Source organism: Streptomyces sp. NPDC051738 (assembly GCF_044453205.1).
GTDB lineage: Bacteria > Actinomycetota > Actinomycetes > Streptomycetales > Streptomycetaceae > Streptomyces.
The window spans coordinates 228728-284529 of record NZ_JBITCM010000014.1 but is presented as its reverse complement, the minus strand read 5'-3'; the positions used below and the strand labels follow the sequence as shown (position 1 = coordinate 284529).

Here is a 55802-nt window from a genome sequence, read left to right as displayed (position 1 = left end):
TCGCCTGCTGCCTCATCACCCACCGACAACTCGGCTCATTGTGTTAGCCGTTGTTAGTGGCGCCGTGAGTATTGCCGCCGAACGAACCGGCGATAAGCCCCTCACCCGAGTCAAAGCGTGGCCGAGTCGTCGGTCACGCCTGCCGCGTCAAGAACCTCCTGAGGGCTTACACCTCAGGGGTGGTTACTGGTTGAAGGCGTGCAGACAGCGCCAGGTGTCGGGACCGATGATGCCGTCGTCATCTATGCCGCACCGGCTTTGCGCGTCCTTCGTTGCTATCTCGGTGATGCGGCCGAAGATCCCGTCGATCTCCACATTGATGTAGCCCGCCCCCTTTTGGAGCATGCACTGCGCGTGCCTGACCGCGGTGCCGGTGGAGCCACGCCGGATCTCCGGGTGGCTCTGGGCCTCGGGGCAGTCGGCCGCGACGGCGGCGGTGCCGTACGGTGCGGGCTCGGCTCCGGTGGCCGGAGCTGAGGCTCCCAGCACGAGGAGCAGGACGGCGGCGGCTGACAGTGCGGCCGGCTTGAAGTTCATGACGATTCCTTTCAACGCGGGTTTCGTACCGGGTGGACAGCCACAGTGGCGGAGCGGGGGCGGTTTCCCGGCTGCCCGGACGGCCAGGTGCTCACCGCACCGGGGCTGGCGGCGTCCGGGGCGCCCCACCGGGTGGTGCGTTCGCCGGGGTGCTGGATGTTCACGAAGAGCGTTTGTCCGTCAGGAGTTGCGGTGACTCCAGTGACCTCGGCGCCGCGCGGGGCGGTGAGGAAGCGGCGGACCTTTCTGGTCGTGGGATCGGCGGCCAGCAGGGCATTGTTCCCGGCCGCCCGGTAGGCCACCGCGGTGCCGTTCAGGGCGTGGCCGGAGACACCGGTGGAGATCCAGAGAGTTCCGTCCGTGCCGAACCAGAGGCCCTTGGGGGCGGCGAACGCACCGTCGGCAGACAGCTCCGGGTCACCGGCGACGAGGAACTCCTCCCAGCGGAAGGAGGGCGCCGTCTCCTCCCCGCCCTCTTCCTCGCGCCAGCGGATGATGCGCCCGTAGGGGTCGGCGCTCCTCGCGCAGGTGCGTGCGGCTGCCACACCTTGTGCCGCCCCGCCGGTGCACGAGGAGCCGCCGGCGCTGTTGGCGAGGGCGAGGTACACGCCGCCGTCGAGCGGATTCACCGCGACCCCCTCGGGACGGGCGAGAGGAGTGGCGCCGAGGGCGTCCGCGGCCAGTCGGGCGCGCACCAGGACGTCGGCCTGGTCGTGCCAGCCCTTGTCGCGGGTCAGCGGCCCGTGGCCGTGCCTGAGCGGCAGCCACCGGCCGACGCCGTCGGGAGAGATCCTCGCTACGTAGAGGGTGCCGTGGTCCAGCGGGCTCCTGCCCTGGTCGCGCAGTCGGCGCCAGTTGTCCCTGCTGACGTACTTGTAGAGGTACTCGCCGTCCTCGGCGTCCGTGCTGTAGACCACGAGGCGGTCGGCGGCTTCGGTCACCGTGGCGCTGCCGTGCATGAAGCGTCCCAGTGCGGTCCGCTTGACCGGAATGGAGGACGGATCGCGGGGGTCCAGCTCCACGATCCAGCCGAATTCGTCCGGTCTCGCTTCGCGGGCTGCCAGGTCGAATCGCCGGTCGGTGCGGTGCCAGGGGTGGCCGAAGCCGTCGGCGGACAGGCCGTATCGGACGTCGTTCTCGCCGCGTCGCCAGTCGGGGTCGTCGGTGCCGAAGACGGCGTTGAAGTTCTCCTCCGCGGCCAGGTAGGTGCCCCATGGGGTGACGCCGTGCCCGCTGCAGGCCAGCACGCCTCGTGACCTGCCGTCGACCGCCACGGGACCGGAGAACCGGACCGGCGAGTCGCCCGTGATCCTTCGGCTGTACGTCGAGTCCACGGCCTTCCACGCGTTGCCGGACTCGCGCACCTCCAGCACGGTGAGGCCCTGTGCGGCGAGCGCCTTGTCGGCCTCGCCGCCCAGCAGTTGGGGGTCGGCCGCCTCGTGGCCGATGACCAGCAGCCCGTGGCGATTTCCCGCGGCACCGTCGTCCAAGGGGAAGAACTGGACGCCGTGATGATGGCTGCCGACTTGCTGCGCCTGCTCGGCCGACGTACCGCCACCATCCGCCCGCCATCGCGGCCCGGCCGCACGCACGGCCTCTCCCCAGGGGGCGAGGACGTCGGCGGTGCACCCCGCGGGAACCGTCACGGCATCCGCCTCGCTCGCCGCCACCGCGGTGAAGGACGACAGTCCCCGGAACGTCGTGCCGGACCGCCCCGCCGACGCGCCCGCGGCCGACGGCAGGGCGGCGGCTCCCGAAGTCCCCAGGCCGAGGAGACCGGTGGCGGCCAGAACTCCGCCCGTGACAACGCCCCGTCGGGACGGGCCGGTCGCCCGGTCGTCCGCGGTGTTCATCGCGTCGTCCCGCATCAGAACCTCCCCTGGTTGAGTGCGGTCTGCAGGGCCTTGGTGGTGCCCGAGCCCCAGTCGCCGTCCACGGTCAGACCGGCTCCGGTCATCTTGTTGAGGTGACCCTGCAGGGCCTTCACCGAGGCCGAGCCGACATCGCCATCCACAGTCAGGCCCGCATCGGCCCAGGTATTGAGGTGCTGTTGCAGGGCGCGCTTGGACTCCGGTCCCCAGACGCCGTCTGCGGTGACGCCGATGGCGTACTGCAGCGCGGTGATGGTGGCCGGGCCGAAATCACCGTCCACGGCCAGTCCCGCACCGCCCGAATAGCGGTTGTAGGCGGCTTCGGTGGCAGGGCCCCAGAGGCCGTCCGCGCTGACTCCGACCTTGGCCTGGAGCCACTTGACTCCGGCTTCGGTCTTGGGCCCGAAGATGCCGTCGAGGTCCAGCTTCGGTGTGTAACCCAGGTCGTTGACGGCGTACTGCTGAGCCCTGACCGACCGAATGGTGGACAACCCGCCGTCCGCGTTGGCCGTCCCTCCGGTGTACGCCACAAAGGCGGCTTCGGTGGCAGGGCCCCAGAGGCCGTCCGCGCTGACTCCGACCTTGGCCTGGAGCCACTTGACTCCGGCTTCGGTCTTGGGCCCGAAGACGCCGTCGACGTCCAACTGCGGTGAATACCCCAGGCCGTTGACGGCGCGCTGCTGCGCGGCAGCGGTACGGATCGTGGTCAGGCCGCCGTCGGACCCGCTCCCGCCGTTGTACGCCACATAGGCCGCCTCGGTCAGCGGGCCCCAGAGGCCGTCAGCGCTGACTCCGACCTTGGCTTGGAGCCACTTCACTCCGGCGTTGGTGAGCGGTCCGAAGACGCCGTCGACGTCCAACTGCGGTGAATAGCCCAGGCCGTTGACGGCATGCTGCTGCGAGGCGATGGAACGGACGCTGGTCAGGCCACCGGCCGAGCCGTCGCTCGGGGGTTCACCGTTGTACACGGGCTGACCGCCGACGATGGGGTACGTGGTTCCCGGCATGCCGTTCCGTACCCAACTCCGCAGATCGTTGCCCGGGCAGGCCGTGGAGCCGATCGCGCTGTGGTACGTCCTGGTGAGCGCCCTTCCCGCGTATTCATTCGCGGCGTAGTAAAGGCTGCGGATCGAGTCCTTGGCGGTCTGGGTCGCGTCGCCGTCCCGTCCGATGAAGCACACGCCGAAATGGCTGGTGTTGAAGCCCGTCGCATGCGCGCCGACGGTCATCCAGCCCCGGCCCTCGAATATTCGGCCGGACCGGTCCACAAGGAAGTTGTAACCGATGTCCCACCACCCGTTGCCGTCCATGTGGTAGTTCTGGATGGCCCGGGGAGTCTGCGACGTCGGACCGGCCGAGTAGTGCACGGCGAATCCCGTGCGCTCCGACGGTGAGGCGAAGTCCTCGTCGCGAGGCGGACGGGCCCCCCACTGGCCGCGTGAAATGATCTGCAGCCCATCGGGGTCCTTCCCGGCCACGGGCATGCCGGGATCTATCTGGGAGCCCGCCTCCGCGTGCGAGGTGAGGTTTCCGGGACACTCCGTGTCGTAGCCCAGCGAATGGGGCACCAGGAGGCCTCCCGCCCGCAGGGTGAGCAACACCTCGGCCCGCAGATGCCAGATCAGCGCCTTCATTGACTGAAGCATGGCCAGGGTCGGGGCGTCTTCTGAGCGAAGAAGACCGCATATCGAATAGAACCCGGTGTTTCTGCCGACACCGTTCACGTAGCCGGGAGCATTGGCCTCGGCTCGACGATATCCCCGACCCTCGTATATCTCCCCGTGCGGGCAGACCAGGAAGTTGTAGTGAATGTCCTCAACATCGAGATATCCGCTCGCCCAAGCCTTTGCTATTTCCACTTGGCAGTCGCGTTCCGAGTCGGGTTGAAACTTGCCCTCCCCTCTGTGGTGAATGAAGACACCTCCCGTCCACGGCTCCCACAAGTTTTCGTTCGCCGTCGGAGTTTCGGCACGCTTCACGACTGCTGCGGCGTTGCCCAAAATCGCTGTGAGTAAGAGAATTCGCGGATCTTCGGTGACGTACTGCGCCCAATCCGATCGAGGGCGTAGGGCAATCGGCATGATGCGGTCTTTCCTTCCATGGGGGCGTGGCGGGGCTTGTTCCAATTGAACGCTTCCGTGATCCGAGAGCCCTACGTTGGCCCAACGGCCGACGCTGGGCCATGCTGTTGCGGCTGACCGCAAAAGCTGAGCCCATCGAGGGACAGCGACATGCTCCGCATCCGCTTCAGCGAGGTCGACTTGGCCAGAACGCGGTTGGTTGCCGCGCACTCGCCATCGACCTCCCGCCCTCGTCACCCTGAAGCGCCTGGTCAGTTAATCGGTTGCACGCCACCGAGACGGGGTGTCTGATCCCGGCTATGACGATGGTGCTGAGGACGCCGACGGCCGACGGAGTGCGCGAGGCCATTGCGGCGCTGCGGGAGTGGCAGCACGACGAAACGCCGATGCAGCTGCATCCCGGGGACATCGGCTGGAACTACCGGTTCGGAACGGCCGAGACGGCCGCGGCGGTACGGACCTGGAGCCGGAACGAACGGATCCTCGCCGTCGGGATGCTGGATACGCCGACGCTCGTGCGCATGACGGTCGCCCCCGACGCTTTCCATGACGAGGAATTGGCGCGGCGGCTCGTCGAGGACTTCTCGCTGCCCGAGCGCGGCGTGCTGCCGGAAGGAGCGGTGTCCATCGAGGCGCCGCAGGGCCTGCTGCTCCACGACCTGTTGACCAAGGTGGGCTGGGGCGTCGACGAGCCGTGGACGCCGCTCTTCCGCGACCTCGCCGAAGCAGTGGAGGACCCCGGCGTGCGGATCCAGGAGATCGGCCTGGAGCAGGCGCAGGACTTCGCCGACGTCCTGCGGTCCGCGTTCAACACCACGAAGCCCACGCGCGAGTACCGGCACGAGATGTCCGCGGCACCGTTCTACGCCGACGCCCGCTGCCTGGGTGCTTACGACGACCAGGGCAACCCCGCGGCGGTGGTGACGGTCTGGTCGGCCGGCCCGGGGAAACCAGGACTGGTCGAGCCGATGGGCGTCCACACGGACCACCGCGGCCGCGGCTATGGCCGGGCGATCACCGTCGCCGGGGCAGCCGCACTGCGGGAGATGGGCTCGTCAAGCGTGCGCGTGTGCACGCCGAGCTCCAACGTCGGCGGCGTCGCCACGTACAAGGCGGCCGGGTTCACGGCGAGGCCGGAGATCGCCGACCGGATCCGGAAGGTCTGACGTCGGGGTCTGCGGACCTTCTCTCCATGCCGTAGCACCTCGTACGGCGGCGGTGCGCGCCAGAGCCTGCGGCAGCCGTACGAGGCTCTGCTCTCGGCTCGATCGGACATCAACCCGCGTAAACCGTCGACGAAGTACGTCCCCGAGTAGCCGGTGTTGGAGCCGTACCCCGGGCTGTGCTGCTTCCGTCGCTCTGCAGGATGTCGACGAGGCGATCCGCCGGATCGCGACCGGCTACCTCGATGCGAACCATCCGGCCCCCGGGCTCGTCCACGGCCGGCCTCGTCCGTACCGCGATGGCGCGGACTCCCGGCGGGCCGGCGGGGGCGAGCCTGGGGGAGGTGGCGAGGTTCCTGGCACTCCATCCCCGGACGCTGCAGCGGCGCCTGGCCGAGGAGGGGGCCGGGTTCGATCAGTTGCGCGACGAGGCGCTGAGGGAACTCGCGCACCAGTACCTCACGGAGTCCTCCCTTTCGATGTCGCACGTGGCACTCGCCCTGGGTTTCTCCGAGCAGTCGGCACTGACGCGGGCTTGCAGGCGCTGGTTCGGGAAGACGCCGACGGCAATTCGCCGCGGTAAGCCGTAACGTCCGTGCCGTTCGCCACGGCGAGGTACCCGCATGCCTGGAGGCGCAGCGCAACTGCTGACGAAATCGTCAACAGTGAAAGTTAGGTTAGCCTAAGCTAATCACATGTTCATCGGATGTGATCTGTGCCCGGCAAGACACCGGGTGTCTCTCCCCGACGGCTGCCCACTGCCCGCTGCCGAGGAGGCGGGCACATGACCACCGGAACGGCGCCGGCCCCGCCGTACCAGCCCGAAGGCGCATCAGAACGACGCCCCCGGTCTTCCGTACGGGCCGTCGGCCTGCTTCTGGGACTCGTCCTCCTGATCGCGGCGATCTCCCTCTCGCTGGCCGTCGGCACCAAGCAGATACCGCTGGACCAGGTCTGGTCGGCCCTGTCCGGACCCTCGGGTACCGAGAACGACGCCATCGTGCGCGACCTCAGGCTGCCACGCACCCTCATCGGAATCGCCGTGGGCACGGCTCTGGGGCTCGCCGGCGGTGTCATGCAGACCCTGACCCGCAATCCGCTCGCCGACCCCGGGCTGCTCGGCGTGAACGCGGGTGCGTCCGCCGCCGTCGTCACCGCGATCAGCGTCCTGGGCGTCACCTCCTTCTCGGGCTATCTGTGGTTCGCCCTCGTCGGGGCCGCCCTGGCCGCCACGGTCGTGCAAGCCCTCGGCGGCGGGCGACGCGCCACACCGGTCCGGCTCGCCCTCGCCGGGACGGCCATCAACGCGGCCCTCTTCGGCTACGTCAACGGCCTTCAGCTGTGGGACCTGAGCACCCTCGACGCCATGCGGTACTGGTCCGTGGGCACGCTGGCGGGCCGCGACCTGTCCTTGCTGCTCGCCGTTCTGCCGCTGCTCACGGCCGGTGTCCTTCTCGCGCTCGCCCTCGCCAGGCCGCTCGGCGCCGTGGCCCTGGGCGAGGACCACGCGCGTGCGCTGGGGACCAAGGTGCGGCGTACCCGGGTGCTCTCCGTCGTCGCCCTCACGCTGCTGTGCGGGGGAGCGACCGCGGTCTGCGGACCGATCGGGTTCATAGGGCTGATGATCCCGCATGCCGTCCGCACCTTCTGCGGCCCTGACCCGCGTTGGCTGCTGCCCTACTGCGCGCTGTACGCACCTGTGCTGATGCTCGTCTCCGATGTGATCGGACGGATCGTGGTGCCGCCGTCGGAGATCGAGGTCGGCACCGTCACCGCCTTCCTCGGCGGACTGCTGTTCATCCATCTCGTACGGCGCCGGAAGGTGGTCCAGCTGTGAGCCTGATGGGGGAGAAGACCCGACAGGGCGCCGAGGTCCGCTGGGACCTGCGGCGCGGCCGGGTGCGCGCGGGCCGCTATTCACTCCGCCTCGACCTGCGCACCGCCCTGGTCTGCCTCGTGTTGATCGTGATCGCCGCGATCGTGGTGGTGCTGTCCGTCGGCACGGGCACCTACGAGCTCTCGCCGGTCGAGGTGGTGCGGACGTTCGCCGGGAACGGGCCGCCCGGTGCCGAGTTCATCGTGCTCGACCTGCGTCTGCCCCGGGCGCTGGTGGCCGTGCTGGTCGGCTTCGGCACCGGTATGGCCGGCGCCGTCTTCCAGTCCCTCACCCGCAATCCGCTGGGCAGCCCGGACATCATCGGCTTCGGCAACGGCGCCTCCGCGGGCGCGCTCGTCGCGATCGTCCTCCTGAACGCGGGAGCACCGCAGACCACGCTCGGCGCGGTGTTCGGTGGCTTCGCCACGGCCACCGCGGTCTATCTGCTGGCGTGGCGCCGCGGCGTGCACGGCTACCGGCTCGTCCTCGTCGGCATCGGGGCCTCCGCGGTGCTCGGGGCGGCGACCAGCTACGTGTACGTACGCGCGGACATCGGCAAGGCGGCGCAGGCCGCCAGCTGGATGATCGGCTCGCTCAACGCCCGCGGCTGGGTCGACGTCCGTATCGCCGCGCTCGGCCTGTTGGTCTGTGTGCCGGTCGTCCTCGGATACGCGCGCCGGCTGACCCTGCTGGAGATGGGTGACGACACCGCGGGTGCCCTAGGGGTGCCGCCGGAGAGCAGTCGCCTGGTGCTGCTGAGCGCGGGCACCGGCCTGACCGCCATGGCGGTGGCCGCGGCGGGCCCGATCCCGTTCCTGGCCATGGCCGCACCCCAGCTCGCACGCCGCGTCACCCGGGCGCCGGGCCCCAACGTGCTGCCCGCCGCCTGGATGGGCGCCGTGCTGGCGTCCACGGCGGATCTGGTGACCCAGCGCGTGACCGGCTCGGCGCTGATGCCGGTCGGCGTGGTGACGGGCATAGGCGGCGGTCTGTACCTCGCGTGGCTGCTGATGGGCGAGCGCCGGGCGCACCGTCTGTGACGCACGCACACGAGCGGGCCCCCACGACGATGGTCGTCGGGCGCCCGGTGCTTTTGCGCGCCGCTCCGGCGAGAGCCCGAGTCAGGCCATCGACTCGACCTCCTGCCTGGGCCCCGGCCGCGACTGCGCGCTGTGCCACAGGCGGGCGTAGGCTCCGTTCTCCGCGAGGAGTTCGTCGTGCGTGCCGTACTCGACCGGGCGTCCGGCGTCCAGAACCAGCACCCGGTCGCACCTGGCGGCCGTGGTGAGACGGTGAGCCACCAGGAGGGCCGTCTTGTCGCGTGCGGCCCGGAACATACCGTCGAGGACGACGGTTTCGGTGCCCAGGTCGAGCATCGCGGTCGCCTCGTCGAGCAGCAGCACGTCCGGATCGACGAGCGCCACCCGGGCCAGGGCGATGAGCTGGCGCTCACCGGCCGACAGATTGCCTCCCGCCTGGCGCACGGGGTGCCGGAACCCTCCGGGCAACCGGGCGATGGCCGCGGTCGCGCCGACCGCCTCCGCGGCGGATGCGACCCCCTCGTCGGTGGCGTCGGGACGGCCGTAGCGGATGTTCTCCGCGATGTCCCCCTCGAACAGGTGGGCCTCCTGGGGCACGATGCCGACCCGCTGCCGGTAGCCGGCGAGGTCGTAGCGGCGGATGTCGATCCCGTCGAGCCGCACCGAGCCGGACGCCGCGTCGTAGAAGCGCGCGAGGATCTTCACCAGGGTCGACTTGCCCGCGCCGGTGGCGCCGACGACTGCGACGCTCTGCCCGGCCTCCAGGGTCAGCCGCGGGACGGTGAGGGTGTCCTCGGTGGCACCCTCGTAGCGGAAGGTCACGTCCCGCAGTTCGATGTGCCCGCTGAAGCGGCCGGACACCGCCACCGGATCGGGGGCGGAACGCTGACTCGGTTCGGTGGCCAGCAGTTCGGTGACCTTGCGCACGCTGGTGCGGGTCTGCAGATAGGAGTCGTAGATGGACGACAGCTGCTGGATGGGGCCGTAGAACTGGCCGAGCAGCAGCAGGAACGCCGCGAGCACACCGGTGGTCACCGAGCCGCTCGCCACCAGGTACCCGCCGGCCAGCACGACCAGCGCCATGGAGAGTTCCGAACAGAACGCCAGGAACGGGAAGTACAGCGAGATGTAGCGCTGTCCCTTCACCTGGATGAGCCGGTTCAGGTTGGACAGGGCGCTGAAGTGCTTCGCCGTGGAGTGCTGCTTGCCGTGGGACTGGGCGATGCGCAGCCCCGCGACGTTCTCCCGCAGCGAGCTGTTGACCTTCCCCAGCTGGTCGCGTGCCTCCTTGTACGCGCTCGAACTCAGCCGCCGGAACACCGGTGTCACCAGCGCGATCAACGGGAAGGGCGCCAGGGCGGCGAGGGCCAGCCGGTAGTCCAGGAACACCATGGCGACGGCGATGCCGCCCATCGTCAACACGCTGACCAGGCCCTGCACCATGCCCTGCTGCAGGAACTCTAGTGGTCCAGGCCCAGGCGCTGCAGATGCCGGTAGCTGCGCAGCCGCAGGTCGTACTGCAATGCCTCGGACGCCCGGGCGCTGCTGAGCGTCTGGTACATGTACGCGAACAGGTTGGCCACGCACAGCACCAGGCAGATCGCGGCGATCCACCAGACGTAACTCGTCGAACCGGCCGTGATGCCGTCGTCGATGCCGTGCTGCAGCAGCACGGGAACGACCACGCGGGCCAGCGCGTCGAAGGCGATCAGACCGAGGGCGATGCCGAGCAGACCCCGCACCGGGCGCAGGATCGCCCGCAGGGTGGGCGGTGTCTCCTGTCCGACGGAGTCGATGACCTTGCGCGGCAGCTCGGCGAACCGGTCACGGTGCGCCGACGCGCTGCCCACCGGACCGTCGCCGTCCTTCGCGTGTGCGGGCCACAGTTCACCCGGCGTACGGGCCGTCCGGGCGTCGATCTCGTCCGTGTCGCCCGCGATCAGCTCCTGGAAGACAACGCTGCGCTCCGCCAGTTCGGCGTAGGTGCCGCTGTCGGCGACACGGCCGTCGTCGAGCACCACGATGCGGTCGGCCAGCTCCAGGGTGGAGCGCCTGCGGGCGATGAGCACGGTGATGTGGTCACCGCCGACGTACTCCTCCAAGGCGCGGTGGATGGCGGCCTCGGTTGTCGCGTCCACGGCGGAGGTCGCGTCGTCGACGATCAGTACGGGTGGCCGGTTGAGCAACGCCCGGGCTAGCGCGAGCCGTTGGCGCTGGCCTCCGGACAGGTTCTGGCCACGCTCGGTGAGCGGTGTGTCGTATCCGGCCGGCAGCGCGCTGATGAACGCGTGGGCGCCCGCCGCCTCGGCCGCGGCGACGACCTCCTCGTCGGTGGCGTCCTCGTGTCCGTAGGCGATGTTCTCGCGGATGCTGCGGGCGAACAGGAAGGGTTCCTCGAAGACGACGCCCACATGGGAGCGCAGGGATTCCAGTCGCAGCTCGCGGATGTCGGTACGGCCATCGCCGGTGCCGAGCGCGACGGTCCCGGACGTGGCGTCGTAGAACCGTGGGATCAGCAGCGACAGCGTCGACTTGCCGGATCCGGAGGGGCCGACGACGGCCACGGTCTCGCCGGCCGCGACCCGGAAGGAGACGTCCCGCAGAACGGGTTCGTCGCTCGTGTAGCCGAAGCCGACGCCCTCGAACACCAACTCCGTCGGCGCCTGCGGGAGTTCGGCGGTGCCGTCGTGGACCTCCGGCCGTGAGTCGATCAGCTCGAAGATGCGCTCGGCGGAGGCGCGGGTGCGCTGGGCGATCACGAGATAGGTGGCGAACACCCGTGTCGGTCCGGTCAGCATGGTCAGATACGCGGCGAACGCGATGAACGTTCCGATGTCGATCGAGCCGTCCATGACCGTGCTGCCGCCGTACACGAGGACGGCGATCTGGCCCAGAACCGGCAGCGCGAGCATGATCCCGCCCGGCGCGGCGTGCACCCGCATCATCCGCATCCGCTCGCCGAACAGGCTGCGGGTGGCGCCGTCGAGCCAGCGGATCTCCCGGTCCTCCTGGCCGAATCCCTTGACGACACGGACGCCGTCGATGGTCTCCTTGATGTGCTCGGTCACCTCGGCCGCGTCGTTCGCCGCCTTCGCCGAGGTTTCGAAGACGCGGCGCCTGGTCCACAGGGCGACGGCGCCCAGAGCGATGATCACCGCGACGGTCACCGCGGTCAGCGGGGGGAGAGTCACAGCATCGCGACGATGCCGAAGAGGTAGTAGGTGACCACGGTCAGCGGCACCGGCAGCATGGTGAGCATCTGCTGGATCTGCTGCAGATCGCTGTTGGTGCGGGAGATGACCTGCCCGGTGCGCAGTCTGTCCTGGCCGGGGCCGTCGAGCCGTTGAATGCTCCGGAAGACCTCCTCGCGCATGCCGTGCTGCACGTCGAGGGCGAGTTTGCCGCCGGTGAACCGGCGTACGTAGTTGCCCACGAAGTCGATGGCGGCGATCAGGACGAGACCGCCGGCCACCCAGCCGATCCCGCCGCTGTCACCGGCCACGGCGCTGTTCACGCCGTCCTTGGTCAGCAGCGGGCCCAGCGTCATCAGGACGATGCTCAGGATGGACGAGAACACGATCGCGGCCATGAGCCGCCGGCGGCGCAGGCAGATGCGCATCAGCCAGCTCAGCCAGCCGGGGCCGGCCGTGGAAAACGGTGAAGTCGGCATGATCTCCTCAGCGATCGGTGAGTGAGAGGGCCGCCTGGCCGGGGCGGGCACCCGATGCGACGAGTTCCGCGAGACGCCGGGCCACCACGGTGGGCGGGTCCTGCGCACGCATCTCGTCGCGCACCTCGGCGGTGGCGACCCGCAGTGAACGGTCGGTCAGCAGGCGGTCGATGTCCGCCTTGACGAGCCCCTGCTCACCCGGGACGAACCCACAGCCCCGGTCCTGCACGGTCTTCGCGTTGACGGGCCGGTCGGCACCCTGGCCGAACACGATCTGCGGGACGCCCGCCGACAGCGCGGTGAGCGTATTGCCGGCCCCGCCGTGGTGGATGAACCCGGCGGCGCGGCCGAGCAGCGGACCCATCGGGATCCAGGAGACCAGCCGGACGTTGTCGGGCAGCGAGTCGATCTCGCGCTGCCCGTGCTCGCCCAGCGACAGGACGAACTCCGCGTCCGATTCGTTCGCGGAGTCGACCACCCACTTGATCAGGTCGATGCCGTCGACCATCGGCTTGAGCGTGCCCAGACTGACGACGATGCGCGGCCGCCCGGTGTCGGCGCTCCACCAGTCCTCCAGGACCGTTCCCCCGTTGAAGGGCACGTACCGCATCGACCACAGGTCGGGCTCGTCGAGTACGCGCATGCTGGGCGGGGCGATGTCCAGCCACAGCAGGTCCTGTTGGGGTGCGGCGACGCCGTGCCGGGCGTACGCGTCGGCCATCGACCCGGTCACACCCTCGATGTGCCAGCGCTGATGGCCGAAGCCGACGGTCTGCATGACGACGGGCAGGTCGTACTTGGCCGCCACCAGCGGTCCCGCGACGCCGAGTGGCGGATAGACCACCAGGTCCGGCCGCCAGTCTCCGGCGAAGTCGACCAGCCCGTCGGCCATTTCGTCCCCGAAGAAGGAGAACCGGCCCATCTTGGTGCCGAGGTTGAGCTTCTTGCGTCTGCTCTCACCCCGGCGGTACTCGGCCTCGGAGTCCAACTCCGGTGCGGCGTCGAAGCCGACGAGACCGGCCTCGGCCACCCGGCGCGTGAAATCTCCGGCGCTGGCCACCACGACCTCGTGTCCCTCGGTGCGGAACGCCTGGGCCAACGAGAGGCCGGATACAACAAACCGTACAGAGGCGGCCGATGAAGAGCACCCGCATGAACTGCTCCCAGTTAGTAAAGTTAGGCTTACCTAATTGGGTATCACAAGTTTCTTGGAGGGCGAGGACGCCTTGATCGACGCGGCGACGAGAGCGCAGGTCGAAAGCCCGCGGCTGCGGCGGCTGTTGGAAGAGGTGGGCACGGCGGGCCGCGACGCGCTGGACCGCTTCTGGAGGGACCTGGCCGACGCGGGTGCACCGCTGGTCGAACCGATCCCCGATGCCCCGGAAGAACGCCTGGTGACGGTGGTGTGGTGCGAGGACCGGCCTGTCGCAGGCGTCTATCTGCTGGCGAACCGCGTCACCGACAAGCACCATGCGCGCCGGGGGATGATGCGCCGCCTGCCCGGCACCGACCTCTGGTACGTCAGCCTGCGTCTGCCTCTGGGGCTGCGCTGCAGCTACCGTATCCATCCCTTTGATTCACACGATCCGCACCTGGGTGCGGACGGCCCGCGCACCGGCTCCGCCCGCGGGCTGCCCGACGACCGGATGGATCCCCTCAACCGTCACGCCACGGGCCCGTTCGGCTCGATGATCGAGCTGGACGCCACCCCCTCACTGGCCGAATGGCGCACGGCGCCGGACCCCGTCCCCGACACCCGGACCGACGCGTTCGGCTTCCGCGCGGCCGACGGCGCCACCTACCGGGTACGGCGGTTCGTCCCCGCCGTCGACGCCCCGGGCGCGGAACTGGGACTGCTGGTCGTGCTGGACGGCGAGCAGTGGTTCGACCGGTACGGCATCACACGTGCCGTCACCGCCGCCGTCAAGGCCGGCAGGATGCCGCCCATGGCCGTCGTGGGCATCGAGTCAGGTGCCGACCCCGCCGAGCGAATGCGCCAACTCGGCGCCAACCCGCGGTTCGTCGACATGCTCGTCGACGAACTCGTACCCGCCGTGACCGCGGAACTCCCCTCATGGGCCGGGCCACCGGCCACCATCCTGTGCGGACAGAGCCTGGGAGGGCTCACGGCGCTGGCGACAGCCCTGTGGCGACCGGAGGCGTTCGGTACGGTGCTCGCCCATTCGGCCTCGACCTGGTGGCGGCCGGGAATGACGGGGCGGCCGCAGGCGACCGAGCCGGACCGCGACACCTGGCTGTACGAGCAGGCCGGAGTGGCGCCGGTCGGCGACGTCACCATTCGCATGGACGTCGGCAGCAACGAAGGATCGATGTCCGCCGACCTGCGCAAGCTGCACGCACTCATGACAGCCAGAGGCTTCGACGCCTCGCTCAACGTCTACTCGGGTGGCCACGACCACTGCTGCTGGGCGGCAGCCCTCATCGACGGCCTCGCCGAGACGGCGGCCGTGCGGTGGCCTTCATGAGCGCTCCGTGCTCGGACTATGAGCAAACGATGACGGCGGGCGGTTGGGCGCTTTGCGGCTGTTGTGCTGTGGGGCATGAACAGCAATCACAAGTTCCGTTCCCGTTCGCTTCGGCGCACCGCCCGCTCCGCCGTGGGCTCGGCCGCCGCCGTCGCCGCGCTCGGCCTCACCTTGGTCGGATGCGGAGAGAAGGAGTCCGGCATCAGGGACGAGGGGAAGAGCAGGGCGACGACGAGCACCGGTACGAAGGTGCTGTGGCTGGGTGACTCCATCGCGGGCGCCGAGGCTCCCGCCCTGGGCGCGGCCCTCGCGGCGAGTGGTGTGGAGTTCAAGGACTCCTCCTCGGACGGTGGGGGCACGATCGTCGACAGCGGCGAGAAGATCACGCGGATGATCTCCGGCGAGACGTGGCGGCAACTGGCCAAGGACATCGAGTCGTTCCGTCCCACCGTGGTCGCCTACCAGGTCACGACGTACGACTGGGGAAGTCAGGACCGGCAGCGGGCCGCCTACGAGAAGGTCGTCGACACGGCCAAGGACGCCGGGGCCAAGGTGGTGTTCGTTCCGTCGCCGCCCATCAAGATCGACGGCTTCTACAAGGAGCGCGAGGCGCAGATGCGTACCGCTCCCGAGGCGGCCGCGGAGGTCGCCGGGAAGAGCGGTGGTGCGGCGGCGTTCCTCGACGCCTCGCAGGTGTGGGGCACCGACGCCTCGGCGGAGAAGGCACTGCGCGCCCCGGACGGCATCCACAACTGCCAGCAGGGGGCGGCCGCCTTCGCCAAGTGGTTCACCGGGGAACTCGGCAAGCAGGAGGGCTTCACGCCGGCGTCGGTGGACTCCTGGGCCCAGAAGTCCTGGACCGGCGACGAGCGGTACAGCAAGCTCCGCTGTGCCGCGTGACGGGACGGCCTACTTCATGCCTTCGCGTCTTTCGTTGCCCGCGCCCGCGGGCGCCCGCGCGGTGTCGGGCCGGCACCGCGCGGCGGGCCCCGGCGAGGTGGGCCGTACGCACATAGCCGCCCTCGACGGGCTGCGCGGGGTCGCGGTCGCGGCCGTGCTGCTCTTCCACGCCGGGCATCTGCGCGGCGGGTTTCTCGGCGTCGACCTGTTCTTCGTGCTCTCCGGGTTCCTGATCACCGGGCTGCTGCTCGGCGAGGCGACGGGGCGCGGCCGGATCGGCCTGGCCGCGTTCTGGGGCCGCCGCGCCCGTCGCCTGCTGCCCGCTCTCGTGTGTGTGGTGGTCGCGACCGTGTTGGCGACCTGGGCCTGGGGGAGTACGGAGCAACTGCGCTTCGCTCTCGACGACATGCCATGGGTCGGGGCCCAGATGGTCAACTGGCACTACATCAGCGAGCAGATCGGCTACTGGAACGCCTCCGACACCCGCGTCTTCGCCCACCTGTGGAGCATCGGCGTGGAGTGGCAGTTCTACCTCGCCTGGCCGCTGGTCGTGGCGGTGGCCGCCCGGGGACGGTGGGGTGAGCGGATCGTGGCCTCGCTCGCAGGGGCGGGCGCCCTGGTCTCCCTCGCCCTGACCGTCTCGCTCGGTGCCGCGGTGGACACCACCCGCGCCTACGAGGGCACCGACACGCGTACCGCCGCCTTGCTGCTGGGAGCGCTCGTGGCCACCGCGCCGGTGCGCGACCTCGTGCGCCGAGTACCGCGCGGCGCGGCCGACCTGGTGTGCCTGACCCTGGGATGCGGGCTGGCGGTGGCGTGGGCGGTGACCGAGGGCGAGAAGGCGCCGCTGCTCTTCCAGGGCGGGCTCTTCCTGCACTCGCTGACCGCGGCCGTGCTGATCGTCCTGATGGCACAGGTGCCGGGCACTTGGGCGGCGAGGATCGCGGGCGGCCGCCTGCCGCGTCGCCTGGGAGAGCTGTCGTACAGCCTGTATCTGTGGCACTGGCCGGTCTACCTGCTGCTGTTGCCGCGGCTGTCGGCGCTCGGGGGCTGGGGCGCGACCCTCGTCGCGATCGGCATCTCCCTGGTGGCGGCCGCGGTGACCCAGCGGTTCGTCGAGGATCCGGTGCGGTTCCGGGCGGGCTGGGCGCGGGGCAGGCGCGGTGCGCTCGCGGTGGTCGCGGTGGCCCTGGCCGGAGCCGTCCTGTGGGCGACGGTGCCCGAGCCGGTGCCTGGGGCGGGCACCGTCGACGTGGACCAGCTGAGGTGAGTCCCAGGGCGAGCGGCGCACGCCACGCGTCCTGCCCGCCCGTACAGTGGGCGATCCACCGGACGGCCCACGCGATGCCGGAACGACGCGCTCACTGTGGAAGGACCCGTACATGACCCGTGTCCTGCTGATCGAGGACGATCCGGCCGTACGCCGCGGTGTCGTCCTGGGCCTGTCCCGCAACGGGCACGAAACCGAGGGCGTCGGCACCGGCGAGGACGGGCTTGAGGCGCTGGTGGCCTTCAAGCCCGACCTTGTGCTCCTGGACCTGATGCTCCCCGGCATGAGCGGCCTGGAAGTATGCCGTCGCGTCCGCGAGATCAGCCGGGTTCCCATCGTGATTCTCTCCGCGCGCGGTGACGACATCGACGTCGTGATCGGCCTTGAGGCGGGCGCCGACGACTATGTCGTCAAACCCGCCGCGACCGCGGTCATCGAGGCCCGGATGCGCGCGGTGCTGCGCCGCGTCGCCCCCGCCCAGGCCGACGCGGCGGCGGGGCCGACCCGGGTGGGCGATCTGGAGATCGACCGCGACGCGCTGATCGTCCGCAAACACGGTGAGGAACTCCCCCTGGCCCCCTCCGAGTTGAAGCTGCTGCTCTTTCTCAGTGCCGCCCCGGAGCGGACCTTCGGCCGCCAGCAGCTGCTCGAGGACATCTGGGAGCACAGCTACTACGGGGACGCCCGTCTGGTCGACGCCTGCGTCATGCGGCTGCGCGCCAAGATCGAGGAGGACCCGCGCCGCCCGGTGTACGTCCAGACAGTGCGCGGCTTCGGTTACCGCTTCGGGCCGGTGCCCGGATGACGTTCGCATTCCCCCGCGGCCTGCGTCCGCGCCTGGTCGTGGCCTTCGTCGTCGTCGCGGCGCTCAGCGCGCTGATCACCGCCGCGCTCACCTTCCGGCAGGCCCGCAGCGCGATCCTGGACCGCACCCAGAACAGCGCCGTCGACGATCTGCGCCTCCAGATCGACTCACTCGCCCCCAACCTTCCGGCCGATCCCACCGACACGGACCTGCGCACCTTCGCACGCCAGCTGGACCGTGCCTCGGGCTCGCGCGGCTGGCACACGGCGGTCTCCCGCGACGGCGGGCCGCTCATCGGCACCGCGGGCGATGTCAGCGGCGCCCTGCGCGATGCGACGAAGAGCGGCGACACCACCTTCTACGAGCGCGTGGAGCACGCCGACGGGCCCCGACTGCTCATCGGCATGCCGGTCGGCTACACCGACCGGAGCGAAGAAGCGGGGAATCCGTCGGGGCTGGTCGTCTACGCCGTTCTGTCGCTGGAGGGCGAACGGGCCGACATCTCCGCTCTGATCACCGCGGGGTGGGCGGGCGCCGTCCCGGCACTCGCCTTCGCCGTCGTGCCCGCCCTGCTCGCGGCCCGGGGAGTGCTGCGTCCCGTACGGCAGCTGCGTACGGCCGCCGAGAAGATCACCTCGGGCGCCCTGGACACGCGCCTGGACGTCGTCGGCAAGGACGAACTCGCCGGGCTGACCGGCACGTTCAACACCATGGCGGCCGGGCTGGAGCGGGACGACGCCGAGCTGCGGCGCCTGGAGGCCAACGCCCGCCGGTTCGCCGCGGACGTCTCGCACGAACTGCGGACCCCCCTCGCCGCGATGGCCGCCGTCACCGACGCCCTCGACGAGGACGCCCGCTCCGGCACACTGCCTCCGGACACCGCCGACGCGGTCCGGCTCATCAGCGACGAGACCCGCAAGCTGGCCGGCATGGTCGAGGACCTGATGGAGATCTCCCGCTTCGACGCGGGTGCGGCGGTGTTGCACCTGGACGACGTGAGTCTGCGCACCGTCGTCCACAAGACGCTCCAACTGCGCGGCTGGCGCGTGCCGGACGAGGTGATCACCGACCTTCCCGAGGGTGATCTGCGTATCCGGGTCGACGCGCGGCGCATCGACGTCGTCCTGGCCAACCTGATCGGCAACGCGCTGCGCCACGGCGCCGCTCCCGTCACCGTCCGGGCGACTGCCACGCGGGAGTCTCTCGTGATCGACGTCGCCGACGACGGCCCCGGCATCCCCGACGAGGTCCTGCCGCATGTCTTCGACCGCTTCTACAAGGCGGACGCCGCGCGGGCCCGCTCCGAGGGCAGCGGCCTCGGACTCGCCATCGCGAGGGAGAACGTACGACTGCACCACGGCACCCTCACCGCCGCCAACCTCCCGGACGGGGGCGCGGTGTTCACCATCACCCTCCCGCGCACGCTCCGACAGGAGGACCAGCCATGAAGCGCCGACTCACCTGCCTCGGAGCCGTGCTGGGTGCGCTGTCGGCAGGCTGCGGCATCGGCACCACCGGCCCGGTCCCAGCCGGCGCCCCGGCGTCCGGCCTTCGCGAACCGGGATCCGCGACCCACCATGCCCGGCTCTACTTCGTCAGCCCACAAGGCATCCAGGCCGTCACCCGCGAAGTAGACACCTCGCCCACCCCGCAACAGGCACTCGACCTGCTCCTCAAAGGCCCCGACGCCGCCGAACGCGCCCGCGGCCTGACCACCGAGGTCCCCCCACTCCATGGACGGCTGAGCGCGCAGTCCGCCGACGGCGCCGTGGACCTGCGCCTCCCGGTGACCGTGGCCAATATGACCGGCGGCGGTGGCCTCGGGCTCAGCCAGATAATCTGCACCGCTGCCAACGCCCGGGCGGCCGACGGCGAACAACCCCCCGACGTGGACGTGCGGGTCTACGAAGAGGGCTACGGAACGCCCTGGACCGTCCGTTGCAACGCGGCGGGCAACGTCGTTCCGGTGCCCGAACCGGTCCCGAGCCAGGGCACCGTGAACTGATAGGCGGACCACGTCCTGCCGGCCAGGGACGCGGCCGTCAGCGCAGGACCACCGTGCGCCGGCCCTGGACGAACACTCGCCCTTCGCAGTGCCATCGGACCGCTCGGGCCAGGGCCGCGGACTCCGCGTCGCGGCCGATGGCGGCCAGGTCGTCGGGAGTGTGGCTGTGGTCGACGTCGATGACCTCCTGGGCGATGATCGGGCCTTCGTCGAGGTCGGCGGTGACGTAGTGGGCGGTGGCGCCGACGAGTTTGACGCCTCGGTCGTGTGCCTGGTGGTAGGGCTTGGCGCCCTTGAAGCTCGGCAGGAACGAGTGATGGATGTTGATCGTCCGGCCGGCCAGGCGGCTGCACAGGTCGTCGGAGAGGACCTGCATGTAGCGGGCCAGCACGACCAGGTCGACGTCGAACGAGTCGATGATCTCCAGGAGTCGGGCCTCGGCCGCGGGCTTGGTCGCGCCGGTGACCGGCACGTGGAAGAACGGGATGCCGTGCCAGGCGACGAGTGCCTCGTGGTCGCGGTGGTTGGAGACCACTGCGACCACGTCGATGGGCAGGTCGCCGCTGCGGGTGCGGAAGAGCAGGTCGTTGAGGCAGTGGCCGTAGCGGGACACCATGATCAGCACACGGCGCCGGGCGCTGACGGGTTCGAGGTGCCACCGCATGGCGAAGGGGGCGGCCACGGGGGCGAAATCCCGGCGCAGGGTCTGCGTGGTGTTCTCGATGCCGGAGGCCACGAAGCGCACCCGCATGAAGAAGTGGCCGTCGCGGCGGTCGCCGAACTGCTGGTTGTCGATGATGTCGCTGCCGTGCTCGAGAAGGAACCGCGAGACGGCGTGGACGATGCCGGGGGATTCGGGGCAGTCGAGGGTGAGCACGTGCTCGACTGTCGGTGTGTCGGTGGACGCGGCGGAAGCCGGGGAATCAGTCATGGTGTCAGCATTCGATGACGTTGACGGCGAGGCCGCCGCGGGCGGTTTCCTTGTACTTGACCTTCATGTCCCGGCCGGTGTCGCGCATGGTCTTGATGGCCTTGTCCAGGGTGACCTTGTGTGTGCCGTCACCGGCCAGGGCGAGCCGGGCGGCGTTGATGGCCTTGTTGGCGGCGACGGCATTGCGCTCGATGCAGGGGATCTGCACCAGGCCGCCGACCGGATCGCAGGTGAGGCCGAGGTTGTGTTCGATGCCGACCTCGGCGGCGTTCTCGACCTGTGCCGGCGAACCGCCGAGGATCTCGCAGAGCGCCCCCGCCGCCATGGAGCAGGCGGACCCGACCTCGCCCTGACAACCGACCTCCGCGCCGGAGATGGAGGCGTTCTCCTTGAACAGGATGCCTATGGCGGCGGCGGTCAGCAGGAAGCGGACGATGCCGTCGTCGTCGGCGCCGGGTACGAACCGTGCGTAGTAGTGCAGTACGGCGGGCATGATGCCGGCCGCGCCGTTGGTCGGGGCGGTCACGATGCGGCCGCCGGAGGCGTTCTCCTCGTTGACGGCCAGGGCGAACAGGTTCACCCAGTCCAGCGTCCGCAGCGGGTCGGGGCTGTCGGCGTTCGCGTTGAGGTCCTGGAACAGCGCCGGTGCGCGGCGCGGCACCCGCAGGCCGCCCGGAAGTATCCCCTCGCGGTGGCATCCGCGTTCCAGGCACGCCTGCATGACCGCCCACAGGTGCAGCAGTCCCGCGCGTACCTCGGCCTCGGGCCGCCATGCCTGCTCGTTGGCGAGCATGATGTCGCTGATGGCGAGGTCTTCCCGCGCGCAGTGCGCGAGCAGTTCGGCCGCCGAGCCGAAGGGGAAGCGCACCCGTGTGGTGTCCTGGACGACGCGGTCGGCGCCGGTGGCCTCCTCGTCGACGACGAAGCCGCCCCCCACGGAGGAGAAGGTCCGCCTGCGCAGTACCCGGCCGTCGTCGGCGAAGGCATGGAACACCATGCCGTTGGGGTGCGCGGGCAGCGACTTGCGCCGGTGCAGTACCAGGTCGGCAGCGCTGTCGAAGCCGATCCGGTGCTTGCCGGCCAGGAGCAGGCTGTTGCTGTCGCGCACCTGCGCCACCCGGCCGTCGGCGCGGTCGGTGTCGACGGTGGCGGGGTCCTCGTCCTCCAGGCCGAGTACGACCGCCTTGTCAGAGCCGTGGCCGTGGCCGGTCGCGCCCAGTGACCCGAACAGTTCGGCCCGCACCCGGCCGACGGAGGCCAGCAGCCCTTCGTCGTCCAGCAGCCTGACGAAGCGCCGGGCCGCCCGCATCGGCCCCACCGTGTGGGAGGAGGAGGGGCCGATGCCGACCGAGTACAGGTCGAACGCGCTGAGCGCCATCAGGGGATCTCCGGGCCGTCGTACTCGCTCATCGCGTCGATGAGCCAGCGCGCCAGGTAGTCGGCGAACGAGGAGCGGGGGAGGAGGCGGTACGTCGGTGCGTCGTCGACCTGCCAGAGCAGCACCGCGATGGGTCCCACCGTGGTCGACACCGCCCGGCCGGGGCCGAAGGCACGGGGGTGCAGGTCCAGCGGGCAGCCCTTCTCCAGCACCTGCCGGGCGGCCGGGCCGGTCAGCTCCAGCGTGGTGCGGTTGGCCGAGACGTCCACGACCGAGCCCGGGGCGTCGGCGAGTGCCTCCCTCAACTCGGCGGCGACAGCGGTCACTTCGGCCTGGGACAGCACGAGCCACTCGTCGGGTCCGAGCCAGATGACCGTGTGGGGGCCGGATGTGGTGGTGTGGCCGCACTGTCGCGGGAGCGACGCCCCCAGGGCCTTCTCGATGCGCTCGGCCGCCTCCGAAGCGGGATCGACGCGCAGGTTCAGCATGGTGATGTACGGCCACTCGGTCAGCGTGACGCCGCGGGCGCCGGTGACGGTGGCGGCCCGCATCCGCTCCTCCAGATGCGTCACGGGGCTGGTACGCGGTGCGGCGATCGGCTCAGCCATCTCGCTTGGTCCCTTCGGGGTCGTAGAGGACGAAGTCGGCCACCTCGACGGGCACCAGGTCCTCGCCCACCGGGGCGAGCAGGGTCTCGCCGATCCTTGCCCGCCCGTTCGCGACGAGGGCGAGGGCGAAGGGGCGGCCGAGGGCCGGGCTGTGGTAGCTGGAGGTGACGTGGCCGAGCATCGGCACCGGCACCGTCTCCAAGGAGACGTCCGGCGCGACGAGTTGGGTGCCTTCCGGCAGCCGGGTCGTGCGGTCGGCCGGCAGCAGGCCGACGAGCTGCTTGCGGTCGGTGCGGGAGGTGTCGGCGCGGGCGTAGGACCGCTTTCCGACGAAGTCCTTCTGCTTCGAGACCACCCAGGACATGCCCGCGTCCTGCGGGGTGACGGTGCCGTCGGTGTCCTGGCCGACGATGATGTAGCCCTTCTCGGCGCGCAGGACGTGCATGGTCTCGGTGCCGTACGGGGTGATGCCGTACGGCTGCCCGGCCTCGTACACCTGCTCCCAGACGGCCAGGCCGTACCACGCGGAGACGTTGATCTCGTAGGCGAGTTCACCGGAGAAGGAGATCCGGCAGATGCGGGCCGGAATGCCGGAGGCCAGCGTCGTCTCGCGGAAGGCCATGAAGGGGAACGCCTCGGCGGACAGGTCGACGTCGGGCGCGAGTTGGGCCACGACCTCGCGCGACCGAGGCCCGACGACGGCGATCGTCGACCACTGCTCGGTCACCGAGGTGCAGTGGACGTCGAGTTCGGGCCACTCGGTCTGCAGCCACTCCTCCAGCCAGTCCAGGACGCCCGCGGCACCACCGGTCGTGGTGGTCATGAAGTAGCGGTTGTCGTCGAGGCGGAGCGTCACACCGTCGTCGAAGATCATGCCGTCGGGCTTGCACATGACGCCGTAGCGGGCCATGCCGGGCTTGAGCTTCTTGAAGGCGTTGGTGTAGACGCGGTTGAGGAACTCGCCGGCGTCCGCGCCCCAGATCTCGATCTTGCCGAGGGTGGAGGCGTCCATGAACGCCACCCCCTCACGGGCCGCGCGGCACTCGCGGGCCACGGCCGTGTCCATGTCCTCACCGGGCTGCGGGTAGTACCAGGGGCGCTTCCACTGCCCGACGTCCTCGAACTCCGCGCCGTGGGCCACGTGCCAGGGGTGGATCGCGGTCGTGCGCTCCGGGTCGAACAGCTCGCCGCGCTCACGTCCCGCCAGAGCGGCGAACGCCACCGGCGCGTACGGCGCCCGGTAGGCGGTGGTGCCGATCTCTCCCAGCGAACCGCCGAGGGCCTCGGCGATCACACCGATCGCGTTCACGCCGGACGTCTTGCCCTGGTCGTTCGCCGTGCCGAGCGAGGTGTAGCGCTTGACGTGCTCGACGCTGCGCATGCCGGCACCGGTGGAGCGCCAGACGTCGGCGACGGTGACGTCGCGCTGCAGGTCGACGAAGTGGGTGTCCCAGCCGCCGGGTTCGCCGTCGGGGGCGGGCACCAGCCACAGGGCACGGACGTCAGGACGTACCTCCATGGACGAAGCCGTGGGTACCTGAACCGGGAACCCGGCGTCCGTCGCGGCCCGCGCACCGGCCCGCGCTCCCTCGGCCAGACAGCCGTCGAGGTCGTACGTCCCACGGGCCGCACCGACGACCTGCTGGTCCCGTACGGCGCCGTCGGGCACGAACGCCACGAGCCCGGAGTCCCAGCGCAGCTTGCCCTGGCGCTGGCTGTGCAGGTGCACCACCGGGCTCCAGCCGCCCGAGACGGCAAGCAGGTCGCAGTCGAACGACTGTGGTGAAGCGGCGAGTTGGCCGTTCGCGTCGAGGGCCTGGACGGTGACGCCGGTGAGCCGGCCGTCTCCCTCGGTGTCGACCACGGCGCTTCCCGCCAGCACGCGCACCCCGGTCGCCACGGCCACCTCGGCGGCGCGGTGGGACAGCTCGGGGCGCGCGTCGACGACGGCGGCGATGTCGATCCCCGCCGCGTGGAGGTCGGCGACCGTGTCGTAGGCACTGTCGTTGGTCGTGCTCACCACGGCTCGCGACCCCGGTGCCACGCCGTACCGGTTGAGATACGTCCGCACGGCCGCGGCGAGCATCACCCCGGGCCGGTCGTTCCCGGCGAAGACCAGCGGACGCTCGTGCGCGCCGGTCGCCAGGACCACCTGACGGGCCCGAATGTGCCACAGCCGCTGGCGAGAGACGCCTTCGGGGGCGTCGGCCCCGAGGTGGTCGGTGCGTCGTTGCAGAGCCAGTACGTAGTTGTCGTCGTACGACCCGAAGGCCGTTGTGCGTTGCAGGACCACGACCTCGGGGGCGGCGTCGAGCGCCGCGCGGACCTCGGCGACCCACGTGAGGCCGGCCTGCGCACCGGAGAGCAGCGAACCGCCGGGCTCGGCCTGGTCGTCGACGAGGATCACGCGGGCGCCGGAACCGGCGGCTGCTGCGGCGGCCGCCAGCCCGGCCGGCCCGGCGCCGACGACCAGGACGTCGGTGTGGACGTGCTTCTTGTCGTAGACGGCGGGGTCGGGGGTCGGGTCGAGCCGGCCCATCCCGGACAGCGTGGTGGCGGACAGGCCGTCGTACAACTCCACGGTCGTGGCCGGGAGCATGCCCTCCGAGCACGGGCCGTCCAGCTGCACCAGGGCGTTGGGCTCCTCGACACCCGCTGCGACGATGCCGCGCGGACGTCCGCCGTAGAGCGACGGAGCGACCTCGACGAGCCCGTTCGCCAGCATCGCGGAGGCGACGGTGTCGCCGGGGTGCCCGGTCAACTCCCGTCCGTCGACGGTGAACCGCAGCAGGGTGCCGCGGTCGACACGGCCACCTTGCCGGAGCCGGAAGTGCTGGTCGGTCATCGGTTCCCTCCGGCCTGGGGCAGTTCGGGGCGGGGCTCGTCGAGCCGGTAGGAGGTCAGTACCTCGTGGGTGGCGGTGTCGCGCAGGACGTTGAACCAGCGGCGGCAGCCGATGCTGTGCATCCACCGCTCGGCGAAGGGGCCCTTGGGGTTGTCGCGGTAGAAGACGTACTCGGCCCACTGCTCGTCGGTGAGGTCGGCCGGGGTCTCGGGGTAGGGGACATGGGCCTGACCCCCGTAGTGGTACTCGGTCTCGTCCCGCGGCCCGCACCAGGGGCAGCTGATCAGCAGCACGGCGTCCTTCTCTCAACAGGCTTTCAATGGGCCACGGCCGCGGCGCCGTGCTCGTCGATCAACGCGCCCGTCGTGAAGCGTTCGAGGGCGAAGGGGGCGTTCAGTGGATGGGGCTCGCCCGTGGCGATGGTGTGCGCGAAGGTCCAGCCGGCGGCGGGCGTCGCCTTGAAACCGCCCGTTCCCCAGCCGCAGTTGACGTAGAGGTTCTCCACGGGGGTGGCGCCGATGATGGGGGAGGCGTCCGGGGAGACGTCGACGATGCCGCCCCAGGTCCGCAGCACGTGGGCGCGGGCGAAGACGGGGAAGAGCTCGACGGCGGCGGCCATCTGCTGCTCGATCACATGGAAGGAGCCGCGCTGCCCGTAGCCGTTGTACGAGTCCACGCCGGCGCCCATCACCAACTCGCCCTTGTGGGCCTGGGATACGTAGACGTGCACGTGGTTCGACATGACGACGGTGGGGTGCACCGGCTCGTGCAGCTCGGATACCAGCGCCTGCAGCGGATGTGACTGCACCGGCAGCCGTACGCCCGCCCGCTCGGCCAGCACACTGCTGTGCCCGGCCGCCGCGAGGCCGACCCGGCCTGCGAGGATGCGGCCGCGGTTGGTCTCGACGCCCACGACCCGGTCGCCGTCCTTGAGGAAGCCGGTGACCTCGCAGCCCTGGATCAGGTCCACGCCCATCTCGTCGGCCCGGCGGGCCAGCGCCCAGGCGACGTGGTCGTGCTTGGCGATGCCGGCCCGCGGCTGGAAGGTGCCGCCGAGGACCGGATAACGGGTGCGGGACGAGACGTTGAGGATGGGGCAGACCTTGGCGACCTCGTCCGGTTCGAGCCACTCGGCGTCGACGCCGTTGAGGCGGTTGGCGTTGACGCGGCGCACGCCCTCGCGGACGTCCTGGAGCGTGTGCGCGAGATTGAGGACGCCGCGCTGGCTGAACAGGAAGTCGTAGTCCAGCTCCTCCGGGAGTCGCTCCCACAGCTTCAGCGCGTGCTCGTAGATCGCGGCGCTCTCGTCCAGAAGGTAGTTGGAGCGGATGATCGTGGTGTTGCGCGCCATGTTGCCGCCGGCCAGCCAGCCCTTCTCCAGGACGGCGACGTTGGTGATGCCGTGGTTCTTGGCGAGGTAGTAGGCGGTGGCCAGGCCGTGGCCGCCCGCGCCGACGATGACGACGTCGTACGAGGAGCGCGGCTCGGCGTTGCGCCAGAGGAAGTCCGGGTGTTCCGGCAGCGGCTCGGCGGTCATGCCGCGTCTCCGTTCAGTCGGGGCGGGTGGGACAGGTGGGGGTAGAGGGGGAACGCGGCGGCGAGCTTCTCGACCCGGTCACGCAGCAGGCCCGCGCGCTCGTCGCCGAGCTGCTCCTCCTTCAGGGCCTGGGCGATGACGTCGGCGACCTCGCGGAACTCCGCCTCGCCGAAGCCGCGGGTGGCCAGGGCAGGGGTGCCGATCCGCAGCCCCGAGGAGACCATCGGCGGGCGTGGGTCGAACGGCACCGCGTTGCGGTTGACGGTGATGCCGATGCGGTGCAGCCGGTCCTCGGCCTGTTGCCCGTCCAGCGCGGACTTCCGCAGGTCGACGAGGACCAGATGGACCTCGGTGCCACCGGTCAGCACGGTGATCCCGGCCTCGGCGACGTCATCCGCCAGCAGCCGTCCGGCGAGGATGCGGGCGCCGTCCAGGGTGCGCTGCTGACGCTCCCGGAACTCCGCGCCCGCCGCCACCTTGAAGGCCACCGCCTTCGCCGCGATGACATGTTCCAACGGGCCGCCCTGCTGGCCGGGGAAGACCGCTGAGTTGATCTTCTTGGCCAAGTCGGCACGGCTGAGGATCACACCGCCGCGCGGGCCGCCGAGGGTCTTGTGCGTGGTAGTCGTCACGACGTCGGCGTACGGCACCGGGTTCGGGTGCAGGCCCGCGGCCACCAGGCCGGCGAAGTGCGCCATGTCCACCATCAGATACGCGCCCACCGCGTCGGCGATCCGCCGGAACGCGGCGAAGTCCAGCTGCCGGGGGTAGGCCGACCAACCGGCGACGATCATCTTCGGCCGGTGCGCGAGGGCGAGCTGCTCGACCTCGTCCATGTCGATGCGCAGGTCGGACTCACGTACGTGATACGGCACGACGTCGTACAGCTTGCCGGAGAAGTTGATGCGCATGCCGTGGGTCAGGTGCCCGCCGTGCGCCAGGTCGAGGCCGAGGATCGTGTCGCCGGGCTTCAGCAGCGCGAACATCGCGCCCGCGTTGGCCTGGGCGCCCGAGTGCGGCTGTACGTTCGCGGCCTCGGCGCCGAACAGGTCCTTCACCCGGTCGATGGCCAACTGCTCGACGACGTCGACGTGTTCGCAGCCGCCGTAGTAGCGGCGGCCCGGGTAGCCCTCGGCGTACTTGTTGGTCAGGACCGAACCCTGGGCCTCCATGACGGCGGCCGGGGCGAAGTTCTCCGAGGCGATCATTTCCAGCGTGGACTGCTGACGGTTCAGCTCGGCGTCCACCGCGGCGGCGACCTGCGGGTCGAGCTCGCCGAGCGGGAGGGAAAGAGGGGAGACGACCGTGGTGATCGACGGGTTCGTTGCCATCTGCACACCATTCTGAGAGCCAACTAATGAACGACTGATATATCAGCCTCTGCGGTAAGGTATGTGAGCTCGTCGGACAGGTCAAGGGGGCGTTATGCAGGTGGCGACAGAGGCCGGGAGCGAGGAGCTGTCCCTCGCCGAGCGTGCCTATCGCGCCCTCCGCGACCGGCTCGTCATGCTGGAGATCCGCCCGGGCGCGCCGATCAACGAGGACCAGCTGGGGCAGTCCCTCGGCGTCGGACGGACACCGGTACGCGAGGCGCTCAAGCGGCTCCAGTACGAGCGCCTGATCACGACCTACCCCCGGCGCGGCACCTTCGCCACCGAGGTCAACATCACCGACCTGGCCCATATCTCCGAGGTGCGCCAGGAACTCGAGCCCCTGGCCGCAGCCCAGGCCGCGCGGCGCGCCACGGGCATGGACCGTACGACGCTGACGGAGCTACGGCGGCAGTTGAAGAGGGCGGATTCCGGTCGGCACGACGCCACTGAGCTCATGCACTTGGACCTTCAGGTCCACCGCGCCATCTACGCCGCCACGCACAACCCGTACCTGGAAGACACCCTCGTCCGCTACGACAACCTGGCCACCCGCATCTGGTGCCTGTTCGTCGACCGCCTCTCCGACATGGCCGGGCATGTCGAGGAGCACGGACCGTTGATCGAGGCGATCGTCGCCGGGGAACCCGACACGGCGGCCCGGCTCGCCCGCAGCCATGTCGAGGGCTTCGAACGGGCCATTCGCGACGCCATCTGAGCGCCCCCCGGTGGCTCCGTTCCGGTGCGCGGGCCGACGCGACGTCACAGGATGCTGTCGATGAAGGTACGCGTGGATTCGTGGACGGGGGTGTCGATGACCTGGGACGGCGGGCCCTCCTCGACGAGTCGGCCCTCGGACATGAAGACCACTTCGTCGGCGACGCCGCGGGCGGCCCCCGCAGGAACACCCGGTCATCGTGCAGGCCGGTGCCTCCGAGGCGGGCAAGAACCTCGCCTCCCGCATCTCCGACGTGATCTTCTCCGGCATCAGGGACCTGGGCCGGGCACAGGAGTTCTACGCGGAGATCAAGGAACGCGCCGCCGACCACGGCCGCGACCCCGACCACCTCAAGGTGCTCCCGGCGCTGTCCGTCATCACCGCCCCCACCGAGTCCGAGGCCCACGCCAAGCTGGCCCGCCTCACCGAACTCCTGCCGCCACAGGTCGCCCTGGCCGACCTGTCGTACTGGCTGGGCGGCTTCGACCTCAGTCCCTACCCGCTGGACGGCTCGCTGCCCGAGCTCCCCCTCTCCAACCAGTCGCACCCCGCCCAGCAGCAGATCTACGAGGACGCCCGCCGCGACAACCTCACCATCCGGGACCTGGTCCGGCGCGTCGCCGACGACGACCGCACCATCGCCGGCAACCCGGAGCAGATCGCCGACCACATCGAGGAGTGGTTCCACGGCCGCGCCGCCGACGGCTTCAACGTGACCTTCCCGTACCTGCCGGGAACCCTGGACGACTTCGCCGAGCTCGTGATCCCCGAGTTGCGCAGGCGCGGCCTGTTCCGCACCCACTACACGGGCACCACGCTGCGCGACCACCTGGGCATTCCGCGGCCGTCGTCCCAGCGCCGGTAATGCTTCCAACGTCCCGTCAGTAGACGGACAGCCCGTAGGTGTTCAGCGCTTCCTGGATCGGCTGGTAGTAGGTGGTGCCTCCGGTGGCGCAGTTCCCGGAGCCGCCGGAGAGGATTCCGATGACCTTGTCGCCGGCGTAGAGCGGGCCGCCGCTGTCGCCCGGCTCGGCGCAGATGTTGGTCTGGATCAGCCCGTGGACGGTGTCGCCGCTCCCGTAGTTGACGGTCGCGTTCAGCGCGGTGACCACACCGCATCGGACACCGGTGGTCGCTCCCCGACGGCAGACGCTCTGGCCGACGTAGGCGGTCGCGGTCCCGGTGACGTCGACGGTTCCGATGGCACCGGGGTGGGGTACGGCCGGGTTGGCGTACTGGACGACACCGAAGTCGTCGCCGGGGAAGCTGGTTCCGGTGGTGGGGCCGATCGGCGTGCTCATGGCGGAGCTGGTGTACCAGGTGGGCATGCTGTCGGTGCAGTGGCCGGCGGTGACGAAGTAGTACGTGGAGCCGCTCTGCACATTGACTCCGGCCGAGCAGCGCCCGCCGCCCCCGTAGATGCCGTCGCCCCCCGACAGGAGGGTGCGCAGTCGGCCGTCGAGCCGTTCGAGGGGCATGGCACCCGCAGAACTCCCGGCGGCCCGCCGGAGTCTGGCCAGGTCGGCGTCCGTGACGGTGGAGTCGGCGAGAATCCGCAGCTTCCCGGTGCGCTCGTCCACGGCCCAGGTCGTCCCGGAGATGGCCAGGGATTCGACGGCCGAGGCAACACCGGACACTGAGGCGGCGGATGGTGCGCGGTCCGCCGTAGGCGCTGCCGCCGCGCTGGTGCCGGACACCGCGAGAGCGGTCACGACGAGCAAGCTCAACACCGAGGCAATCAGCGGTGAACGTCGGACGGTCGTACGGCGTGCTCTAGTCACCCAGGTCTCCCCATGGACGGTGGGTCAGATGCGCAGCCTCAGTGTGCCGGGGCGCGCTCGCCGGGGGTAGGTGACGATCCGGACCGGCAGGTGAGGCCGAGCCCTTTCCCGGGTACGTGCTCCCGGTATGGATCTTCCAGCCGCGCGCAGAGAGCCGAGCAACGGATGAGGGTTGTCGAGTCCTTCCCGCTCGGTGCCGCGACCACGATCGCCGAACTCGCCGAGGATCCGCATCGGCGGCTAGCGCTGCTCCGTGCGCAGGAGCCCGTGTCCTGGCTGCCCGAGCTGGACGGCTGGCTGGTGACCCGGCGTGACCTCGCGATCAGTGTGATGCGGGACGCCGCGACCTTCACCGTCGACGATCCCCGGTTCTCCACCGCACAGGTCGTCGGGCCGAGCATGCTGTCCCTGGACGGCGCCGAGCACACCCGGCACCGTGAGCCCTTCGCCGCTCCATTCCGTCCTCGGGAGGTGCATGCAGGGTTCGCCCCGTTCATCGAGCGGGAGTCCGACCGCCTCATCGCCGCACTGGAACCGGCGGGCGTCGGCGAACTGCGCGGTGCGCTCGCCGCCCCGCTCGCCGTCGCCGTCGTGACCGAGGCACTCGGGCTGGTGGGCGTCCATGCGGGCACGGTGCTCGCCTGGTACGACTCCATCGTGCGATCCGTCTCGGACATCACCGCCGGCCATGCGGCGGGGCCCGCCGGTGCCGCCGCGTACGCGCAGCTACGGGCAGCTGTGGAAACCACCGTCGCCGACCGGGAAGTTCCCTCGCTCCTCGTCTCCGCCGCCGGGCAGCTGGATCTGCCCGAGGTGGCCTCCAATGCCGCGGTCCTGATGTTCGGAGGCATCGAGACCACCGAGGCGATGATCACCAACGCGCTGCTGCATCTGCTGCGACACCCCGACCAGCTCGCTCTTGTCCGGGACGACGCCACCCTGTTGGACAGCGCGATCGAGGAGTCGTTGCGTCTCGAACCGGGCGCGGCGCTCGTGGACCGCTACGCCACCCGTGACACCATCCTCGGCCCGGCCACGATCCGCCGGGGTGAAGCGGTCACGGTCTCCCTGGCGGGCGCCAACCGCGACCCGGCCGTCTTCCCCGACCCCGATCGGTTCGATGTCCGCCGCGCGAACGTGCGGCTCCAACTGGCGTTCGCCCACGGCCCGCACCACTGCATCGCCGCGCACCTCGCCCGCCTGGAGACCCGTATCGCCCTCCGGCACCTGCTCGAACGACTCCCCGCCCTGCGCCTCGACCCGGACTTCCCCACCGCTCCGTACGGCCTGGTCTTCCGCAAGCCCCCCACCCTGCATGTGCTGTGGGACAGTCCCGCCTGACCGCACATCGGTGCCAGAGGTCCGGTGCGGTCCGTGGTCTGTGGTCCGGGATCCCTCCAGGTTCGCCGCTCACCGGCCGGTCTCGTCGAGGGTTGAGTTCCTCCCGGTGAGCAGCCGCAGCGGATTGGCGATGCGGAAGGCGTACGCCGCGGCTCCGCCCAGCCCGAAGCCGGGACGGAGCGGTGGCTCCGCATAGGGCCGGTCCGAGCCCTGGACGACGGCGTCCTTACCGAGGGCGCGGACGATCGCGTCGACGGCGCGCGGACCGTACGAGGACGTCTCGACGAACACACCGGGGTCCGCTCCGACGCCGCCCCCGTCGCCCCGGGCGGCGAAGCGCTCCCCGTGCAGCGGGGCGAGCCCGGCCAGCAGGGCGAAGCACACCCGCAGTCGCGGATGGCGTGCGCGGCCGAAGGCGCGGAAGGCGAACCAGGCCGCGTGCATCTGCTGGACGTAGGGGACCATCGCGGGCCACCAACCGGGCCCCTCGGACTGGCCGGCCGCGGGCCCCGGGTGGACGAACAGCGGGAGGCCGCGCTCTTCGAGCAGGTCCAGCAGCGGTGCGCACCGCGCGTAACCGCCGGCGTCGGCCAGGGCGTTCGCCGGGAGCTGGATACCGACGAAACCCCGGTCGAGGTCCTCGGCCGCCGCCGTCGCGTCGACGTCCCGTACGCAGGCGGCGGCCCAGGCGCCGAACGGTTCGGGGAGCGCGGCCGCACCCTCGTGGTAGGCGTCGAGCAGGGGTCGTGCCTCTGCCGCGGGCAGCCACTCCACGCCGATCGGGGCGGACAGCGAGACGAGCGCCCGGCCGAGGCCGTCGGCGGCGGCGAGCTCGGCGCGCCGTGTCACGTCGTGGTCGGCGGGCGGGATCTCGTAGGGCGGCTCACCGTCCAGAAACAGGGTCCAGCCGTCCAGGAACGGCGGTTCACCGCGGGACCGCAGGGCCTCCACCAGCGAGGGGGTCCACAGATGCTGGTGCACGTCGACGTTGGTCATGAAGCTTCTCCCACCACGGTTGACGCCCCTCCCACCATGGTGCGCAGTGCGCTCCGGACGCCACTGGAACCCAGGACGTCGCGATGCACCGCCTCCACGTCCACCCCGCAGGGCCGGTCGTCGTCCAGGCGAGGCACGATCTCCCGGATCGCGCGGTGCAGCAACCGAGGTCCCCGTCCCAGGGCGGACGGTGCGGCCAGGTCCACGGCCTGGGCGGCGATCACGGCCTCCACGGCGAGCAGCTGCCGTAGCCGGCCGAGGATCGTGGCCAGCCGCCGTGACCCGAGCGCGGCATTGGTCGAGTCGTCCTCGACGGCGTCCGCGCCATGGCGGGGGTCGGTGCACACGGGCACGGACAGCATGCGGATCTCGGCGACGAGTGCCTGCGCCGTCTTGGCCAGCGGTGCGAAGCCCGAGCGCTCCGGACCGTACGGCGAGAGGTTCGCGGGAAGTCCGCTGACGGCGGGGTCGAGCAGCCGTCGCATGCGCTCGGCGGAGAGCGAGGCGGTCTGCGTCAGGGCCAGCGCGAGGGCGTCGAAGGCGAGGGCAAGGGCCGGGGTGTGGAAGTTGCCGGAGGACAGGATCTCGCCGGTGTCGGGCAGGACCACCGGATTGTCACCGCAGCCGTTGAGCTCCGGCCGGAGCGCGGCGTCGGCGAAGTCCAGCGCGGCGTGCAGCGCCCCGTGCACCTGGGCCGCGCAGCGCAGGCTGACGGGGTCCTGGACCCGGCGGGCGTGCCGGGGATCGCCCAGTTCACCGCCGTCCAGCAGGGCGAGCAGGTCGCCCGCCGCGCGGGACTGACCCGGGGCGGGGCGCAGACCCAGTACCCGGGCGTCGAGCGGGCTCGTGTTCGCCCGGAAGCCCTCGTAGGTCAGCGCCGTGACCGCCTGGGTCAGCGTGAGGAGCGTGGCCGCCTCGTGCAGGGCGAGAGCACCCTGTGCGGCCGCCAGCGGGCTCGCGCTGCACAGCACATGTCCGTCCCTCGGGCCCAGTTCGGCAGGGGTGAGACCGGCCTGCCGCAGTGCCATGCCGCCGTCGAGCACCTCACCGCCGAACTCGGCCCTGCCCTCACCGATGACGACCAGGCCGACATGGGCCATCTGGCACAGATCGGAGGCGCCGATGGACCCCACCTCGGGGATCACGGGATGCACCCGCGCATTGAGCATGGCCACGAGCAGCCGTGGGATCTCCGGTCGTACGCCGCTGCCTCCGCCCGCGATGCCGTTGACGCGGGCGAGGACGGCGGCACGCACGACGGGGACGGGCAGCGGATCGCCGACCGCGTTGGCCCGTCCTCGGACGGTACGGACGCTGAACGCATCGAGTTCGGCGCGGGGCAGTGCGTACGACGAGCGGGTGCCGAGGCCCGTCGTCAGGCCGTACGTCGGGATCTGACGGTCGACGACGTCGTCGACGACGGCCCGCTCGCGGGTGAGGCGGGGGAGCACCTCGTCCGCCAGGACGACCTCGGCTCCGTGATGGGCGACGGCGACGACATCGTCGTAGGACAGCGTCCGCCCGTCGACGACGACCCCGGTGACGATCTCCGTCATGAGAACCGCAGCTTCTGGCCGAGGCCGCGTTCTTCGGCCTTCTTCAGCATGGCCGCACCCAGCGCGATGTCGGAGAGGGAAAGCCCGCGGTGCCAGAAGAGGTTGGTCTCGTCGGCGCTCTCGCGGCCGGGCTTGCGACCGGCGACGATCTCGCCCAACTCGCCGTGCAGATTGGACTCGTTGAGTCTGCCGCTGTCGACGTGTGCGCGCAGTGCGCCGAACGGTCCGGCGTGTGCCTGGCCCCAGTCGTCGACGACGATCTTGTCCATGATGTCCGTGAGGGAGAGTTCGACGGCGCTGTTCGTTCCGTAGGGCACGACCAGGGCGCCGGGGGCGATCCACTCGGTCCTCAGCAGCGGTTCCGGGCGCTCCAGTCGGGAGGCCTCCACCACGATGTCCGCGCCCTCCACGCAGGTCTTCCAGTCCTCGGTCACGACGACGGGCTTGCCGAGCTCCCGCTCAAGTCGCTCGGCGAAGGCGTTCCGGCTCTCGGGGCGGCGCGAGTGGACGCGGATCTCGGCGAGGTCGAAGATCCGGTCGAGCAGACGGACGTTCCAGTACGACGTGGCACGGGCGCCGATGTGCCCGAGCACCTTGGCGTCCGGGCGGGCCAGATGACGCGCCCCGAGCGCGGTGAGGGCACCGGTGCGCATCTCGGTGAGGGCGGTGGCGTCGACGACGGCCACCGGCATCCCGGTGCGCGGGTCGAAGAGGTTGAGCAGCGCCATCTCGGAGGGCAGGCCCTGCCGGTAGTTGCCCACGTAGTCGCCCACGATCTTGACCCCGGCCAGCGCGAGCGGAGCGATGTAGCCGCGCAGGACGTTGAAGTGGCCGTTGAAGGCGGGGTCGGGCATGAGGTGGACGCGCGGTTCGATGACCGTTTCGCCGAGGCCCTGGGCGCGCAGCCCGTCCTCGACGGCGTCGAGTATCTCGGTGTCCGTCAGCTCGAGCTGTGCGATGTCCGAGCCGTTCAGGAAGGTGAACCAGACCGGTTCCATTGGGGGCGTCTCCCTTACGTCTGAGCTGGCCAATTGTGAGTGGCACATCAGTCGTGGAACGTGGGCAATTCGGGTGCCCCTGGCCTGATTTCGTACGAACGTAACACGGCGTTCACGGTTGGCCATTGACTGCCATTCACCCACTCGAAACTGTGCATACGCATATGCAGTCAGGTGAGGGGCAGCCTTGATCAAATTCGACGCGGTGAGCAAGAACTATCCGAACGGCACCACGGCCGTGGACGATCTCTCCCTGGAGTTGGCCGAGGGGGGCATCACGGTCCTGGTCGGTCCCTCCGGCTGCGGCAAGACCACGACCCTGCGCATGATCAACCGCATGGTGGAGCCGACGGCCGGGACGGTGAGCCTGCGCGGCCGGGACATCCGGGAGGTCAACGCCCCTGAGCTGCGCCGCGGCATCGGGTACGTGATCCAGCACGCCGGGCTGTTCCCGCACCGGACGATCCTCGACAACATCGCGACCGTGCCGCTGCTGCTCGGCTGGAGCCGCAAGAAGGCGCGGGCGCGGGCGGCGGAGCTGCTGGAACTGGTGGGCCTGCCGGCCGAGATGGCGGGGCGCTATCCGAGCCAGCTCTCCGGCGGGCAGCAGCAGCGCGTCGGGGTGGCCAGGGCGCTGGGCGCCGACCCGCCGGTGCTGCTCATGGACGAGCCGTTCAGCGCGGTCGACCCGATCGTGCGGGCGGAATTGCAGGCGGAGTTCATACGGCTGCAAAAGGAGCTGCACAAGACGATCGTGTTCGTCACCCACGACATCGACGAGGCGATCAAACTCGGCGACAACATCGCGGTGTTCCGAACCGGAGGCAAGCTCGCCCAGTTCGACACCCCCGAGCGGCTGCTCGCTTCCCCTGCCGACGACTTCGTGGCCGGCTTCGTCGGCCAGGACCGGGGCATTCGCCGGCTGTCCTTCGTCAAGGCGTCCGAAGTGCCCCTGCGCGACGGTGCGGTGCTGCCGGCGACCACTCCCGTGGCACGGGCCAGGGCGGCGGACGAGCCGTGGGTGCTCGTCGTCGACGCCGAGCGGCGACCGCTCGGCTGGGCCGCGGTCGCGGACCTGCCGGAGAGCGGCACCCTCGCGGACACGCCTCTCGCGCCGCTCGGCCACACCTTCAGCCTCGTCGGCGACTCGGCGCGGGCCGCCCTCGACTCGGCGCTCCTGTCACCGTCCCGGCTCGCGGTGGGCGTGGACGCGGACGGCGCGGTCGTCGGCGTTGCGGACGCGCACGAACTGTCCGCGGGGGTGGTCGAGGCCGAGGTGCCCAAAGTGGTGGCGGTCGCGGACGTGGCGCCCGAGGTCGCGAAGACCGGGGACGCGGCTGGTTCCGGCACCCCGGACGGTGGTGACCGATGAGCGACGGTGAACCGCTGGTCCGGTGGGACTGGATCGGCGACCACATCGGCGAGCTGGCCGACTACACCGGTGTCCACCTGCGACTCGGCCTGCTGCCGGTGCTGTTCGGCCTGGTCATCTCGGTGCCGATCGGCATTCTCTGCCACCGTTGGCGCTGGCTGTACGCACCGGTGCTGACCGTGGCCAACATCCTGTACTCGATCCCGTCCCTTGCCCTGTTCATGATCTTCATCAAGTACACCGGGCTGACGGAACGCACCGTGATGATCCCGCTGACGCTCTACACGCTGTCGGTCCTGGTGCCGAACGTCGTGGACGGGCTGGCCTCGGTCCCCGAACCGGTCCGCCAGGCGGCCACCGCGCTGGGATTCGGCCCGGTACGCCGTGTCGTCCAGGTCGAACTGCCCATCGCCGTACCCGTCGTCATCGCAGGTGTGCGCGTCGCCGCTGTCTCCTCCATCAGCCTCGTCGCCGTGGGACAGCTGATCGGGCAGGGCGGGCTCGGCTACTACATCACCCGTGGTCTCCAGCTCGACTTCCCGACCCCGATCGTCACCGCGATCGTGCTGATCATGCTGCTGGCGCTCACCACCGACGCGCTGCTCGTCCTGGCGCAGCGGCTGCTCACCCCCTGGTCCCGGAGCAAGGTGACCGCGACATGAACGATCTGCTGAACCAACTCGGGCTCGTGGGGGACTGGTTGACGTCCTCGAAGCAGTGGCACGGTGCGGAGGGAATCCCGCAGCGGCTCCTGGAGCACCTCACCTACAGCGGCCTGTCGCTGCTGTTCGCCGCCCTGATCGGACTGACGCTCGGGCTGCTCGTCGGGCACACCGGCCGGGGGGCGTTCGCCGTGGCCAGTGTCGCCAACCTCGCGCGGGCGATCCCCACCTTCGGCCTGGTGGTCCTCGTCGTCACGCTCGCCGGGCTCAGCACCACCCCGGTCCTGGTCGCCCTGGTCGCGCTCGCGATCCCGCCGATCCTCATCAACACCTTCGAGGGAGTCCGGGGCGTGGACCCCGCCACCAGGGACGCCGCACGCGGGGTCGGTATGACCGAGTGGGAGGTCCTGGTGCGGGTGGAGGTGCCGATGGCGCTGCCGCTGATCCTCCTCGGCCTCAGGGTCGCCGCGATCCAGGTCGTGGCCACCGCGACCATCGCCGCCTATCCCGGTCTCGGCGGCCTGGGCCGCTTCATCGTCGACGGGCTCTCCCGCAACGACTACGAGCTGGTCATCGGCGGCTCCACCATCGTCGTCGCCCTGGCGCTCGTCGTCCAGATCCTGTTCACCGCGCTGCGGCGCGTCATCGTCTCGCCGGGCCTGAGGGTCTCGGCGTCCAAGTCCTGAGTCTGTTCCGACGCTTGTTCCGAGCCCCCTGGCTCCGAGAAAGGAAACACCCATGAGAGGCATCCACCGCGGCGCCGCCTTCGCCCTGATCGCCGCGCTGTCGCTGACCGCCTGCGGTGGCGGGGACAGTGACGACAACCCTCTGACGGGCGGCGGCGACAGCGGCGACGGCAAGTCCATCGTCGTCGGCTCGGCGAACTTCCCCGAGAACCAGCTGCTCGCCGAGATCTACGCCGAGGCCCTGGAGGCCAAGGGCCTGAAGGTGACCCGCAAGTTCGACATCGGGGCCCGTGAGGTCTACTACGACCAGGTGGTCAAGGGCGGCATCCAGGTCTTCCCGGAGTACAACGGCGCCCTGCTGGCGACGGCGGTCGACAAGACCAGCACCGCGACCGGCACGGAGGACATCAACGCCGAACTGAAGAAGAAGCTTCCGACGTCGGTGGAGATCCTCGACTCCGCCGAGGCCCAGGACAAGGACTCGGTCACCGTCACCGCCGAGACGGCCGAGAAGTACAACCTCAAGACCCTCGCCGACCTCAAGCCGGTGGCGGGGGAGTGGACGATCGGCGCGGGCTCGGAGTTCAAGACCCGCACCCAGGGCTGGGTCGGTCTGAAGAAGATCTACGGCGTCGAGTTCGGGACGTTCCAGCCGCTCGACGCGGGTGCCCAGAGCACCCTGCTGAAGCTGCTGAAATCGGACAAGGTGCAGGCCGCGAACATCTACACCACCGATCCCGCCATCGTCGAGGACAAGCTGGTGGTGCTGGAGGACCCGAAGAATTTCTTCGCCTCGCAGAACGTCACGCCCCTGGTCTACAAGTCCGCGGTCGACGACACGGCCAAGGCGGCGCTCAACGGCGTCTCGGCCAAGCTCACCACCGAGGACCTGCTGGCCATGATGAAGAAGCTCGTCACTGACAAGGAGGACGCCGCCACCGTCGCCAAGGAGTGGCTGACGAAGGCCGGCCTCGCGACCTGACCGGTTCGGCCACGCCGACATCGTCCTCCCCGCACTCCTCGGAGGTCTCGGGGGGTGGGTCGGCCGCCCCTCGGGCGGAGGGACGGCCGACGGCGGCGCTGGGTGACGCGCTACGGATAGTTCGTCAGATTGGCCACGTTGGTCGTGGAGTTGGACGGGCCACCCGTGTTGTTGACGACGTGCCGGATGGTGCCCGTGCCGCCGAGGGAGACCGTCACCATGCTGGTGAAGCGGACGCCCGCGTTGTTCGGCGCCTCGATGGCCCGTTCGGCGGCCACACTCGGGTTGACGTTGAAGAAGCAGTAGCTGCCGAGGCCGTAGGCCTGGTGGCTGGTGACCGAGTCGGCGACCTTGTAGGCGGCGTAGCCCTGCGTCGAGCCGTTCATCCAGGACGCCTGGTTCGGTGGGTCGTACGGCATCTCGTTCTGGTAGAAGTACGTCCGCCCGCCGTTGCCGTTCCAGATGGTCTGATACTTCTGGTAGTGCTCGACGAACAGGCCGTACGCGGTGACGTTGTCACCGTTGACGATCAGGCCGGTGTCTCCGGTGTTGCTGGTCCAGCCGACGCCGCTGCCGTGGTCGGCGCGCCAGATCCAGGTGTGGTCGGCGATGACGTCGTCGCTGTTGATCACCAGGCTGGTGGTCGCCTTGCCGACGGCGGCGCCGCCGACGCGGAAGTACACGTCGTGCAGGGACGTCGGGTTGGCGGCGTGCGAGGCGGAGGAGTTGCCGGGGCCGATTTCCACGAGGGTGCTGGAGTTGGTCGTGCCGGCGTCGAAGAGCACACCGGCGATCTTGACGCCGTCGACGTCGGCCACCCGCATGGCGGTGACGCCGTTGTCCGGGATGAAGGTCGCGAGGCCCAGACCGAGGACGACGGTGTCGGCGCGGTTGACCTGAAGGGTCTGGTCGAGGTGGTGGACACCGGGGGTGACCAGCAGATTCAGGCCCGAGGCCAGCGCGGAGTTGATCTGCGCGGCGGTGGTGCCCGGCCGCACGACGAAGAACCGGCTCAGCGGGAGCGAGCTGCCCGAGGCACCGTTCGCCCAGCTGATGCCGGTGGAGTTGGCCCGCGTCTCCGGCACGAACACCTGGTAGGCGCCGTTCTCGTCGACGTACAGGAACGGCTTCTCGCGGCTGACCGGGGTCTGCGCGACCGCGGTGTACGGCGGGCTGGGGAAGCTCGTGGCCGGGACGCCCTGGCTGCCGACGAAGACCATGTTCCAGTTGGCGCCGGTCCAGCCGCCGAGCTGGGAGTTACGGGTCAGCCACTGCTGTTGGGTGCCGGAGTTGACCTGACCGTCGACCTTGGTGTCGGCGAAGAGGCCACCGCTGGACCAGCCGTTGTCGTCCAGGGCGAGGTTGCCGCGCAGATGCATCCGACGGTACGACGCCGCCTGCGAGACCGCCCAACGGTCGCTGCCGTTAGTCGGGTTGACCGACAGGTTCTCGGCGCCGCGCCAGAAGTTGTGCGTCGCGTTGCCCTGGAACCAGTCGGCCTCGGCGTGCACCGCGCCGTTGATCGTGACCGCGTCCGGGGTCAGGCCGAGACCGGCCACCTGGGTGTAGAAGCCGACGTTGACGTCCGCGTTGTAGGAGCCCGGCTTGAACAGGACGGCGTAGCGCTGGGAGCCGAACTGGTTCGTCTCCTGCTGCTGGAAGACGGTGTTGAGCCTGCTCTGGATCGTGGACGCCGACATGGACGGGTCGAAGACGAGCACGTTCGGGCCGAGGTCGGGATTGGTGCCCGACTGGGCCACGGGGACCACCTGGAAGCGCTGGGCGGCGCTGCCGTTGCACGTGTACTGCACGAACTGCACACTGTCGGCCGTCGAGGCGCCCGGGTCGTCCAGGCACTTGCCGCTGTTGCGGTTGACGAAGTGGTAGGCGCCGCCGCCCTCGTGGACGGGCAGCCACTGCTGGTTGGTGCCGCCGCCGTAGGCCCACAGGTGCACGGGCGCGTTGTCGGCCGTGGACACGTCGGCGACGTCCACGACCTGGCTGGTGTTGTTGCGGTTGTTGATACGGACGTAGCCGTCACTGGTGGTGGTGAAGCTCCACTGCTGGGCCGTGGAGCTGTTGCACGAGTACTGCTGCACGACAGTGCCGTTGGCGGTGGCCGCCGACCGGGCGTCCAGGCAGCGGCCGCTCGCGGCGTTCATCACGGTCGCGAAGTCGGTGGGCAGCGCGGCGGCAGTGCTCTCCGCCGCACTCGCGGGAGCCGGTGCGGGTGCGGTGGTGAGCAGGGAGGCGACGGCCGCGATGACCACCGCGGAAGCGGTGTATCTGCGACGGCGCTTGAGCGCGGAGCGCAAGGAGGTGAGCACGGGTTCTTCTTGCAGTCTGGGCATGTGCGCAGAGGCCCTTCGTGTGGGGGGTGAACAACCGAGGCAGCGTTCACCGCATGAGCGGTGAACGCGTCACACGCTGAGTTGCTGACCCGTGAACCTAAAGGTCTGGACCACTTTCGTCAATACGTGAAGTAAGTGCTGGGGCAGGTGAGTTGCCGCCTCCGGCCAGGAGGCTGAAGAAGATGCCGGGGATGCCGTGTATCGCGGTCGTATCGAAAATCGCATACGCCACCGCAACGGTCCTGCGTCTCCAATGGGGGCATGAATCACGACACATCCCTGTCGGCATCGCCCCGCCGCACGCGCGGGATCGTGCTCCTCGGCCTGGCGATCCTCGGCCTGGCGAGCGCCGCGTTCGTCGTGCGGGGGCCGCTCATGATGGCCGCTCCGAGGTGCATGGCCGGGCGTTGGCACGGCTGCTTCGACACCTTCAACGGTGTGGTGCTCATGACGCTGGTCGCGCTGCCGTTGGCCGCGCTGGTGGTGTGGGCGCTGGCACGCCGTCGACGGGCCGCCGGCGTCACGGGGGCGTGGCCGATGTCGCTGGCCGAGGTGGGCATGGTCCACGGGACGGTGCCGTTCCTCTGGCTGACCATGATGCCGGGCGCCGCGCCCGGCATCGCCCCCGCCCGGGTGAGCCTGGTACCGCTGCGGGACCTCGTCACGATGGGGCCGCTCGGGATCGTAGGCAACCTGCTGGTCTTCGCGTCACTGGGGTTCTTCGCCCCGATGCGGTTCGCGGCGCTGGCGTCCGTGCCGCGGATCCTGACGCTCGGGGCGGGCTGCTCGGTCCTGGTCGAAACCGCGCAGTACGTCCTGCGGCTCGACCGGGTGTCCTCCGTGGACGACGTACTGGTCAACACCACCGGCGCCGTGCTGGCCGCGCTGGCGTCGCGCCGATGGTGGCGCACCACGGCGGATGCGTCGCCGGACCGGGCCCGCCCCGCGCCGGCGCCGGCGGGCTGAGCCGCGTGCCGTGTGCGCACGCGTCCGGGCCCATGTCTTTCATACGTCTTTGTGCATACGTCTCTTTGGATACGTCGGCGATATGGGGCGGTGCTTAGGCTTCGGACATGCGCGTACTGATCGTGGAGGACGAGCCCGACCTGGCCGAAGCCGTCCGTGACGGTCTACGGCTGGAGGCGATCGCCGCCGACATCGCCCGCGACGGCGACACCGCCCTGGAACTGCTCAGCGTCCACTCCTACGACCTCGCGGTCCTCGACCGCGACATCCCCGGCCCCTCGGGAGACGAGGTCGCCCGGCGCATCGTCGCCTCCGGCAGCGGCATCCCGATCCTCATGCTCACCGCCGCCGACCGGATCGACGACAAGGCCTCCGGGTTCGAGCTCGGCGCCGACGACTACCTCACCAAACCGTTCGACCTGCGGGAGCTCGTCCTGCGGCTGAGGGCGCTCGACCGCAGACGCGCGTACGCCCGGCCCCCGGTCCGCGAGATCGCGGGACTGCGGCTCGACCCCTTCCGCCGGGAGGTCTTCCGCGACGGACGCTACGTCGCGCTCACCCGCAAACAGTTCGCCGTGCTGGAAGTCCTCGTCGCCGCCGAGGGCGGGGTCGTCAGCGCCGAAGAGCTGCTCGAACGGGCCTGGGACGAGAACGCCGACCCCCTCACCAACGCCGTGCGCATCACCGTCTCCGCACTGCGCAAACGGCTCGGCGAACCATGGATCGTCGCCACGGTGCCCGGCGTCGGCTACCGCATCGACACCGGTACCGCGCATGAATAGACGCCCAGGGCTCAGCGCCCGACTGAAACTCACCCTCAGCTACGCCGGATTCCTCGCCGTCGCCGGTGCTCTCCTGCTGGCTGTGGTGTGGTGGTTCCTGCTGCGCTACGTACCGGACAACTCCCAGGGCCTGCTGGGGATCTCGCCCAACCGCTACCTGCTGGTGCGCATGTTCGCCCCCGCCGCGGCCGTGGCGATGGTCCTCCTGCTCGTGTTCGGCCTCGTCGGGGGGTGGATCCTCGCGGGCCGGATGCTCGCACCGCTCACACAGATCACGGACGCGGCACGGAGGGCCGGGAACGGGTCGCTGTCCCACCGGATCCGCATGAAGGGCCGCCAGGACGAATTCCGTGAACTCTCCGACACCTTCGACTCGATGCTTCAGCAACTCGAGTCCCATGTCGCCGAGCAGCAGAGGTTCGCCGCGAACGCCTCCCACGAACTGCGCACCCCGCTGGCCATCTCGCGGACGCTCCTCGACGTCGCCCGCAAGGACCCCACGCGGGACCGGGGCGAACTCATCGAACGCCTGCAGGCCGCCAATACGCGCGCGATCGACCTCACCGAGGCCCTCCTGCTGCTCAGCCGCAGCGACCGAGGGAACGTCACCCGCGAGAGTGTCGACCTCTCCCTCGTCGCCGAAGAGGCCGCCGAAACGCTGCTCCCGCTCGCCGAACAGCGCCGGATCACGCTCGACGTCACCGGCGGGGCGGCCCGGGCCGGCGGTTCCGCGGAGCTCCTGCTGCGGATGGTGACGAACCTCGTCCAGAACGCCATCGTCCACAACCTCCCGGCCGGCGGCACCGTGACGGTGCACACCGAGGCGCACGGCGACACGAGCGTGCTGCGGGTCGAGAACACGGGCCGTCGGCTCCCACCGGAACTGCTGCCGACGCTCACCGAACCCTTCCAGCGCGGAACGGAACGCGTACGCACCGACGAGCACGCCGGCGTCGGCCTCGGCCTGGCCATCGTGCACAGCATCGTCCGCGCCCACGACGGGACCCTCGACCTCGCCCCCCGTCCCACCGGCGGCCTCCTCGTCACGGTCCGCCTCCCCGGCGCGCCGTAGGCGTCGTCAGCTCCAACCCCTGGCCCCGTCAGGAGTTCATGACTCCGTCGTCGGATGCGGCGCACGGCGCCGTGGCCGTGACTCGGTCAGTCAAGGCGGTGGTCGAGAGCAAGGTCGAGTCGCGCGATGCCGGCCACACTTTGGAGTTGCGCTTTCCGGAGGGCACTTTCATACGGCTCATCTACGGGGCGACGTGAGCGACTTGGTGTCTGCCGGGTTACCTCCGACGCAGCCGCTGTGCCTCCTCGAAGAGTCTGTCGGTGTGGTCCGCCAGCACGCCGCCCAGCAGTAGCTCCGGGGTGTAGAAGGACCGGGCGGAGGCTGCCACCTCCCGTGCGGACAGGTCGATTTGGCTGATGCCGGTGCGGCGGATCTGGTCGATCGAGCTGGCCCAGACGACGCGCCGCAGATTCGCCCATGCCATCGCACTCATGCACATCGAGCAGGGCTCACCCGTGGTGTAGAGGGTGGTGTCGGCCCAACCCTGGTTGCCGTGCCGGTGTACGTAGTCGTTCATGGCGACCACCTCGCCGTGCAGCATCGGGTTGGCCGCCCCGGAGTTGACGCCCCACCCCAGGACCTCACCGGTGCGGGTGCCGACGATCACCGCGCCGAACGGCCACTTGGGGTTCCTTCGGGCCTGTTCGATGGCCAGCCACATGAATCGCTCGTGAGCGGCGCCGGCGCCGGCGCCGGCGCCGGCACTGGCACCGGTACCGGTCCGCAGGTCCGCCGCGGGGGTCGCACCGGCGTCGCGGTCCGGGCGGGCGTGGCTCTCCTGGGCTGAGTGCCGATGGAGGGCGACCGGAGCCACCGCTCCCACCACCACGGCTCCCCACCTGCCGAGCAACTGACGCCTGCCCGAATCCATCGCATCTCCTCACTCGACGCCGATGACTCCGCAGAGTATCCGAACCGTCACAAGACCCCTCCGGTTCGCGCCGGAATCACATGAAGCGCTGTATACAGTGGCCGGCGACTCCTATATGCAGACCTGAATACAGTGAGTGCCGAGCGCGTCCGCCGAATACGGCACCCCCCTGTGCGCGAGGAGCCTCATGTCCTACGCCGCCGGCGCCCCCGACCGCGCTGGAGCTCTACAGCGAACGCGGCTACGAACAGACGACGGTCGCCGAGATCGCCAAACTGGCCGGTCTCACCGAACGGACCTTCTTCCGGCACTACACCGACAAGCGCGAGGTGCTGTTCGGCGGCTCGGGTGCGGTGCAGGAACTGTTCGTGAACGCCGTCGCCGAGGCTCCGCAGCCCGCGGCCCCGATCGACGCGACGGCGGCGGGGCTGGAGGCGGTCTCCGTGGTGTTCGACGGTCGCCGCGAACTCTCCCTGCAGCGCCAGGCCGTCATCGCGGCGAACGCCGAACTCCAGGAGCGCGAACTGATCAAGCTCGCCTCACTGTCGGCCGCGCTGGCCGACGCCCTGCGCCGACGCGGCGTCCGGGAGCCGGCCGCCAGCCTGACCGCCGAGGCAGGGGTCGCCGTCTTCAAGGTCGGCTTCGAGCGGTGGATCGCGGCGGCCGAGACACGCACGCTGTCGCAGGTGATGCGGGAGTCACTGGAGGAGCTCAAGGCCGTGACGGCGGGCGGCTAGGGGGCGAAGGAGCGCTCAGGGTTGTGTTCGCCCGAGAGGTTCCGGCTCGCCTACCGCAAGCAGGTGGTCTCCAGCAGTTCGTGGGCCATCCCTTGCGCGGGCCCCGCGGTCTGGTCGGCGACCCGGCGGAAGGTCTCCCGGGCGGGGCGGGCCGGCCAGTCGGGGGGCAGGTGCCGGGCGGGCAGTCGGGGGTCCGTGCGGATGGTCCAGAGCCAGTCGCTGACCAACCGCAGGCGGGTGCCGATCGGGTCGTCCCCGGATCCGGCGTCGAGGTGGGCGGTCCAGCGCTTGTCGAAGGTGACGTAGCGGGCGGCGATGCTCTCCAGGTCCCAGGTGTCGCGGACCATGTGCCCGATGTCGGTGGCCTCGTCCGCCTGGGCGTGGAAGATCTTGACGTGGGCTGTCAAGCCGAGTTCCGAGACGATGGTGGCGACGTCGACGTTCCCCGGCGCGATCCACAGCCCGCTGTACAGCGCGCCGAACCCGGACCAGGTGAGCCGCGAACGCAGATCGTGGCGCTGGCGTTTCCAGGAGTCGGGGAGGGAGAAACCGAGCAGCGTCCAGGAGCCGTCCCAGTCGTCGTTGACCGCGCCCCGCTGCCAGATGCGGGTACGGCCGTCCTGGAGGACGCGCGTCGCCTGCGGGGTCAGGCCGAAGAACATCTTGCGGCCCTCGCGTTGGCGCATCAGCAGGCCGCGGTTGACCATGCGGGTGAGGGTGGAGCGTACGGCCTGTTCACCGATGCCGACCCGGCCGAGCACGTCGATGATGCTGCCCGAGTAGACGCACAGGTCGCCCTCCTCCAGGACGTGGTTGCCGAAGAACGCGAGCATGAGCGACTGGGGGCGCTGCTGCGGGCCCTCCGAGCTGTCCTGGGTGTCCTGGGTGCCCAGGATGTCGTCGTCCTCCACGGAGGCAAGCGTACGACCGCCCGCCGACGGCACGGCGGGCGGTCGTACGGCTTCACCGGAGGTCGGCGGGGTGGGCAAGGTCGTACGGGCGCAGGTACGGGGTGGGGCGGTACGGCACATAGCGGGTCGGCGTGGTCGGATCGGCCTTCGTGGCACGGGAGTTGAGGGACGCCGGGTCGGTGCCGGTCCACCTGCCGGTGGTGAGGCGGTCCTCCAGGGTGTGCAGGGCGGCGAGCTGTTCGGCGGGGCTGAAGGTGCAGTGGCCGGCGTTGTCGGTGTACGCCTGCCGCAGCTCGGACCCCGACCCGGCGGCCGTGACCGCCCGCTTCAGGGCGCTCTCCGTCTGAACGGGGACGAGGGCGTCGCCGATGGTGTGGACGGACAGCTGCGGCTTGGTCAGCCTGCCCGTGAAGGAACTCGTGCGGCTCATCCACGCCAGGGCGGCCGGGTCGGCGCTGATGCGCGGGGCGCGGTTGAGGGAGGCGAGGTCGGCGCGCAGGGACAGACCGGCCTTCTTGTAGAGCTCGGTGACCTCCTTGCGCACGGAGGACCGGCCGAGCAGCTTCGCGTAGTCGACACCGGTGTTCCAGGACGGGTTGCCGCCCGCCCGGACCTCGGACTCCTGCCGCCGGTTGAAGGCGGCGATCTTCAGCAGTCCCTTCACGGCCTCGTACTGGTTGGCCTGCTGGGCGTCCCAGTCGGTCGCGGCGGGCCGGACTTGCGTGGGCTGGTTCCAGACGGGGATGTTGTGCAGGGCCGCGGCCAGCGCGATACGGGCCCGCCCCTCGGCCGTCGTCTGCGCCGAGTCGACCGCGGCCGTCAGGGTGTTCGCCGCCGCGTCGGCGGCCGCCTGGTCCGCGATGTTCACCAGCGGGACGCCGGAGTCCGGTGCGAGGAGCGTCTTGATGGCGAAGACGGGGTCGAGCGTGTTGTTCCAGTTGGCGACGCCGCCGTGGACCAGCCCGCACAGGGAGATCGAACCGTCGATGCGGTCGGGGTGGCGCTCGGCGATGGCGGTGGTGACGAACCCGCCGTACGACCGTCCCCAGGCGATGGTGCGGGAGGCCGCACCGAAGCGTTCGGTGAACGCCGAAAGGGTGGCGAGCTGGTCGGGCACCGCGTCCGTCACCGCCCAGCCGGTGGTGGCGTAGGAGGAGCCGACGAGGGCGTAACCGCGCTGAAGGAGGAGGGCCTTCGTGGTGTCGTCCGGGGCGTTCTGGGCGGGGTTGGCCGGGCCGGACGTGTAGCCGTGGCTGAAGAGCAGGACGGTGCCGTTCCAGTTGGCGGGCACGTCCATGATGTACGTCGCGCCCGAGGGGAGTCTGCCGTCCACGTGGGTGGTGTCCGCGGCGGCGGCCGAGGCGGGCAGCGCGGTGACCGCGAGCAGGAGGGCGGCCACCAAGGAGGTGCGGGCGCGGGTGCCGTTCGTCATGCGGTGATCTCCTCCGTCTTGGGAGCGGTGGGGAGTTCGCCGGCGGCGCCGGAGAGGGACGTACGACTGGTCTCGCGCACGAACCACACGGTCAGCGCGGTGATGAGCGAGCCGCCGCACAGCAGCAGGGCGACGGGGGTGCTGTCGCCGCTGCCGGCGACCAGGCTGCCGGCGATCATGGGGGAGAAGCCGGCGCCGACGAGGGTGGCGCCCTGGTAGCCGAGGGAGGCGCCGGTGTAGCGGACCCGGGTGCCGAACATCTCGCTGAACAGCGCCCCCAGCGGGGCGTACATCAGGGACTGGGCGATGCCGTGGCCGAGGACCACGGCCAGGATCAGCGCGCCCTGCGACTTCGAGTCGACCAGTGAGAGGACCGGGAAGGCGGTGGCCGCCGACAGGAGGGCTCCGGCGAGGACGATCGGGCGGCGCCCGACGCGGTCGGAGAGCGCCGAGGCGCAGGGCAGCACGACCAGGGCGACCGCGGCGGAGACGGTGAGCGCGGTGAGCACCTGCGGGCGGGGGTAGCCGATGCCGGTGGCGTACGCGATGAGGTAACTGGTCAGCAGTGACTGGGCGGTGAAGGCGCCGATGCCGACACAGCAGGCCAGCAGGACGGGACGCGGGCGGCGCAACACGTCGAGGATCGGCAGCCGTGCCTCGCCGCGGTCCTTCTTCACCTCGGCGAAGAGCGGGCTCTCCACCACCTTGAGCCGGACGAAGAGCCCGACACCCAGCAGGACGACGCTCAGCAGGAACGGTACGCGCCAGCCCCAGGCCGTGAACTGGTCCTTGGGGAGGGTGGAGACGAGGGCGACGACCGCCGCGGAGATCAGGGAGCCGAGCGGGGCTCCCATCTGCGTGAAGCTGGACCACAGTCCGCGGCGCCGCTCCCCGGCGTGCTCGACGACCATCAGGGTCGCGCCGCCCCACTCACCACCGATGGCGATGCCCTGGACGACCCGCAGGGTGATCAGCAGGACGGGCGCCCAGACGCCGATCGTGTCGTACGTGGGCAGCAGGCCGATGAGGAAGCTGGCACCGCCCATCAGGCCCATGGTGAGCAGCAGCATGGACTTACGGCCGAGCCGGTCACCGAAGTGCCCGAAGAGGATGCCGCCGAGTGGTCGGGCGACATAGCCGGCGGCGAAGGTGCCGAACGCGGCGATGGTGCCGACGGCCGGGTCGGCGCCGGGGAAGAACAGCTCGCCGAAGACGAGGGCGGCGACGGTGCCGTAGACGAGGAAGTCGTAGAACTCCACGGCGGTGCCGAGCAGCCCGGAGAGGGCGACGCGGCGCAACTGGCGTATGTGCTCGGGGTTCGTGGCCGGTGCGGGTGCCGGTGTCGGGGATGCGGCGGGGGACGGGGGCATCGCGGGTCTCCCATGACAGGGGGAAGGACACCGCGAAGGTAGGCTCTGTGGTGACGGCCGTCAATAAAGTGCACAACATTGGCTTACGTGAGTGTGGTCGGCGAACCGTGGTGGAGCGGGGCTTCGTGACTTGTCCTGCGGAATCCGGTGGCGCGACGCAGCCCCGGCGTCAAGAATCGCCCGATGCATGAAGCGAGGCTTTCCGACGGGATCGTCGATCTGTCGCCGCTGTGCCCGGACGATGCCGAGGCGCATCTCGCGGGGGAGGACGAGGCTCTGGTTCGCTGGCTCAGCGGTGGCCCCAGCACACGCGCAGGCGTCGACGCCTACATCCGGCACTGTCAGGAGCAGTGGGACGCCGGCGGGCCGCTCCGTGCATTCGGCATCCGGGTCGGCGCCGACGAGCAGCTGGCGGGGACGATCGACCTGCGGTTCACCGCGGAGGGCCTGGCTCCCGGCCAGGTGAACGTCGCCTACGGCCTGTATCCGTCCTGGCGGGGGCGTGGCCTGGCCACTCGCGCGGTCCTCCTGGTCTCCCGGTACGCGGCGAGTGAGGGCGGCAAGGAGGCGGTGATCCGGGCGGAGCCGGAGAACGCCGCCTCTGTCGCGGTCGCCCGGCGGGCGGGGTTCACCCCCGGTAAACAGACACGCGGCGGGGAGGGGACGAGGCTCGACTGGTACATCCGGGACCTGCGCATCGACACGACCCGCGCGGCCGTCCCCCGCCCGACCACATAAGACGCAGCCCTGTCGCCAAGACGCAGTCCATATCACTGAAAGTCCGGATCAGACTTTGAGTCTATGGACGCCGTCTGGTGGACTCGACGGCATGGCAGTCACCAACGAACGTCTCGACCTGCGGGTCGACGGCATGGATCTCGGCGTCGCGGTGGTCCGCCGGGAGGGCGCGGGCGCTCCCGTCGTCTTCCTGCACGGATTCGGCTCGACCAAGGAGGACTACGCCGACATCGCGCTGCACCCCGCGTTCGCCGGGCGACCGTTCCTCGCCTACGACGCGCCCGGTTGCGGGGAGACGACCTGCGAGGACCTGGGGCGGATCTCGATCCCGTTCCTGGTGCGAACCGCCCGCGCCGTACTGGCCCGGCACGGCATCGAGCGGTGCCACCTCGTCGGGCACTCCATGGGCGGTCTGACCGCACTGCTGCTGGCCCACCATGAACCCGACCGGGTCCTGAGCTTCGTGGACATCGAGGGAAACCTGGCCCCGGAGGACTGCTTCCTGAGCCGGCAGATCGTCACCCACCCCTCGGAGGACCCCGAGCACTTCGTGGCCGACTTCACCGAACGGGTGCGCCGCTCACCGCAGTTCTCCAGTGCCCTGTACGCGGCGAGTGTGCGCCACAAGGTCCGTCCCGGCGCCGTGCGCGGCATCTTCGAGTCGATGGTCGACCTGTCCGACCACGGCGACCTGATGACGAAGTTCCTGTCGCTGCCCTTCCCGCGCATGTTCCTGTACGGCGAGCAGAACTCCACCCTGTCGTATCTGACCAAACTCGCCGCGAACGACGTCGAGTTGGCGGAGATCCCGCACAGTGGCCACTGGCCGATGTACTCCAACGCCGTGGCCATGTGGGAACGGATCGCCGACTTCACCTCTCAAGTGCCGGGCTCCACCGAGAGGTTGTAGTACTCCAGCGTCGTCACACCCGCACGGATGGCATCGAGGGCGCGCAGTTCCTCGGCGACCCGGGCGTCGGCCCGGTCGAGGGTCTCCTCCACCGCGTCGGCGGGTACGACCACCACCCCGTCCGCGTCGCCGACGACGAGATCTCCGGGTCGTACGACCACATCCCCCACGCGCACAGGGGCATCGAACCGTCCGGGATGTTCCTTACCGGTGCCGACCACGGTGACATGGCGGGCGAAGACCGGGAAGCCCAGCTCCGCCTGCTCGGCGACGTCCCGTACGCCGCCGTCCACGACCAGGCCGAGGATGCCCCGCTGCCGCGCGGCCACGGCGAGGATCTCGCCCCAGTGGCCGTGCCGGGCGCCCTGGAGGTCCACGACGAGGACACTGCCCGCGGGGGCCGCGGCCACGGCGCGGTGCAGGGCGAGGTTGTCGCCGCCGATGCCGTGCACGGTGAACGCCGGACCGGCCACCCGCGCCCCCGGCCAGGCGGCGCGCAGCTCCGGCTCGCAGACGTGGGCGGCCGAGGCGGACGCCTCGTAGAGGGTGGCGGTGCTGTGGCCGCGGGCCGCGTCCGTCATGTCCGGCTCCTGGTCTGGAGGGAGTGGTAGCCGAAGCTCTCGCGGGCCTCGCGCAGGGTGCTGCCGGTGCGGGCGGCGGCGACGATGTCGGCCTCGATGCGTTCGATGCGTTCGGCGGTCTCGGCGATCCGCTCGGCCTCGACGGCGGGTACGACCACCACGCCGTCGGCGTCCGCGCACACGAGGTCGTCGGGGCGGATCTCGATGCCGGACACCGTCACCGGCTCGCCCACGGCGACCAGGCGCACCCGGTCCTTTCCGGTGCGCATGAACCGGCCGCGGCTGAACAGCGGATAGCTCTGGGCCAGGGACGCCGACACGTCCCGGCAGACCCCGTTGATGACCGTGCCGGCGATGCCTCGGTGCGCCGCGACCTCCGTCATGATGCCGCCCCAGACGGTGACGTCCGTACGGCCGCCGTTGTCGACGACGATCACCGCACCCGGCGGTACGTCGTCGAGGAAGTCGCCGACCGTGCCTGTGCCGGACTCGTCGACGGGGGCGTAGCGGATGGTGAAGGCCTGGCCCACCGCGCGGAAGTCGTTCGACAGCGGGGCGATGCCGTGCAGGGCACCCTCGATCCCGCAACGGTCCAGGGCATCGGAGAGCGCGGCGGTCGGCAGCGCGCGCAGGCGTGCGAGAAGGTCGCTCATCGCCGCGCCTCCGTGCCGGCCAGGCGCGCGTCCCGCATCGCGTCCGGCAGGGGGACTCCGGCCCGCACCTCGGCCTCGATGGCCGCCTCCCTGTCGGCCAGCCGCCGGGCGGCATCGAGGACCTCCTCGGCGCGTTCGCGGGGTACGACCACGACCCCGCCCTCGTCCGCCAGCACCACGTCCCCCTGCCCGACCGTCACGTCACCCAGCGAAACCGGCTCGCCGGCCGACCTCTGCCGCAGCCGGCCCCGCGCGGTCACCGGCACCTGGCCACGCGCGAACACGGGGAATCCGAGCTCGCGCGCCTGCCCCACATCCCGGCACGCCCCGTCCGTGACGACCCCGCGCACCCCGCGCACCGAGGCGCCGACGCTGACGATTCCACCCCAGGACGACACATCCGTACGGCCGCCGTTCGCGACGACGACCACATCCTCGGGGCCCGCCTCGGCGATCGCGCCGGTGAGGATGTGGGCGCCGCCGCGGCTGTCGGTCGGCGAGTGGTCTACGGGTTCGAGTTGGACGGTCCGGGCGAACCCGGCCACCTTCGGCGTCCCCCACATCGGCCGCAGCCCGCCCTGTCCGGGTGGGAGCCCGCAGGCGTCGAGGGCGTCGGACACGGTCGCGCTGTCCAGGGCCGCGAACTGGGCCAACAAGGAAGTTCCAGCTGTCATGCCCCTCAGTGAAACAACCCCAATCCATATACTGAAGGTCTGATTTCCTCTGCGATACATATGGAGGGCGACTGATGATCGAGGTCCGCCAGGCCCGCTACTTCCTCGCCGTCGCGGAGACACTCCACTTCGGCCGGGCGGCCGAGCAACTCGGCATGTCCCAGCCGCCCCTCAGCCAGGCGATCCTCCAGCTGGAACGGCAGCTGGGGGTACGGCTCTTCGACCGCAGTGAACGCCGGGTCAGGCTCACCGCGACCGGGCGCGTCTTCGCCGAGGAGTGCCGCAAGCTGGTGGCGGCGGCCCGGCACGCCCACGAGGTGGCGGCCCAGACCGAGGCCGGCCTGGTGGGCGCGTTGCGGATCGGCGTGGTGACCTCGGCCCTCGGCGAGCCCCTGCTGGGCACGCTGGCCGCCTTCCGGCACGGCCGCCCGCGCGTCGACGTGCACCTCACGGAGGTCGACACGGGGGAGGGGCAGCAGGCCCTCGCCCGGCGCGAGATCGACATCGCCGTGATCCGGCCCAGCGCACCCGTCCGCGGGCTGCGCGCACAGCCCTGGCGGCACGACCAGTTCGTCATCGCCCTGCCCGCACAGCACCCCCTCGCCGGGGACACCGCCGACCCGGTCGACCTCGCCCGGTTCGCGGACGAGCCCTGGGTCTGGCTCCGGCGCGAAGCCTCACCCGACTACCACGACCACCTCATGGCGACCTGCCGCCGAGCGGGCTTCACCCCCGACGCCCGCCACATCGCCAACTCCATCCTGACCCAACTGGCCATGGTCTCCTGCGGCCTGGGCGTCACCCTTGTACCGAACGTGGCCGTCCGCTCCATCCAGGGCCCGCTCACCCATCGCCCCCTCACGGACCTCGCCGACATCGTCGAACTGTCCCTGGTCACCCGGGCCGGTACGCACGAGCCCCTGGTGGAGGAGTTCCTCCGCCACGCCGCGGAGCACCGGCGCGGGACCCCCTAGTGAGAACCGACTCACCCGTCCCGGAGCACCGGCCGCAGAGCCGCTCGTGAGGACCGACGCACCGCACCGTGGCACAGTGGCCGTATGTGCGGCCGCTACGCCTCCACCCGCAGCCCCGCGGACCTCGCCCAGATGTTCCAGGTCACCGACTGGCATCCGGAGGAGACCCTGGAGCCGAGCTGGAACGTGGCCCCGACCGACGAGGTGTGGGCCGTCCTGGAGCGCACCGCACGCGACGCCGCCGAGGACGCGCCGGCGCGCCGCAGGCTACGGCCGCTGCGATGGGGCCTGGTGCCCTCGTGGGCGAAGGACGCGAAGATCGGCGCACGATTGATCAACGCGCGCGTGGAGACCGTCCACGAGAAGCCCGCCTTCAGGCGCGCGTTCGTCAAGCGCCGCTGCCTGCTGCCCGCCGACGGCTTCTACGAGTGGGAGGCGGTCAAGGACGGCAAGACGGGCAAGGCCCGCAAGCAGCCGTACTACATCCACCCGGAGGACGGGCAGGTGATGGCCCTCGCCGGGCTGTACGAGTACTGGCGCGATCCGGAGATCAAGGATGCCGAGGACCCCGCCGCCTGGCTGCTGACCTGCACGATCATCACCACCGAGGCCACCGACGCGGCCGGCCGTATCCACCCCCGCATGCCCCTCGCGCTCACCCCCGACCACTACGACGCCTGGCTCGACCCCCAGCACCAGGGCACCGACGACCTGCGCACCCTGCTCACCCCGCCGGCAGGCGGCCACCTGGACGCGCGGCCCGTCTCTCCGGCCGTCAACAGCGTCCGCAACAACGGCCCCCAGCTCCTGGACGAGGTCGCCGCTCCCTGAGAGCCTGTGAACAAACCCCCGCCTGCGCTGCGACGCCCGGCACGCACGCCCTTCGGGCGGACGACGGGGGTTTGTTCACAGGCTCTGACCTCGCGGAAGGTGAGTTCTCGGTAAGGGTTGCCCCGGTGGACGACCGGGAGACGTTTCTGACAGTCATTTTCATCTAGCGTGGGCCGGAGCCGGGACGGACGGAGCTCGGCGCACCCTTTCGCCCTGCCCCGGAGGCATCCATGCCCGTGTCCTCGTCCCGACGTCTCGCGCCGCCGCTGATAACCGGCGTCTGTCTCATCTTCCTTGCGGGCTGCGGCAGTTCGTCGGATTCCGGTAGCGGCGGCGACGCCTCGCGGAGCCCCGCCGCGGCCTCCGTCATCCCGGTCGTGGCCTCGACGAACGTCTACGGAGACATGGCCGAGCAGATAGGCGGCGGGAAGGTGGCGGTCACCTCGATCATCAGCGACCCCGACCAGGACCCGCACTCCTACGA

At 70.5% G+C, this 55802-nt stretch carries 52 protein-coding genes (1 of these 52 cut by a window edge); 26 read left to right on the top strand and 26 right to left on the bottom strand.

Going from position 1 to position 55802, the window contains the following annotated elements; genetic code table 11:
* Positions 1–183: 183 nt before the first annotated feature.
* Genes ACIA8X_RS30775 through ACIA8X_RS30765 form a run of 3 tightly spaced genes read right to left on the bottom strand, consistent with a single transcriptional unit; the run spans position 184 to position 4489 of the window.
* Positions 184–537 (bottom strand): peptidoglycan-binding protein, encoded by a 354-nt coding sequence (locus ACIA8X_RS30775; RefSeq protein ID WP_393447279.1) that lies wholly within the window; start codon positions 535–537, stop codon positions 184–186.
* Between the two features lie 11 nt (positions 538–548).
* Positions 549–2405, bottom strand: coding sequence for a PhoX family protein (locus tag ACIA8X_RS30770; RefSeq protein WP_393447277.1), 1857 nt, complete (start codon positions 2403–2405; stop codon positions 549–551).
* A complete protein-coding gene (locus ACIA8X_RS30765) occupies positions 2405–4489 on the bottom strand; it encodes a peptidoglycan-binding protein (protein WP_399459636.1) in 2085 nt (694 codons plus the stop codon). The genes ACIA8X_RS30770 and ACIA8X_RS30765 overlap by 1 nt, the downstream gene beginning before the upstream one ends.
* A gap of 299 nt (positions 4490–4788) precedes the next feature.
* Here ACIA8X_RS30765 and ACIA8X_RS30760 point away from each other — a divergent pair, with 299 nt between their 5' ends.
* The 4 genes from ACIA8X_RS30760 to ACIA8X_RS30745 all read left to right on the top strand — a co-directional run bounded on the left by ACIA8X_RS30760 (position 4789) and on the right by ACIA8X_RS30745 (position 8568).
* Positions 4789–5655, top strand: a complete 867-nt coding sequence (locus tag ACIA8X_RS30760) for a GNAT family N-acetyltransferase (protein ID WP_399459635.1) — start codon at positions 4789–4791, stop codon at positions 5653–5655.
* Between the two features lie 242 nt (positions 5656–5897).
* A complete protein-coding gene (locus ACIA8X_RS30755; RefSeq protein ID WP_399459634.1) occupies positions 5898–6242 on the top strand; it encodes a helix-turn-helix transcriptional regulator in 345 nt (114 codons plus the stop codon).
* Positions 6243–6436: 194 nt separating this feature from the next.
* The gene (locus ACIA8X_RS30750; RefSeq protein WP_399459632.1) at positions 6437–7489 is read left to right on the top strand and encodes a FecCD family ABC transporter permease; all 1053 of its coding nucleotides are present in this window, start codon (positions 6437–6439) and stop codon (positions 7487–7489) included.
* A gap of 5 nt (positions 7490–7494) precedes the next feature.
* Positions 7495–8568, top strand: coding sequence for a FecCD family ABC transporter permease (locus ACIA8X_RS30745; RefSeq protein ID WP_399459643.1), 1074 nt, complete (start codon positions 7495–7497; stop codon positions 8566–8568).
* A gap of 81 nt (positions 8569–8649) precedes the next feature.
* On the opposite strand, the gene ACIA8X_RS30740 is transcribed toward ACIA8X_RS30745, so the two are convergent.
* The 4 genes from ACIA8X_RS30740 to ACIA8X_RS30725 are packed head-to-tail and all read right to left on the bottom strand — an operon-like array spanning position 8650 to position 13337.
* Positions 8650–10023, bottom strand: coding sequence for an ABC transporter ATP-binding protein (locus ACIA8X_RS30740; RefSeq protein WP_399459642.1), 1374 nt, complete (start codon positions 10021–10023; stop codon positions 8650–8652).
* 5 nt (positions 10024–10028) lie between these two features.
* A complete protein-coding gene (locus ACIA8X_RS30735) occupies positions 10029–11759 on the bottom strand; it encodes an ATP-binding cassette domain-containing protein (RefSeq protein WP_393447267.1) in 1731 nt (576 codons plus the stop codon).
* Positions 11756–12238 carry an ABC transporter transmembrane domain-containing protein gene (locus ACIA8X_RS30730; protein WP_399459631.1) on the bottom strand — a complete coding sequence of 161 codons (483 nt, stop codon included), beginning with the start codon at positions 12236–12238 and terminating at the stop codon, positions 11756–11758. The genes ACIA8X_RS30735 and ACIA8X_RS30730 overlap by 4 nt, the downstream gene beginning before the upstream one ends.
* 7 nt (positions 12239–12245) lie before the next feature.
* Complete coding sequence (locus ACIA8X_RS30725) at positions 12246–13337, bottom strand: glycosyltransferase (protein ID WP_399459630.1); 1092 nt, start codon at positions 13335–13337, stop codon at positions 12246–12248.
* Between the two features lie 91 nt (positions 13338–13428).
* On the opposite strand from ACIA8X_RS30725, the gene ACIA8X_RS30720 reads away from it, so the two are divergent.
* The 6 genes from ACIA8X_RS30720 to ACIA8X_RS30695 all read left to right on the top strand — a co-directional run bounded on the left by ACIA8X_RS30720 (position 13429) and on the right by ACIA8X_RS30695 (position 19704).
* The gene (locus ACIA8X_RS30720; RefSeq protein ID WP_399459629.1) at positions 13429–14724 is read left to right on the top strand and encodes an alpha/beta hydrolase-fold protein; all 1296 of its coding nucleotides are present in this window, start codon (positions 13429–13431) and stop codon (positions 14722–14724) included.
* Positions 14725–14799: 75 nt separating this feature from the next.
* Positions 14800–15624, top strand: coding sequence for an SGNH/GDSL hydrolase family protein (locus ACIA8X_RS30715; protein ID WP_399459628.1), 825 nt, complete (start codon positions 14800–14802; stop codon positions 15622–15624).
* Positions 15625–15640: 16 nt separating this feature from the next.
* Positions 15641–16894 carry an acyltransferase family protein gene (locus ACIA8X_RS30710; protein WP_399459627.1) on the top strand — a complete coding sequence of 418 codons (1254 nt, stop codon included), beginning with the start codon at positions 15641–15643 and terminating at the stop codon, positions 16892–16894.
* 112 nt (positions 16895–17006) lie between these two features.
* Positions 17007–17699, top strand: coding sequence for a response regulator (locus tag ACIA8X_RS30705; protein WP_393447255.1), 693 nt, complete (start codon positions 17007–17009; stop codon positions 17697–17699).
* Positions 17696–19147 (top strand): sensor histidine kinase, encoded by a 1452-nt coding sequence (locus ACIA8X_RS30700; protein ID WP_393447253.1) that lies wholly within the window; start codon positions 17696–17698, stop codon positions 19145–19147. Before ACIA8X_RS30705 ends, ACIA8X_RS30700 begins: the two co-directional genes overlap by 4 nt.
* Complete coding sequence (locus ACIA8X_RS30695) at positions 19144–19704, top strand: hypothetical protein (RefSeq protein WP_393447251.1); 561 nt, start codon at positions 19144–19146, stop codon at positions 19702–19704. The genes ACIA8X_RS30700 and ACIA8X_RS30695 overlap by 4 nt, the downstream gene beginning before the upstream one ends.
* 37 nt (positions 19705–19741) lie before the next feature.
* On the opposite strand, the gene purU is transcribed toward ACIA8X_RS30695, so the two are convergent.
* From purU to glyA, 7 genes are read right to left on the bottom strand one after another with little or no spacing between them, the layout of a single operon-like run.
* Positions 19742–20635, bottom strand: coding sequence for a formyltetrahydrofolate deformylase (purU, locus tag ACIA8X_RS30690; RefSeq protein WP_393447249.1), 894 nt, complete (start codon positions 20633–20635; stop codon positions 19742–19744).
* 4 nt (positions 20636–20639) lie between these two features.
* Positions 20640–22013 carry an L-serine ammonia-lyase gene (locus ACIA8X_RS30685; RefSeq protein ID WP_399459626.1) on the bottom strand — a complete coding sequence of 458 codons (1374 nt, stop codon included), beginning with the start codon at positions 22011–22013 and terminating at the stop codon, positions 20640–20642.
* On the bottom strand, positions 22013–22621 hold the full coding sequence (locus ACIA8X_RS30680; protein ID WP_393447245.1) for a sarcosine oxidase subunit gamma: 609 nt from the start codon (positions 22619–22621) through the stop codon (positions 22013–22015). Before ACIA8X_RS30680 ends, ACIA8X_RS30685 begins: the two co-directional genes overlap by 1 nt.
* Positions 22614–25466: a sarcosine oxidase subunit alpha family protein gene (locus tag ACIA8X_RS30675; protein WP_393447243.1), complete on the bottom strand. Its 2853-nt coding sequence runs from the start codon at positions 25464–25466 to the stop codon at positions 22614–22616. The genes ACIA8X_RS30680 and ACIA8X_RS30675 overlap by 8 nt, the downstream gene beginning before the upstream one ends.
* Positions 25463–25759: a sarcosine oxidase subunit delta gene (locus ACIA8X_RS30670; RefSeq protein WP_393447241.1), complete on the bottom strand. Its 297-nt coding sequence runs from the start codon at positions 25757–25759 to the stop codon at positions 25463–25465. Before ACIA8X_RS30670 ends, ACIA8X_RS30675 begins: the two co-directional genes overlap by 4 nt.
* Before the next feature lie 23 nt (positions 25760–25782).
* The gene (locus tag ACIA8X_RS30665; protein WP_393447239.1) at positions 25783–27003 is read right to left on the bottom strand and encodes a sarcosine oxidase subunit beta family protein; all 1221 of its coding nucleotides are present in this window, start codon (positions 27001–27003) and stop codon (positions 25783–25785) included.
* The gene (gene glyA / locus ACIA8X_RS30660; RefSeq protein WP_393447237.1) at positions 27000–28334 is read right to left on the bottom strand and encodes a serine hydroxymethyltransferase; all 1335 of its coding nucleotides are present in this window, start codon (positions 28332–28334) and stop codon (positions 27000–27002) included. Before glyA ends, ACIA8X_RS30665 begins: the two co-directional genes overlap by 4 nt.
* A gap of 94 nt (positions 28335–28428) precedes the next feature.
* On the opposite strand from glyA, the gene ACIA8X_RS30655 reads away from it, so the two are divergent.
* Together ACIA8X_RS30655 and ACIA8X_RS30650 are read left to right on the top strand one after the other, a co-directional pair.
* Positions 28429–29091, top strand: a complete 663-nt coding sequence (locus ACIA8X_RS30655) for a GntR family transcriptional regulator (protein WP_393447235.1) — start codon at positions 28429–28431, stop codon at positions 29089–29091.
* Between the two features lie 199 nt (positions 29092–29290).
* The gene (locus ACIA8X_RS30650; protein ID WP_393447233.1) at positions 29291–29956 is read left to right on the top strand and encodes an LLM class flavin-dependent oxidoreductase; all 666 of its coding nucleotides are present in this window, start codon (positions 29291–29293) and stop codon (positions 29954–29956) included.
* Between the two features lie 16 nt (positions 29957–29972).
* Here the strand turns inward: ACIA8X_RS30650 and ACIA8X_RS30645 are convergent, their stop codons facing one another.
* A complete protein-coding gene (locus ACIA8X_RS30645; protein ID WP_393447231.1) occupies positions 29973–30812 on the bottom strand; it encodes a S1 family peptidase in 840 nt (279 codons plus the stop codon).
* 225 nt (positions 30813–31037) lie between these two features.
* Here ACIA8X_RS30645 and ACIA8X_RS30640 point away from each other — a divergent pair, with 225 nt between their 5' ends.
* Positions 31038–32213, top strand: a complete 1176-nt coding sequence (locus ACIA8X_RS30640) for a cytochrome P450 (protein WP_393447229.1) — start codon at positions 31038–31040, stop codon at positions 32211–32213.
* A 69-nt stretch (positions 32214–32282) separates the two neighbouring features.
* Here the strand turns inward: ACIA8X_RS30640 and ACIA8X_RS30635 are convergent, their stop codons facing one another.
* From ACIA8X_RS30635 to ACIA8X_RS30625, 3 genes are read right to left on the bottom strand one after another with little or no spacing between them, the layout of a single operon-like run.
* Positions 32283–33209: an amidohydrolase family protein gene (locus tag ACIA8X_RS30635; RefSeq protein ID WP_393447227.1), complete on the bottom strand. Its 927-nt coding sequence runs from the start codon at positions 33207–33209 to the stop codon at positions 32283–32285.
* Positions 33206–34765, bottom strand: a complete 1560-nt coding sequence (gene hutH / locus ACIA8X_RS30630) for a histidine ammonia-lyase (protein ID WP_393447225.1) — start codon at positions 34763–34765, stop codon at positions 33206–33208. Before hutH ends, ACIA8X_RS30635 begins: the two co-directional genes overlap by 4 nt.
* Positions 34762–35763 carry an ornithine cyclodeaminase family protein gene (locus ACIA8X_RS30625; RefSeq protein WP_393447223.1) on the bottom strand — a complete coding sequence of 334 codons (1002 nt, stop codon included), beginning with the start codon at positions 35761–35763 and terminating at the stop codon, positions 34762–34764. Before ACIA8X_RS30625 ends, hutH begins: the two co-directional genes overlap by 4 nt.
* Positions 35764–35950: 187 nt before the next feature.
* On the opposite strand from ACIA8X_RS30625, the gene ACIA8X_RS30620 reads away from it, so the two are divergent.
* The 4 genes from ACIA8X_RS30620 (at position 35951) to ACIA8X_RS30605 (ending at position 39465) form a co-directional block, all read left to right on the top strand.
* Entirely contained in the window at positions 35951–37135 is a 1185-nt protein-coding gene (locus ACIA8X_RS30620) for an ATP-binding cassette domain-containing protein (protein ID WP_393447221.1), read from the top strand.
* Complete coding sequence (locus ACIA8X_RS30615; RefSeq protein ID WP_393447219.1) at positions 37132–37797, top strand: ABC transporter permease; 666 nt, start codon at positions 37132–37134, stop codon at positions 37795–37797. The genes ACIA8X_RS30620 and ACIA8X_RS30615 overlap by 4 nt, the downstream gene beginning before the upstream one ends.
* Positions 37794–38483 carry an ABC transporter permease gene (locus tag ACIA8X_RS30610; RefSeq protein WP_393447216.1) on the top strand — a complete coding sequence of 230 codons (690 nt, stop codon included), beginning with the start codon at positions 37794–37796 and terminating at the stop codon, positions 38481–38483. The genes ACIA8X_RS30615 and ACIA8X_RS30610 overlap by 4 nt, the downstream gene beginning before the upstream one ends.
* Positions 38484–38544: 61 nt before the next feature.
* The gene (locus ACIA8X_RS30605) at positions 38545–39465 is read left to right on the top strand and encodes an ABC transporter substrate-binding protein (RefSeq protein ID WP_399459641.1); all 921 of its coding nucleotides are present in this window, start codon (positions 38545–38547) and stop codon (positions 39463–39465) included.
* Between the two features lie 110 nt (positions 39466–39575).
* Here ACIA8X_RS30605 and ACIA8X_RS30600 read toward each other — a convergent pair whose 3' ends face one another.
* On the bottom strand, positions 39576–41816 hold the full coding sequence (locus tag ACIA8X_RS30600) for an RICIN domain-containing protein (protein ID WP_393447214.1): 2241 nt from the start codon (positions 41814–41816) through the stop codon (positions 39576–39578).
* Positions 41817–42077: 261 nt separating this feature from the next.
* Between ACIA8X_RS30600 and ACIA8X_RS30595 the strand changes: the two genes are divergently transcribed.
* From ACIA8X_RS30595 to ACIA8X_RS30585, 3 genes are all read left to right on the top strand, one after another.
* Positions 42078–42782: a VanZ family protein gene (locus ACIA8X_RS30595; protein ID WP_393447212.1), complete on the top strand. Its 705-nt coding sequence runs from the start codon at positions 42078–42080 to the stop codon at positions 42780–42782.
* A gap of 107 nt (positions 42783–42889) precedes the next feature.
* Positions 42890–43564: a response regulator transcription factor gene (locus ACIA8X_RS30590; protein WP_393447210.1), complete on the top strand. Its 675-nt coding sequence runs from the start codon at positions 42890–42892 to the stop codon at positions 43562–43564.
* On the top strand, positions 43557–44636 hold the full coding sequence (locus tag ACIA8X_RS30585; RefSeq protein ID WP_393447208.1) for a sensor histidine kinase: 1080 nt from the start codon (positions 43557–43559) through the stop codon (positions 44634–44636). Before ACIA8X_RS30590 ends, ACIA8X_RS30585 begins: the two co-directional genes overlap by 8 nt.
* A gap of 217 nt (positions 44637–44853) precedes the next feature.
* Here ACIA8X_RS30585 and ACIA8X_RS30580 read toward each other — a convergent pair whose 3' ends face one another.
* Positions 44854–45507 (bottom strand): nucleoside deaminase, encoded by a 654-nt coding sequence (locus ACIA8X_RS30580; RefSeq protein ID WP_393447206.1) that lies wholly within the window; start codon positions 45505–45507, stop codon positions 44854–44856.
* Between the two features lie 80 nt (positions 45508–45587).
* Between ACIA8X_RS30580 and ACIA8X_RS30575 the strand changes: the two genes are divergently transcribed.
* Positions 45588–46244, top strand: coding sequence for a TetR/AcrR family transcriptional regulator (locus ACIA8X_RS30575; protein ID WP_393447204.1), 657 nt, complete (start codon positions 45588–45590; stop codon positions 46242–46244).
* A gap of 50 nt (positions 46245–46294) precedes the next feature.
* On the opposite strand, the gene ACIA8X_RS30570 is transcribed toward ACIA8X_RS30575, so the two are convergent.
* From ACIA8X_RS30570 to ACIA8X_RS30560, 3 genes are read right to left on the bottom strand one after another with little or no spacing between them, the layout of a single operon-like run.
* Complete coding sequence (locus tag ACIA8X_RS30570; protein WP_399459624.1) at positions 46295–47155, bottom strand: PaaX family transcriptional regulator C-terminal domain-containing protein; 861 nt, start codon at positions 47153–47155, stop codon at positions 46295–46297.
* Between the two features lie 52 nt (positions 47156–47207).
* The gene (locus tag ACIA8X_RS30565) at positions 47208–48587 is read right to left on the bottom strand and encodes an alpha/beta hydrolase family protein (RefSeq protein ID WP_393447200.1); all 1380 of its coding nucleotides are present in this window, start codon (positions 48585–48587) and stop codon (positions 47208–47210) included.
* On the bottom strand, positions 48584–49957 hold the full coding sequence (locus tag ACIA8X_RS30560; protein WP_393447198.1) for an MFS transporter: 1374 nt from the start codon (positions 49955–49957) through the stop codon (positions 48584–48586). The genes ACIA8X_RS30565 and ACIA8X_RS30560 overlap by 4 nt, the downstream gene beginning before the upstream one ends.
* Before the next feature lie 183 nt (positions 49958–50140).
* Here ACIA8X_RS30560 and ACIA8X_RS30555 point away from each other — a divergent pair, with 183 nt between their 5' ends.
* Together ACIA8X_RS30555 and ACIA8X_RS30550 are read left to right on the top strand one after the other, a co-directional pair.
* Positions 50141–50695, top strand: coding sequence for a GNAT family N-acetyltransferase (locus ACIA8X_RS30555; protein WP_393447196.1), 555 nt, complete (start codon positions 50141–50143; stop codon positions 50693–50695).
* 91 nt (positions 50696–50786) lie between these two features.
* Positions 50787–51605, top strand: coding sequence for an alpha/beta fold hydrolase (locus tag ACIA8X_RS30550; protein ID WP_399459623.1), 819 nt, complete (start codon positions 50787–50789; stop codon positions 51603–51605).
* Here ACIA8X_RS30550 and ACIA8X_RS30545 read toward each other — a convergent pair.
* Genes ACIA8X_RS30545 through ACIA8X_RS30535 form a run of 3 tightly spaced genes read right to left on the bottom strand, consistent with a single transcriptional unit; the run spans position 51575 to position 53513 of the window.
* Positions 51575–52186, bottom strand: coding sequence for an RraA family protein (locus ACIA8X_RS30545; protein WP_399459622.1), 612 nt, complete (start codon positions 52184–52186; stop codon positions 51575–51577). The genes ACIA8X_RS30550 and ACIA8X_RS30545 overlap by 31 nt on opposite strands.
* Positions 52183–52839, bottom strand: a complete 657-nt coding sequence (locus tag ACIA8X_RS30540) for an RraA family protein (RefSeq protein WP_399459621.1) — start codon at positions 52837–52839, stop codon at positions 52183–52185. The genes ACIA8X_RS30545 and ACIA8X_RS30540 overlap by 4 nt, the downstream gene beginning before the upstream one ends.
* Positions 52836–53513: an RraA family protein gene (locus ACIA8X_RS30535; protein ID WP_399459620.1), complete on the bottom strand. Its 678-nt coding sequence runs from the start codon at positions 53511–53513 to the stop codon at positions 52836–52838. The genes ACIA8X_RS30540 and ACIA8X_RS30535 overlap by 4 nt, the downstream gene beginning before the upstream one ends.
* A gap of 74 nt (positions 53514–53587) precedes the next feature.
* Between ACIA8X_RS30535 and ACIA8X_RS30530 the strand changes: the two genes are divergently transcribed.
* The 3 genes from ACIA8X_RS30530 to ACIA8X_RS30520 all read left to right on the top strand — a co-directional run.
* Positions 53588–54487: a LysR family transcriptional regulator gene (locus tag ACIA8X_RS30530; RefSeq protein WP_393447187.1), complete on the top strand. Its 900-nt coding sequence runs from the start codon at positions 53588–53590 to the stop codon at positions 54485–54487.
* Between the two features lie 84 nt (positions 54488–54571).
* Positions 54572–55318 (top strand): SOS response-associated peptidase, encoded by a 747-nt coding sequence (locus tag ACIA8X_RS30525; RefSeq protein ID WP_393447185.1) that lies wholly within the window; start codon positions 54572–54574, stop codon positions 55316–55318.
* Positions 55319–55548: 230 nt separating this feature from the next.
* Positions 55549–55802 carry the 5' end (the start) of a metal ABC transporter solute-binding protein, Zn/Mn family gene (locus ACIA8X_RS30520; RefSeq protein WP_399459619.1) on the top strand. The gene runs 691 nt beyond the window's last position, so 254 of the gene's 945 nt are visible here — the first part of the coding sequence; its start codon is at positions 55549–55551; its stop codon lies off the right edge, out of view.

Bases quoted from the DNA above. Each gene is read 5' to 3' on its own strand.
- ACIA8X_RS30535 (WP_399459620.1), bottom strand. From the start codon at position 53,513: ATGACAGCTGGAACTTCCTTGTTGGCCCAGTTCGCGGCCCTGGACAGC.
- ACIA8X_RS30550 (WP_399459623.1), top strand. From the start codon at position 50,787: ATGGCAGTCACCAACGAACGTCTCGACCTGCGGGTCGACGGCATGGAT.
- purU (WP_393447249.1), bottom strand. From the start codon at position 20,635: ATGACTGATTCCCCGGCTTCCGCCGCGTCCACCGACACACCGACAGTC.
- ACIA8X_RS30765 (WP_399459636.1), bottom strand. From the start codon at position 4,489: ATGCCGATTGCCCTACGCCCTCGATCGGATTGGGCGCAGTACGTCACC.
- ACIA8X_RS30545 (WP_399459622.1), bottom strand. From the start codon at position 52,186: ATGACGGACGCGGCCCGCGGCCACAGCACCGCCACCCTCTACGAGGCG.
- ACIA8X_RS30730 (WP_399459631.1), bottom strand. From the start codon at position 12,238: ATGCCGACTTCACCGTTTTCCACGGCCGGCCCCGGCTGGCTGAGCTGG.
- ACIA8X_RS30590 (WP_393447210.1), top strand. From the start codon at position 42,890: ATGCGCGTACTGATCGTGGAGGACGAGCCCGACCTGGCCGAAGCCGTC.
- ACIA8X_RS30560 (WP_393447198.1), bottom strand. From the start codon at position 49,957: ATGCCCCCGTCCCCCGCCGCATCCCCGACACCGGCACCCGCACCGGCC.
- ACIA8X_RS30635 (WP_393447227.1), bottom strand. From the start codon at position 33,209: ATGACCAACGTCGACGTGCACCAGCATCTGTGGACCCCCTCGCTGGTG.
- ACIA8X_RS30745 (WP_399459643.1), top strand. From the start codon at position 7,495: ATGGGGGAGAAGACCCGACAGGGCGCCGAGGTCCGCTGGGACCTGCGG.
- ACIA8X_RS30665 (WP_393447239.1), bottom strand. From the start codon at position 27,003: ATGACCGCCGAGCCGCTGCCGGAACACCCGGACTTCCTCTGGCGCAAC.
- ACIA8X_RS30610 (WP_393447216.1), top strand. From the start codon at position 37,794: ATGAACGATCTGCTGAACCAACTCGGGCTCGTGGGGGACTGGTTGACG.
- hutH (WP_393447225.1), bottom strand. From the start codon at position 34,765: ATGACGGAGATCGTCACCGGGGTCGTCGTCGACGGGCGGACGCTGTCC.
- glyA (WP_393447237.1), bottom strand. From the start codon at position 28,334: ATGGCAACGAACCCGTCGATCACCACGGTCGTCTCCCCTCTTTCCCTC.
- ACIA8X_RS30640 (WP_393447229.1), top strand. From the start codon at position 31,038: ATGAGGGTTGTCGAGTCCTTCCCGCTCGGTGCCGCGACCACGATCGCC.
- ACIA8X_RS30775 (WP_393447279.1), bottom strand. From the start codon at position 537: ATGAACTTCAAGCCGGCCGCACTGTCAGCCGCCGCCGTCCTGCTCCTC.
- ACIA8X_RS30580 (WP_393447206.1), bottom strand. From the start codon at position 45,507: ATGGATTCGGGCAGGCGTCAGTTGCTCGGCAGGTGGGGAGCCGTGGTG.
- ACIA8X_RS30760 (WP_399459635.1), top strand. From the start codon at position 4,789: ATGACGATGGTGCTGAGGACGCCGACGGCCGACGGAGTGCGCGAGGCC.
- ACIA8X_RS30615 (WP_393447219.1), top strand. From the start codon at position 37,132: ATGAGCGACGGTGAACCGCTGGTCCGGTGGGACTGGATCGGCGACCAC.
- ACIA8X_RS30755 (WP_399459634.1), top strand. From the start codon at position 5,898: ATGCGAACCATCCGGCCCCCGGGCTCGTCCACGGCCGGCCTCGTCCGT.
- ACIA8X_RS30675 (WP_393447243.1), bottom strand. From the start codon at position 25,466: ATGACCGACCAGCACTTCCGGCTCCGGCAAGGTGGCCGTGTCGACCGC.
- ACIA8X_RS30680 (WP_393447245.1), bottom strand. From the start codon at position 22,621: ATGGCTGAGCCGATCGCCGCACCGCGTACCAGCCCCGTGACGCATCTG.
- ACIA8X_RS30685 (WP_399459626.1), bottom strand. From the start codon at position 22,013: ATGGCGCTCAGCGCGTTCGACCTGTACTCGGTCGGCATCGGCCCCTCC.
- ACIA8X_RS30565 (WP_393447200.1), bottom strand. From the start codon at position 48,587: ATGACGAACGGCACCCGCGCCCGCACCTCCTTGGTGGCCGCCCTCCTG.
- ACIA8X_RS30750 (WP_399459632.1), top strand. From the start codon at position 6,437: ATGACCACCGGAACGGCGCCGGCCCCGCCGTACCAGCCCGAAGGCGCA.
- ACIA8X_RS30655 (WP_393447235.1), top strand. From the start codon at position 28,429: ATGCAGGTGGCGACAGAGGCCGGGAGCGAGGAGCTGTCCCTCGCCGAG.
- ACIA8X_RS30525 (WP_393447185.1), top strand. From the start codon at position 54,572: ATGTGCGGCCGCTACGCCTCCACCCGCAGCCCCGCGGACCTCGCCCAG.
- ACIA8X_RS30695 (WP_393447251.1), top strand. From the start codon at position 19,144: ATGAAGCGCCGACTCACCTGCCTCGGAGCCGTGCTGGGTGCGCTGTCG.
- ACIA8X_RS30575 (WP_393447204.1), top strand. From the start codon at position 45,588: ATGAAGCGCTGTATACAGTGGCCGGCGACTCCTATATGCAGACCTGAA.
- ACIA8X_RS30585 (WP_393447208.1), top strand. From the start codon at position 43,557: ATGAATAGACGCCCAGGGCTCAGCGCCCGACTGAAACTCACCCTCAGC.
- ACIA8X_RS30555 (WP_393447196.1), top strand. From the start codon at position 50,141: ATGCATGAAGCGAGGCTTTCCGACGGGATCGTCGATCTGTCGCCGCTG.
- ACIA8X_RS30530 (WP_393447187.1), top strand. From the start codon at position 53,588: ATGATCGAGGTCCGCCAGGCCCGCTACTTCCTCGCCGTCGCGGAGACA.
- ACIA8X_RS30715 (WP_399459628.1), top strand. From the start codon at position 14,800: ATGAACAGCAATCACAAGTTCCGTTCCCGTTCGCTTCGGCGCACCGCC.
- ACIA8X_RS30625 (WP_393447223.1), bottom strand. From the start codon at position 35,763: ATGGAACCGGTCTGGTTCACCTTCCTGAACGGCTCGGACATCGCACAG.
- ACIA8X_RS30600 (WP_393447214.1), bottom strand. From the start codon at position 41,816: ATGCCCAGACTGCAAGAAGAACCCGTGCTCACCTCCTTGCGCTCCGCG.
- ACIA8X_RS30540 (WP_399459621.1), bottom strand. From the start codon at position 52,839: ATGAGCGACCTTCTCGCACGCCTGCGCGCGCTGCCGACCGCCGCGCTC.
- ACIA8X_RS30710 (WP_399459627.1), top strand. From the start codon at position 15,641: ATGCCTTCGCGTCTTTCGTTGCCCGCGCCCGCGGGCGCCCGCGCGGTG.
- ACIA8X_RS30700 (WP_393447253.1), top strand. From the start codon at position 17,696: ATGACGTTCGCATTCCCCCGCGGCCTGCGTCCGCGCCTGGTCGTGGCC.
- ACIA8X_RS30770 (WP_393447277.1), bottom strand. From the start codon at position 2,405: ATGCGGGACGACGCGATGAACACCGCGGACGACCGGGCGACCGGCCCG.
- ACIA8X_RS30705 (WP_393447255.1), top strand. From the start codon at position 17,007: ATGACCCGTGTCCTGCTGATCGAGGACGATCCGGCCGTACGCCGCGGT.
- ACIA8X_RS30595 (WP_393447212.1), top strand. From the start codon at position 42,078: ATGAATCACGACACATCCCTGTCGGCATCGCCCCGCCGCACGCGCGGG.